Source organism: Streptomyces sp. NPDC005820 (assembly GCF_040630255.1).
Taxonomy (GTDB): domain Bacteria; phylum Actinomycetota; class Actinomycetes; order Streptomycetales; family Streptomycetaceae; genus Streptomyces.
In genome coordinates this window covers 57,672-113,768 of record NZ_JBEXXE010000008.1, presented here as the reverse complement: position 1 = coordinate 113,768, position 56,097 = coordinate 57,672, and the positions used below count along the sequence as shown (strand labels likewise).

Genomic DNA, 56,097 nt, shown 5'->3' with positions numbered 1-56,097 from the left:
GGCCCTCGTGGTCAACACCGGGCCGCGCCGCGCCGCCGCGGGCGTCTTCACCTCCAACCGTGTGAAGGCCGCGCCGGTCCTGTGGTCCGAGCAGGTGCTCAAGAGCGGGCAGCTCGCCGCCGTCGTCCTCAACTCCGGCGGAGCCAACGCCTGTACGGGACCGAAGGGCTTCCAGGACACCCACGCCACCGCCGAGAAGGTGGCCGACGTGCTGGGCGTGGGCGCGGGCGAGGTCGCCGTCTGCTCCACCGGGCTCATCGGCGTCCTGCTCCCCATGGACAAGCTGCTGCCCGGCGTCGAGACCGCCGCCGCCCAGCTCTCCGAGCACGGCGGCGAGAAGGCCGCCATCGCCATCAAGACCACCGACACCGTCCACAAGACCTCCGTCGCCCAGGGTGACGGCTGGACCGTCGGCGGCATGGCCAAGGGCGCGGGCATGCTCGCCCCCGGCCTCGCCACCATGCTCGTCGTCCTCACCACCGACGCCGACGTCGACAGCGAGACCCTGGACAAGGCGCTGCGCGCCGCCACCCGGGTCACCTTCGACCGGGTCGACTCCGACGGCTGCATGTCCACCAACGACACCGTCCTGCTGCTCGCCTCCGGCGCCTCCGAAGTCACCCCGGAGTACGAGGAGTTCGCCGCCGCCGTACGGTCCGTCTGCGACGACCTCGGCCAGCAGCTCATCCGCGACGCCGAGGGCGCCGGCAAGGACATCAGGATCGAGGTGGTCAACGCGGCCTCCGAGGACGACGCCGTCGAGGTGGGCCGCTCCATCGCCCGCAACAACCTCCTCAAGTGCGCCATCCACGGCGAGGACCCCAACTGGGGCCGGGTGCTCTCCGCGATCGGCACCACGCAGGCCGCCTTCGAGGCCGACCGGCTCAACGTCGCCATCAACGGCGTCTGGGTCTGCAAGAACGGCGGCGTCGGCGAGGACCGCGACAAGGTCGACATGCGCTACCGCGAGGTCCGCATCACGGCAGACCTCGCGGCAGGCAATGAGTCTGCGGTGATCTGGACCAACGACCTGACGGCCGACTATGTCCACGAGAACAGCGCGTACTCCTCTTGACGTGCCCGCTTGGTTGTCGCGGGTCCTCGTCGTCACCGACGAGGGTTCCTGGTTCACAGGCGGCCGCTCTTCCCGGACAAGTCCGGGTTGAGTCTTACGCCGCCTCCGTAGGCCAACACCGCCCGCCCGGCGGCGCTCCGAATTCTTCCGAAAGTCGGCTATGACGGTCAATCACTCAGAAGAGCGAAAGTCCCCGACGCGTAAGCACACCGCGCTCCCCAAGGCCCAGATCCTCATCGAGGCCCTGCCCTGGCTCACCCGGCACAACGGCAGGACGGTCGTCATCAAGTTCGGCGGCAACGCCATGGTGAACGAGGAGCTGAAGTCCGCGTTCGCCCAGGACGTCGTCTTCCTGCGCCACGCCGGCCTCAACGTCGTCGTCGTGCACGGCGGCGGCCCGCAGATCAGCGCCGCCCTCGACAAACACGGCATCGTCAGCGAGTTCAAGGCGGGCCTGCGCGTCACCACCGAGGACGCCATGGACGTCGTACGGATGGTGCTCGCCGGACAGGTCCAGCGCGAGCTGGTCGGACTGCTCAACCAGCACGGGCCGCTCGCCGTCGGTCTGACCGGCGAGGACGCGCACACCATCACCGCCACCAAGCACCAGCCCGAGATCGACGGCGAGCTCGTCGACATCGGGCGGGTGGGCGAGATCACCGCGATCGACACGGGCGCGATCGAGGCCCTGCTCGCCGACGGCCGTATCCCGGTCGTCTCCTCCATCGCCCGCTCCCAGGACGACGGACATGTCTACAACGTCAATGCTGATACGGCGGCTGCGGCACTCGCTGCTGCGCTGGGCGCCGAGACCCTCATGGTCCTCACGGATGTCGAGGGCCTCTACGAGAACTGGCCCGAGTCCGACGAGGTGATCAGCCGCCTCACCGCTTCCCAGCTGGAGAAGCTGCTGCCGGAGCTCAGCGCCGGCATGGTCCCGAAGATGGAGGGCTGTCTGCACGCCGTACGCGGCGGCGTACGCACCGCCCGGGTCATCGACGGGCGGGTGCAGCACTCGATCCTGCTGGAGATCTTCACCGACGAAGGCATCGGCACGATGGTCGTGCCCGACGAACAGCAGGGGGAGTCCGCGTGAGCAACCAGGAACTGACCACCCGGTGGCAGGGCTCGCTCATGAACAACTACGGCACCCCGCGGCTGCCACTGGTGCGCGGCGAGGGCGCCCGGCTGTGGGACGCCGACGGCAAGGAGTACGTCGACTTCGTCGGCGGTATCGCGGTCAACGCGCTCGGCCACGCCCACCCGGCCGTCGTCGAGGCGGTCAGCAGGCAGATCGCCTCCCTCGGCCATGTGTCGAACCTGTTCATCGCCGAGCCGCCCGTCGCCCTCGCCGAACGGCTCCTGCGCCACTTCGGCCGGGACGGCAAGGTGTTCTTCTGCAACTCCGGCGCCGAGGCCAACGAGGGCGCCTTCAAGATCGGCCGGCTCACCGGGCGGCGCCACATGGTCGCCACCCAGGGCGGCTTCCACGGCCGCACCATGGGCGCCCTCGCGCTCACCGGCCAGCCCGGCAAGCAGGAGCCGTTCCTGCCGCTGCCCGGCGACGTCACCCATGTCCCGTACGGCGACGCGCAGGCGCTGGCCGCCGCGGTCACCGAGGACACCGCCCTGGTGATCATCGAGCCGGTGCAGGGCGAGAACGGCGTCGTCGTGCCCCCGGCCGGCTATCTGAAGGCGGCGCGGGCGATCACCGCGGCCACCGGCTCGCTCCTCGTCCTGGACGAGGTGCAGACCGGTATCGGCCGGACCGGGCAGTGGTTCGAGTACCAGGCCCACGAGGGCGTCCTGCCGGATGTCGTGACCCTGGCCAAGGGCCTCGGCGGCGGGCTGCCGCTCGGCGCGACGGTCGCTTTCGGGCGGGCCGCGGACCTGCTCCAGCCGGGCCACCACGGGACCACCTTCGGCGGCAACCCCGTCGCCTGTGCGGCCGGCCTCGCCGTCCTCGACACCATCGAGAACGAGGGGTTGCTGGAGAACGTCAAGCGGCAGAGCGAGAAGTTGCGCGGCGGGATCGAGGGTCTCGGCCACCCGTTGATCGATTATGTCCGGGGCGCGGGTCTGCTCCTGGGTATCGTGCTCTCCGAGCCGCTCGCGCCCCAGGTGCAGCAGGCGGCTCAGGAGGCCGGATTCCTCGTGAACGCGCCCGCCCCCGACGTCGTCCGGCTGATGCCGCCGCTGAACCTCGGCGACGACGCGGTGGAGGCGTTCCTCGGGGCGCTGCCCGGCATCCTCGACACAGCCAGCGGGGACGGATCCGGAGAATGAGACGACGATGAGCCAGGCGCAGGACCACGAGCAGGCCGGGGCGGGCGGGCCCGCCGTGCCGCAGACCCGCACCGCCCGCCACCGCCGGATCGTGGACATCCTCAACCGGCAACCCGTGCGCTCGCAGAGCCAGTTGGCGAAGCTGCTCGCCGACGACGGGCTGAGCGTGACGCAGGCGACGCTGTCGCGGGACCTGGACGAGCTGAACGCGGTGAAGATCCGCAACACCGACGGCGATCTCATCTACGCGGTGCCCAGCGAAGGGGGTTTCCGGACCCCTCGGGCGCCGTTGGGGGAGTCGGCGAAGGAGGAGCGGATGCGGCGGCTCTCCCAGGAGCTGCTGATCTCCGCGGAGGCGTCAGCGAACCTCGTGGTCCTGCGCACCCCGCCGGGTGCGGCCCAGTTCCTCGCCTCGGCGATCGACCAGGCGGAGCTGCACGACATCCTGGGGACGATCGCCGGCGACGACACGCTGCTGCTCATCAGCAGGGAGCCGACGGGTGGGCAGGCGCTGGCGGATCACTTGCTGAGGCTGGCTCAGAACGGCCACTGAGGGGGGTGGTTGCGGGGGCGGCCGACTGCGGGTGGTTCGTGGCTGGTCGCGCAGTTCCCCGCGCCCCTGAAAAACCCTGCTGAGCCGGCGCGGGTGGGCGTGCCCACCCTCACCTCAGCCCAGACGGCGGGCCAGGCCTCCCGTGCAGCGCACCTCGTCGCCCGCCGTGATCAGCAGGGCCTCCACGTCCGGCAGCGACTCCAGCCACGTCAGCGCCTCCCGCGACCCCATCGCGAAGGCAGCCGTGGCCCAGCAGTCCGCCCAGGTCAGGCGGGGGGCGACCACCGTGACGGCGACCAGATCGGTCACCGCGGACCGCCCTGTGCGCGGGTCGACGATATGCGCGCCCCGCTCCGCCGTCCCCGACGTCGCGACGGCCAGCTCGTCCGCCCCCGCCGCCGACACGACCGCCGCGAGACCGCCCGGCCGCAGCGGGTCGGACACGCCCACCCGCCAGGGCCGCTCCGGCCCGGGCACGCCCAGCAACTGCACGTCCCCGCCGCCGTTGACGCTGACCCCGCTCACCCCCGGCACTCCGGAGATCAGCCGCGCCGCCCGCTCGGTGGCCCAGCCCTTGACGATCCCGGTCGGGTCGAGCCGGCCCTCGTAGCGCATGCTGAACCAGCCGTCGCTCGCCCGCTCCGCCTCGGCGCCCAGTTCCAGCACCTCGGCCACCTCGGGATCGCACTCCCCGACGGTCAGCTCACCGCGCGCCATCCGGGAGACCTGGCTGTCCTCGCGGTAGGTGCTGAACACCTCGTTCACCCGGTGCAGCGAGGCCACCGCCTTCTCGAGCGCCACGCGCACCGCCTGGGGTTCCCCGCCGCGGACGTCGAAGGAGAAGACGGTCCCCATGACCTCCTCCGCATGACGCACCGCGGCGGGAGCTGCTGCCGACTCGGCCACGGTGTCAGTCACCGGCCTGGTCCAGCGCCGACTGCAGGGACTTCTTGTATCCCTCGCTGGTGTAGGTGGCCCCGGAGACGGTGTCGATGTCGGCGCTGGACTTCGCGACCGCCGCCTGGTTGAGCTTGGGGACGGAGAGCTCGGTCTTCTGGGTGCTGGTCCCGCCCGAGGGCGCCTGCACCGCCTCCGCCTTGGTGATCTTGCCGCCCGCGACCGTGATCCGGACCTGCACCGGACCGTACTGCGTCTGCGCCACCGTGCCGGTGAAGGTACCGGAGGCCTGAGCCGCACCCGAGCCGGACCCGGAGCCAGAGCCGGACCCGGAGCCCGATCCCGATCCCGAACCGGAGTCCGACGACGAACCCGCGCTCGCCTTCGCCGCCTTGTCCAGCGCCGACTGCAGCGACTTCTTGTAGCCCTCGCTGGTGTAGGTCGCCCCGGAGACACTGTCGATGTCCGCGCTGCCGGCCGCCACGGCCGCCTGGTTCAGCTTGGGGACGGAGAGTTCCGTCTTCTGCGTGCTGGTCCCGCCGGACGGCGCCTTGACGGCCTCCGCCTTGGTGATCTTGCCGTCGGCGAGGGTGATCCGCACCTGGACGTCGCCGTACTGGGTCGTCGCCGCGTCCCCGGTGAAGGTGCCGGAGGCCTGCACGGCGCCTGAGCCGGAGCCCTGGGAGGAGCCCGCGCTCGCGTTCGCCTTGTCGATCGCCGACTGGAGGGACTTCTTGTAGCCCTCGCTGGTGTAGGTCGCGCCCGACACCGTGTCGATGTTCGGACTCTGCTTGGCGACGACGTCCGCGTTCAGCTTCGGGATCGCCAGCTCGGACTTCTGGGTACTGGTGCCACCCGACGGCGCCTTGACGGCCTCCGCCTTGGTGATCTTGTTGTTGACGACGGTGATACGGACCTGGACGTCGCCGTACTGCGTCTTGACGGCGTCACCGGTCATCGTGCCCGTCACGGGCGCTCCGGCCCCGCCCTGGGCCGCCTCCTGCGCCGCCGTTCCGCCGGCCCCCGCCGCCTGGGTGGACGTCGGGTCGGTCGCCGGCTTCAGCGACAGCAGCAGCACGATCCCGGACACGGTGGCGGCACTGGCCAGCACGACCCGCCGAAGAGGGTGGCTCTTCCTCATCTGCTCCTGAGCTCCTGATTCCTGTAGAAGGCCACGTCACGGGCCGGAAGTGGTGCCGGTCACATCTCGAACGACTCGTGATGGATACGGCGGGCCGGGACCCCGGCGCCGCGCAGTGCCTCGTACACGCCCTGGGCGAAGCCGTTCGGCCCGCACATGAACACGTCGTGGTCGTCGATGTCGGGGATCTTGCGCTGGAGGGACTCCGCCGAGATGTCGGGGCGCTCCCCGTCGGGACTGTTGACCGCGTACATCAGCCGCGCCCCGCGCTCGTCGGCGATCTTCGCCAGCTCGTCCCACAGCGCCAGGTCCTGGGTGCTGTTGGCGCGGTAGAGGAGCGTGATGTCACCGGGCGCGCCCGGCAGCGTCTCGAACAGCGTCCGCATCGGCGTGATGCCCACTCCGCCGGCGACCAGCAGCACCTTGCCGCGGCTGCGCCGGGAGGCGGTCATCGCACCGTACGGGCCCTCGGCCCACACCTTGGTGCCGGGTCGCAGTTCACGCAGCGCCGCGGTGTGGTCGCCGATCGCCTTGACCGTGATCCGCAGCAGCTCGGGGCGCGGGTTCGCCGACAGCGAGTACGGGTGCGAGCTGAACCGCATCCCCGGCGCGAGGAACCGCCACCGGAAGAACTGGCCCGCCTCCGCGCCGATCCGATGCAGCTTGCGGCCGCCGATCAGGACGGACACGATGCCCGGCGTCTCCTCGATGACCGCCTCGACGTACATGCGGTGCCGCAGGTTCAGCCGGATCGGGGTGAGGATCCGGTACCAGACGACCAGCGCGGTGACGGAGCCGTACAGCCCGTACCAGACGGTCTTGGCGACGGGCTCGACGGCGAACTCGTTGCCGGTGGTGAGCTGGTGCCAGAAGGTCAGGAACACCGCCGCGTACGTCATCAGATGGATGTGGTACCAGGTGTCGTACGGCATCTTCCGGCGGACCGGGCCGATCGACACCAGGCCGATGACCAGCAGCAGACCGGTGCCGATCGCCGCCTTGCCCATGTCGGGCAGCTGGTTGATGGAGTCGGTCGTCTGCTGGACGATGTCGCCGAGCGTCTTGCCGGCCTGCAGCGCGTACCCCCACATGATGAGGAACACGTGCGCGAAGGTCAGACACAGCGTGTACCGGCCGCTCATCGCGTGCCAGCGTGCCACCCGGTCCGAGCCCACCCGGCGCTCCAGCGCCGGCACCCGGGCCATCTGGAGCACGACGAGCGCCATCAGATAGCCGGCGAGCAGACCGGTGATCCGCCCCGCGTTGAGAATCTTGCTGTCGTTGTCCGCGATGTTCGGCGTATTGCTCCACCACAGCCACAGCACGCCCGCCGCGCCCGCCCATACGGCGAGCAGCAACGGAACGGCGGGGGATCGGCGCGGGCGGATGCGGCGCATCGTCTGGCGGCGGGCGGCGCGTCCGCCTGCGATCGTGGTGGTCACGGTTCCTCCGTGGGGACTTGACCCTGGCGCCCACAGATACGTGCCTCGACCGCTTTGTGTTCAGAGCGGTTCAGAGCCCCGCCGAGTCCAGCGCGGACTGGAGTGACTGCCGGTAACCGTCACTCGTGTACGTCGCTCCCGAGACGGTGTCGATGTCCGCGCTCTGCGCCGCCAGCGCCTCACTGCGCAGTTGGGGAATGGCGTAGGAGTTGATCTCCTGGTCGCGCGGATTGTCCTGGGGGTAGGTCACCGCCGTCACGTCCGTGATCTTCCCGTTCTGCACGGTGACGCGGACCTGGACCGGGCCCCAGCGGGTCTGCACGGAGTCCCCGGTGACGGTCGTACCGCCCTTGCCCGAGCCGGCGCTCGCACTGCTGGTGGACGAGGGGGCCGGGGACGCCACGGCCAACTCGGGGGCCGTGTGCGGCTTGAGCGCCAGCAGCATCACCACTCCGGAGACGGTGGCGGCGCTCGCCAGCATGATCCGGCGCAGGGGGCGGTTCTTCTTCAGGGGATGCACTGCTACGACCTCACAGCTCGAACGACTCGTGGTGGATCCGCCGGTCCGGCACCCCGGCGGCGCGCAGGGCCTCGTACACCTCCCGGGCGAAACCGTGCGGCCCGCAGAGGTACACGTCGTGCCCGGCCAGATCGGGCACCGCCGCCCTCAGCGACTCGCTGCCCAGGCTCGGGCGCTGCCCCTCCGGCCCGTTCAGCGCATACAGCACCCTCGACCCCCGCCAGCGCGCCACCGCCTCCAGCTCCGCGCCCAGCGCCAGGTCCTCGGCCGACCGCGCCCGGTACAGCACGGTCACCTCCCCGGGCAGCGTCTCGAACAGCGCCCGCAGCGGGGTGATGCCCACACCCGCCCCGATCAGCAGCGACTTCGGTGCGGTGCGCCGGTCGGCGGTCATCGCGCCGTACGGCCCCTCGGCCCACACGCGCGTACCGGGCCGCAGCAGCGCCACACGCGCGCTGTGCCCGCCGAGCGCCTTGACCGTGATCCGCAGCAGCTCCGGCCGGGGCGGCGCCGACAGCGAGTACGGCGTCGAGGTCCACCCCAGCCCCGCCCCGAGGAACCTCCACCGCAGGAACTGCCCGGCCACCGCGCCGAGTTCGTCCAACCGCCGCCCCCGTACGACGACGGAGTACACCCCGGGAGCCTCGCGCTGCACGGACTCCACCCGCAGCCGGTGCCGCAGGTTCAGCCGTACGGGGACCAGGACCCGGAACCACAGCACCAGCCCCGCCGCCCCGAGGTACAGCGCGTACCAGGCGGCCGTGGCCACCGGCCGGCCGTTGAGGTCGTTGCCGAGGGCGAGCTGATGGCCGAAGGCGAGGAAGACGGCCGCGTAGGTGAGGAGGTGGACGTAGTACCAGAACTCGTAACCGGTGCGGCGGCGCACGGCGCGCACCGAGGTCACCCCGACCGCGAGGAGGATCACCGTGCCGGCGGTCGCCTTCAGCATCTCGGGGTAGTCGAGGACCACCGTCAGCGTCTCGTCGACGATCGACCGGCGGTCCTGGGCCGCGTACCCGGCGAGGATCAGCACGAGGTGCGCCACCAGCAGACAGACCGTGTAGCGGCCCGCCATCGCGTGCCAGCGCGCCACCCGGTCGGAGCCGATCCGCCGCTCCAGCAGCGGCACCCGCGCCATCAGGCCGACGACCACCGCGCAGGCGTACCCGCACAGCAGCCCGGCGATCCGCCCGGCCCCGGTCAGCCAGCCCGCCGCCCCGACGACCGAGCCGGTGCCGGACCACCACAGGGCGAGCACGGCCGCGGCCCCCGCCCAGAGCACGGCGAGCAGCCCGCCCGCGGGGGAGCGCCGGGCCGCCGGCGCCACCGGGGGTGCCGCCCGCCGCTCGTACACGGTGGTCATGAGGAGGTCCTTTCGCCGGTCGGGGAGCCCACTGTGCGCGGCGAACCTCTGAGACCGCTCTGAGCGGCCGCCCCGCACGGCGGACTCAGAGAGAACTCAGAGCATCCGCAGAGTCCGTTCCGACCGGCCAGGGGCGATGCTGGAAGCAGCCATGAACACCACCCGCTCCGGCCGCCCCGCCCTCACCCGCCCCGACGGCACCCCGCTGCGCGTCCTCGTCGTCGACGACGACCCCGACCTCGCCGAGGTGCTCTCCGGCGCCCTGCGCTACGAGGGCTGGCAGATCCGCACGGCGGGCGACGGCGCCTCGGCCCTCGCGGCGGCCCGGGAGCTGATGCCCGACGCGGTCGTGCTGGACGTGATGCTCCCCGACACCGACGGCTTCGCCGTGCTGCGCTCCCTGCACACGGTGAAACCGGATGTCTGCGTCCTGTTCCTCACCGCGCGGGACGCGGTGGAGGACCGGATCGCCGGCATCACGGCGGGCGGCGACGACTACGTCACCAAACCCTTCAGCCTGGAGGAGGTCGTCGCCCGGCTGCGCGGACTGCTGCGCCGCGCCGGCATGGCCCGCCAGCAGGAGGAGGGCCCGCGGCTGATCGTGGGCGACCTGGTCATGGACGAGGAGGCCCGCGAGGTGACCCGCGCCGGCGAGCTGATCGAACTCTCCCCGACCGAGTTCGAACTCCTCCGCTTCCTGATGCGCAACCCGCGCCGGGTGCTCAGCAAGACCCAGATCCTCGACCGGGTGTGGTCGTACGACTTCGGCGGCCGCGCCCATGTCGTCGAGCTGTACATCTCCTACCTGCGCAAGAAGGTCGACGCGGGCCGTGAGCCGATGATCCACACGGTGCGCGGGGCCGGATACGTGCTGAAACCGGCGGTGTCATGAGGCGCCTGCTGCCCCGCACCCTGCGCGCCCGCCTCACCGCAGGTCTGGTGGTCCTGCTGGCCCTCGGCTGTGCGACGGTCGGCGTGGCCGCGGTCGTGGGGCTGAACGGCTTCCTCACCGGCCGCCTCGACGAACAGCTCGCCGAGGTCGGCAACCGTTTCCCGGCCAGCCTGGAACACGGCGGCCGGCTGCCCGACGACCACGACGACCGGGACGGCGACGAGCACGGCGACACCCGCCGCCAGTCGGCCGGCACCCTGGGCGCCCGGCTCCTGGACGGGACCGTCACCAACGCGGCCGTGGTCCCCTCCTCCGGCGCCGAGACCACCGACCTCACGGTCGCCCTGACCGCCGCCGACCGGCACGCCCTCACCGCCGTCCCCGTCGACGGCCGGGCCCACACCCTCCACCTCTCCGCCCTCGACGAGTACCGGGTCCGGGCGACCGAGGGCCTGGACGGGGACGTACTGATCACCGGCCTCCCGCTGGAGCCCGTGGAGTCGACGGTCCACCGCCTCGAACTGGTCGCGGGGATCGTCTTCGGTGTGACCCTGGCCCTCGCCGGCGTCGCCGGAGCGCTCTGGGTGCGCTGGTCGCTCCGCCCGCTGAGCCGGGTCGCGGCGACGGCCACCAGGGTCAGCGAACTACCGCTGGCCTCCGGCGAGGTGGCCCTGCCCCCACGGGCCCCCGAGCCGGACCCCCGCAATGAGGTCGGCCAGATGGCCGAGGCCTTCAACCGCATGCTGGGCCATGTCGAGGACGCCCTCACCAAACGCCATGCCAGCGAGGAGAGGCTGCGCAGCTTCGCCGCCGACGCCAGCCACGAACTGCGCACCCCGGTCGCCTCGGTCCGCGGCCACGCCGAACTGGCCCTGCTCCACCCCGGCCCGGTCCCCCCGGAGGTGACCCGGGCCCTGGAACGCATCGCGGCCGAGTCCTCCCGCATGGGCGAGACGGTCGACGACCTGCTCCTGCTGGCCCGCCTCGACGCCGGCCGCCCCCTGGAACGCCGCCCCGTGGACCTCACCCGGCTGGTCCTCGACGCGGTGACCGACGCCCGGGCGGCGGGCCCCGGCCACCGCTGGACCCTCGACCTCCCGGAGGAGCCGGTCACCGTCACCGGCGACGCCCACCGCCTCCACCAGGTCCTCGCCAACCTCCTGGCCAACGCGCGCCTGCACACCCCCGAGGGCACCCAGGTCACCGTCACCCTGGAGACGGACCCCGCAGCGGCCCGCCTCCAGGTCCACGACAACGGCCCCGGCATCCCCGAGGACCTCCAGCCGAGGATCTTCGACCGCTTCACCAGAGCCGACCACCGCCGCACGAAGACGGGCACAGGCCTGGGCCTGTCGATCGTGTCGGCGGTGGTGGAGGCCCATGGAGGAACGGTCACCTCGACCAGCACCCCGGGCTCGACCACGTTCACTGTTGAGATCGGGATGAGCGGTCCGACATAGGGGCGCGGGGAACCGCGCGATCAACCACAGACGGCCCGCACCCGCACGACGACCCGCCTCACCCCAACGGGTTGAGCAGCTCACCCTTCCCTTCGAACGCGTACAACAACAGGTCCGTCATCTGGAAAACACCCGCATCCCGCCGCGCGTCCACCGGACTCAGGAACGGCCGCCAGAACGGATCCCGCACGATCGAGTACCGACTCCCCTCCATCGCCCGATGGAACGTCTCGGCCACGATCCGCCCCCCGACCCCGGTCAGCCGGCCACCCCCGTTCACCTCGGCCTCCCGCAGGATGTAGAACCACAGCGGACAGTCGGCGACCACCCGCTTGCGCAGCGCCTCGCTCAGCTGCGCCCCGTCCCGGTTCTCGAAGTCGGACGCGTTCAGCGGCTTGACCCCGACTCCCTTGGCCATGAGGTGCTTGGCCATCTGCTGCCCCGAGGCGAGCCGCAGCATGGTGCTCCGGGTCAGGTTGCGGAAGGCGAGGTTGCGCTCGATGTCGTCGGGCTTCGTCCCGCGTCCGCCGAAGGAGCCGAGCGGCAGCTTGGCCAGCGGGTTGACCAGCAGGGTGTCGATGCGCTTGGCGACATTGGCCTGCGCGTCCGTCACCCCGAGGTCGTCGCGGCCGGCCTCACGGAAGTCGAACAGCCTGCGCAGATCGGCGATCCAGTTGCTGGGCAGCCGCTCGAAGGCACCGGCCTCGGGGTCGTCCGGGCTGTCCGGCGGCGGGGACAGGATGCCGCTGGTGCCGGTGAACTGGAACAGCAGCGCCAGGGTGCCCCGGCCGTTGTCGAAGACGCGGTTCCAGTTGTAGGCGCCGCGCACCATGCTGTGCCCGAGCCGGTACGCGGCCACCGAGAACTCGATGGGCATGGTCGGGAAGTCGTGCTCGCCGGGCGAGGGGTCGACCACCTTGCGGCCCTTGGTGAAGACGTCCTTGACGATCGTCTCGTCGACGATCCTGGGCAGGAAGTCGGTGCGCAGCATCCACTGGTAGTGCTTGACGACGGCCTCGCGCGCCGACTCGAAGAGCACCGCGCTGGAGACGCCCTTGTCGGCGAGCTCGGTGGCCAGCCGGTTGTGGAACCGGATGAAGGCGCAGTGGATCTGGGCGACCGCGAGGTTCTCGTCGTTGCGCGGGTCGGGGATCAGCGGCCGGCGCCGCTCGGACTTCAGCGAGCCGATGCCCACCCGGGGCAGGTCGAAGCCGGCGAGCGGCTGCCCGGTGATGTCGGTGGCGCCGGGGATGCCCTGGGTGGTGCCCGTCTTGAGGTGGATGCCGTCGGGGTCGTAGAACCGTCCGTCGAAGCGGTGGTCCGGGCCCAGGCCGTACAGCGAGTCGAGGTCGAGGGCGGGCGAGCGGCCCTGGAGGAGCTGGCGGACCGTGATGTCGTCCTCGAGCTGTGCCGCGGTGGCGTCCAGGGTGAGGTCGTGGTCCACGAACTGGCCGAGGTAGGTGAAGCCGGCGGGCACCTTCGGATTGGCCGAGTCGGGCTGGGTCCGGGTGGTGTCGGTCATCGCCTGGGCCAGCTCCGTACGGGCGGCCCGGTCCAGCTGCCGCTCCGGCTTGGCCTGCGGGCCCAGCCGGGAGAACTGGAACTTGCGGAGGGCCTCGACGGTCGAGGCGGCCAGCGGCTCGGCGGGCTGCTCGTCCCGGGAGTCGGCGAGGACACCCTCGCCGACGACGTAGTACGAGGACCTGACGTGACGTTTGCTCTGTGGTTCGCGTGCGGGTCGGAACATGATTCCCCCATGTGTTCCCGAGGTCGCGCGGGTGGATGGAGGCCACGCTAGGCGACAAGAGCCCCGGAAGGGAGAATTCCGTCACATCATCTGATGATTGATTATTTCTGTACAATCAGTCAAAGCGCGTAAACCGGACAGGAGTTGATGTGTCCGGGCCCTGCTCACGGGGTCGGCGGCAGGGGCAGCGGCAGCCCGGGAAGGCCGTCGATACTGCTCGCGATGTGCTCCTTCTTGCCGAAGTAGGCGTCCAGCGAGACGTCGTCCTCCCGCGCGAACCGCTTCCCGTGCAGATCCCGGTCCTCCTCGTACGCCATGAAGGGCACCGCGTATCCGCAGGTGTCCCGGACCAGCTCGGCATGGACGACGATGATCGCCCGCAGTCCGTGCGGCGCCGGGTCGATGCCGGGGAAGCGGCGCAGGAGTTCCTTGAAGCGGGCGTCGTCCCGGAACACCGGCTCGCCCCGCCCGTGCACCCGCACGATGTTCGGCGGCCCCTGGAACGCGCACCACATCAGGGTGATCCGCCCGTTCTCCCGCAGATGCGCGATGGTCTCCGCGTTGGAGCCGGCGAAGTCCAGGTAGGCCACGGTGAGTTCGTCCAGCACCGCGAAGGAGCCCTTGAGGCCCTTGGGGGAGAGATTGACCGTGCCGTCGCCGGACAGCGGAGCGGTCGCCGTGAAGAAGACGGGCTGCTCCTCGATGAACGTACGGAGCCTGCCGTCGATGCGCTCGTAAGTCTTTCCCATGCCTAACGATTATTCGGGAAAGCGTTGCGTGTGTACATGCCGCAGCGGCCGCCCCGGCCGGCGCTTCCTCGGGGCGGCCACCGCGCCTGTCACGTCACTGGTTCAACGTGCAGGCGGCCAGGGCCTCCAGGCCCTGCGGCTTGGTGCCGGCCCGGCCGATGGAGATGGCGATGCGGTCGATCGTGGAGACGCGCTTGTCCTTCAGCGGGCCGAGGATCGCGTTCTGCACGAAGTTCGGGCCGCCCTGGCCGACGGTGTCGACCAGACGCTTGTTGGCCTCGTCGATCTGCGTCTGGAGCAGGGCCAGGTTGCGGTCGACCTCGGCCTGCGCGCGGGCGGGGATCGCCGGGAGCTGCGAGGCGACGTCCGGGCAGGTGATGGTGCCGACACCGCTCGCGTCGGCGCCGTTGTCCTCGGCCGCGTCGCCCGCGTTGCCGGTGTCCCCGGCGCCCTCGGCGGCGGTCTCGGCCGCGCCGGGCGTGGCCTCGGCCTCGTCGCCCGCGCCCGCCGCGTCGTCGCCTGCGGCGGCGTCGTCACCGGCGGCCACGCCGTCCGCGTTGAGGGTGCAGGGTGCGAGGGCCTCGAGGCCCTGGGGCTTGTCGGCGGTGCGGCCGATGGCGGTGGCCATGCGGTTGACGGTGGCGATCCGCTTGTCCTCCAGCGGGCCGAGGATCGCGTTCTGCACGAAGTTGGGGCCGCCCTGGCCGACGGTGTCGACCAGACGCTTGTTGGCCTCGTCGATCTGCGTCTGGAGCAGCGCGAGGTTGCGGTCGATCTCGGCCTGGGCGGAGGCCGGGATGTCGGGGAGCTGCGAGGCGACATCGGGGCAGGTGATGGTGCCGGGTCCGGCGGCGGCGAGCGTATTGGCGTTCGTGGTGCTGTCCTTGGACGACTCGCCGGCGAGGGCCTGGTTCACGACCACCGCACCGGTCAGGGCCAGAGCGGCGGCGCCGCCGATGATCGCCACGCGACGCTTGTTGTACTTGGGGAGAGCCCTGGACATGCGGATGCCTCACTTGGGTCAGGAGTGGGTTTACAAACGCGGCGCCAGCGTTCAGGGGTGAGTACGGGTAAGCGGTTGCGGTTGTTCAAGGTGACTTCAAAAGTCTTTGGATCTTTCCAAAATTGACGAATCATGCAATGCACTGCATACTCATGCATGACCTGGAGTGCAGCGGTGAGGAGCAACGCAGTGAGCAGCAACAGCGGTGACGTCCGGCTCTGGGGCGGCCGGTTCGCCGACGGTCCCGCCGAGGCCCTGGCCAAGCTGTCCGCGTCCGTCCACTTCGACTGGCGACTCGCGCCCTACGACATCGCCGGTTCGCGTGCCCACGCGCGCGTGCTGCACAAGGCGAACCTGCTCACCGAGGACGAGCTGACCCGCATGATCGCGGGCCTCGACCAGCTGGAGGCGGACGTCGCCGCCGGCACCTTCGTCGGCACCATCGCCGACGAGGACGTGCACACCGCCCTGGAGCGCGGCCTCCTGGAGCGCCTCGGCCCCGACCTCGGCGGCAAGCTGCGCGCCGGCCGCTCCCGCAACGACCAGGTCGCCACCCTCTTCCGGATGTACCTCCGGGACCACGCCCGGATCATCGGCGGCCTGATCGCCGACCTCCAGGACGCCCTGATCGGCCTCGCGGAGGCCCACCCGGACGTGGCGATGCCCGGCCGCACCCACCTCCAGCACGCCCAGCCGGTCCTCTTCGCCCACCACGTCCTCGCCCACGTCCAGTCCCTGTCCCGGGACGCCGAACGCCTGCGCCAGTGGGACGACCGCACCGCCGTCTCCCCGTACGGCTCCGGCGCCCTCGCCGGCTCCTCCCTCGGTCTGGACCCGGAGGCGGTCGCGGCGGACCTCGGCTTCGAGCGCGGCAGCGTCGGCAACTCCATCGACGGCACGGCCTCCCGTGACTTCGTGGCGGAGTTCGCCTTCATCACGGCGATGATCGGCGTGAACCTCTCCCGGATCGCCGAGGAGGTCATCATCTGGAACACGAAGGAGTTCTCCTTCGTGACCCTGCACGACGCGTTCTCGACGGGCTCGTCGATCATGCCCCAGAAGAAGAACCCGGACATCGCGGAGCTGGCGCGAGGCAAGTCGGGCCGTCTGATCGGCAACCTCACCGGTCTCATGGCCACCCTGAAGGCCCTGCCCCTCGCCTACAACCGCGACCTCCAGGAGGACAAGGAGCCGGTCTTCGACTCCTGTGACCAGCTGGAGGTCCTGCTCCCCGCGTTCACCGGCATGATGGCCACCCTCACCGTCCACCGCGAGCGCATGGAGGAACTGGCCCCGGCCGGCTTCTCCCTCGCCACCGACATCGCCGAGTGGCTGGTCAAGCAGGGCGTCCCCTTCCGGGTCGCCCACGAGGTCGCCGGCGAGTGCGTCAAGGCGGCCGAGGCCGAGAACAAGGAGCTGGACGAACTGACGGACGACCAGTTCGCGAAGATCTCCGCCCACCTCACCCCCGAGGTCCGCACGGTCCTCAACGTCCCCGGCGCCCTGGCCTCCCGCAACGGCCGAGGCGGCACGGCCCCGAGCGCGGTGGCGATCCAGCTGGCAGAGGTGAAGACGGACGTGGCGGCCCAGCACGAGTGGGCGACGGCGAAGAACAAGTAGGCATGCGTCGCCCCCGAGGGCCGCAGGCCCTCTGGGGGCGCGGGGCTGTATCGATTTGCGGCTCCGCCGCGTGGGCGCGACAAGCCACAACGCACCCGCACCCGCCGAACAACCGAACACGCCGAGCCCTGAGGCGAAGGTCATCGCAGGCTAGGTTGGTCAGGAGCCGTACCGGACCCGACCGAACGGAGCCCGCGATGCCCTTCGCCCGACTGGCCACAGCGACAACCCCCACCTGCCACATCGGACTGGGCCTCGCCGCAGTCGGCCGCCCCGGCTACATCAACCTCGGCCGGGACCAGGACCTCGGCGAGAACCGCACCGTGGAGGCCCTCCGCACCCGCACCCACGACCTCCTCGACGCCGCCTACGCCCAAGGCGTCCGCTACTTCGACGCCGCCCGCTCCTACGGCCGCAGCGAGGAGTTCCTCGCCGACTGGCTCAAGGCGAGGCCGGACGTCGACGACATCGTCGTGGGGAGCAAATGGGGCTACACCTACACGGCCGGCTGGTCGACGGACGCCGAGAAGCACGAGGTCAAGGACCACAGCGTCCGGACGTACGACCGTCAGCGCGCCGAGACCGCCGACCTGCTCGGCGACCGCCTCGACCTCTACCAGATCCACTCGGTGACCCCGGACAGCCCCGCGCTCACCGACAAGGAACTCCACGCGAAGCTCGCGCAGGCAGCCGCCCAGGGCGTCACCGTCGGCTTCTCCACCAGCGGCCCCGCCCAGGCGGACGCGATCCGTGCCGCCCTCGCCGTCACGGTCGACGGCGAACCCCTCTTCCGTACCGTCCAGTCGACGTACAACGCGCTGGAGACCTCGGCCGCCCCCGCCCTCGCCGAGGCCCATGACGCCGGTCTCACGGTGATCGTGAAGGAGGGCATGGCCAACGGCCGCCTCGCCGACCCGTACGCCCCGGAGCCCCTGAAGGCCGTGGCCGCCGAGACGGGCCTCGGCTGCGACGCGGTCGCCCTCGCGCTGGTCCTGCGCACACCGTGGGCCGGGGTCGTCCTCTCCGGCGCGGCGACCGCCACCCAGCTCGCCTCCAACCTCCACGCGGCCGTCGTGGACCTCGACGACGATCAGCTGTCCCGCCTGGCCGCCCTGGCCGAGGACCCGCAGACGTACTGGAACCACCGGGCCTCCCTGCCCTGGCACTGACCCCCGTCCGGGGCCGCACCTGCCACCCGTAATGAGTCACGCATGCCTACGATGAGACAAAGGTGTCTCATGTGGTCTATGGTTGTCTCATGGCCGTCGACCGTGACCACGTACTCCGCAGCGCCGCCGCCCTGCTGACCCGCAAAGCCACCGCGACCATGGACGAGGTCGCCAAGGCCGCCGGGATCAGCCGTGCCACCCTGCACCGGCACTTCGCCGGCCGCGACGCGCTCGTCCGCGCCCTGGAGGCGCTCGGCATCGAGGAGTGCGAGACCGCGCTGACCGCGGCCCGGCTGGACGAGGGCCCGGCGAGCGACGCCGTGGAGCGGCTGGTGCGCGAGATCGAGCCCGCCGCCGGACTCCTCGCCTTCCTCTACACCGAGAACCAGCTGTTCGAGGGCGAGGAGCAGAACCAGGGCTGGACCCGGATCGACGACCGCATCTCCGCGCTGTTCCGGCGCGGACAGCTCGCCGGCGAGTTCCGTATCGACCTCACGCCCGCCTGGCTCACCGAGGCGCTGTACGGCCTGCTGGCCTCCGGCGCCTGGCTGGTGCAGTCCGGCAAGGGCGCCCCCAGGGATTTCCGCCCCATGGTCGCGGGGCTGCTGCTCGGCGGCGCGCTCCGACATCCCGCACAACCGAGAGAGGAATCATGACCAGCACCCTGCGGCCGGCGACCACGAGCGAGGCGGTGAAGCGCCCGGACCGCTGGCTCGCGCTCTCCGTCCTCGTCCTCGCCGTGCTGCTGGTGGCCGTCGACGCGACCGTCCTCGGCCTCGCGACCCCGTACATCAGCGAGGATCTCCACCCCACCGGCACCCAGCTGCTGTGGATCGGTGACGTCTACTCCTTCGTCATCGCCGGTCTGCTGGTCTCCATGGGCAGTCTCGGCGACCGCATCGGACGCAAGCGGATCCTGCTCGGCGGCGCCACGGCCTTCGGCCTGATCTCCGTCCTGAACGCCTACGCGACGACCCCGGAGCTGATGATCGCGGCCCGCGCCCTGCTCGGCGTGGCCGGCGCGACCCTCATGCCCGCCACCCTCGCGTTGATCCGCAACCTCTTCCACGACCCCCGCGAACGCAGCCTCGCCGTCGGCATCTGGGGTGCGACCGCCTCGGCGGGCACCGCCGTCGGCCCCATCGTGGGCGGCTTCCTCCTCGAACACTTCTGGTGGGGCTCGGCCTTCCTGATCAACCTGCCGGTGATGGTGGTCCTGGTCCTGGTCGGCCTCAGGACGCTCCCCGAGTCGAAGAACCCCGACCCGGGCCCCTGGGACCTGATCAGCGTGGCCCTGTCCCTGATCGGCATGATCGCCGTCGTGTACGCGGTGAAGGAGGCCGCGAGCCACGGCCTGACCGGGGAATCCCTTGCCGTGGCCGTCCTCGGCCTGGCCGCGCTGCACGGCTTCGTACGCCGTCAGCTCACGCTGCCCCGGCCGCTGCTGGACATGCGCCTGTTCCGCAGGCGGGGGTTCAGCGGCGCGGTCCTGGCCGACATGCTGACCGTGCTCGGCATGTCCGGACTGGTCTTCTTCCTCTCCCAGTACCTGCAACTGGTGCAGGGCAGACGCCCCTTGGAGGCGGGCCTCGCCGAACTCCCCGCCGCCGTGGGCGCGGTGGTGGCCGGTCTGATCGCCGGCCGCGCGGCCCGCCGCTTCTCGGTGCGGTCCGTGGTCTCGGGCGGCCTGGCGGCGATCGGCCTGGCCCTGGCCGCCCTGACCCTGATCGACGCGACGACCGGCTACCCGGTCCTCGGCGCGGCCCTCCTCGCGGTCGGCGTCGGCGCCGGCTTCTCCTTCACGGTCACCGCCGACGTCATCCTCTCCTCGGTCCCCAAGGAACAGGCGGGAGCGGCCTCCGCGGTCTCCGAAACGGCGTACGAACTCGGCGCGGCCCTCGGCATCGCCGTACTCGGCTCGATCGTGACGGGCGTCTACCGCGACTTCCCGTCCCCGACGGGAACCCCGGAGGGGGCGCACGAGAGCCTGGGCGGCGCGATGGAAGCGGCGACGAGGATGCCCACGGCCGACGCGGAAACCATGCTCACCTCAGCCCGAGAGGCCTTCGTCAACGGCCTGAGCGTGGCCTCGGGGGTGGGCGCGGCGGTCCTGCTGGCGACAGCACTGGCGGCCTGGTTCCTGCTGAAGGAACAGCGCCTCGAGAACGCCGGGTGAGGGTCGCACGCCAGGGGCGCGGGGAACTGCGCGAACACCCCCCACGCCCCCGCACCCCCCACGCCCCCGCACCCGACAGCGAACCCCTACGCGGCCTTCGCCTTCGTCGCATACATGTCCACGTACTCCTGCCCCGACAACCGCATGACCTCAGCCATCACGGAATCGGTCACCGCCCGCAGCACATACCGATCCCGGTCCATCCCGTCATAACGGGAGAACTCCATCGCCTCGCCGAACCGGACGGTGACCCGCCCGGGCCGCGGCATCCCCGCCCCGCCCGGCTGCAACTTGTCCGTGCCGATCATCGCGAACGGAACGACGGGCGCCCCGGTCATCAGCGTCAGCCGCGCGATACCGGTGCGCCCCCGGTACAGCCGGCCGTCGGGGGAGCGGGTCCCCTCGGGGTAGATCCCGAAGACCTTCCCCTCCTCCAGTACCCGCCGCCCGGTCATGAGCGCGGCCACACCCCCGCGGCCGCCGTCCCGGTCCACCGGGATCATGCCGACGCCGGTGAAGAACCAGGCCATCAGCCGGCCCTTGAGGCTCTTGCCGGTGACGTACTCGTCCTTGCCGATGAAGAAGACCTGCCGGTCGCACACGAGCGGCAGGATCATCGAGTCGATGAAGGTCAGGTGGTTGCCGGCCAGGATGACCGGGCCGTCGCCCGGGATGTGCTCCACGCCCTCGACCCGGGGGCGGAACATCAGGCGCATGACCGGTCCGAGCACTGCCTTGATGAGCGCGAAGCGGGACAACGGGCCCTCCGATGCCAAGGGAAAACGGTATGAGTCTGTGCAGGTGAGGACGATACTCGCGGCCCCCGGGGTGACGCACATCGGGTTCACCCAGGCCTTACGCACTGTTGACGTACGTTTACCTGGATGGCGGCATTTTCACCTGCCCGTCACCCTCGTATCCGTCGTATCCGTCGTATCCGTGTTCCTGCCGGACGCCTTCCCCGTCCTGCTCCGGGCATTCCGACGCCCCGTCACCTTCGCGCCCGGCACCTGCCATCCATCATCACCCGCGTGTTCGGACCGACGTCTCCCGACGGTCATGTCCACGCCCCTACGATCGGGCCGCACGAAGGACCGACGGCAGGAGGGCCGCAATGGGATCGCAGGACGCGTGGGAGCCGAACGAGCGGAAGACCACGGGCGGGACGACCGGACGCCGGGCGCTGCTCGGCGCGGCCGTGCTCGGTGCCACCGGGAGCGTTCTCGGCCTGAACGGCACGGCACGCGCCGCCGAGGCCCGCCACTCCGCCAGGGGCGGGCTGCAGAGCCTCCCCGTGCCGACGATCATCGGTCACCGCGGCGCCAGCGGCTACCGCCCCGAGCACACCTTCGGCTCCTACCAGCTCGCCCTCGACCTGGGCGCGGACATCGTCGAGGCCGGCGACCTGGTCCCCACCAGGGACGGCCATCTGGTCTGCCGTCATGAGCCCGAGATCGGCGGCACCACGGACGTCGCCGACCACAAGGAGTTCGCCGACCGCAGGACCACCAAGGTCCTCGACGGCGTCTCCACCACCGGCTGGTTCACCGAGGACTTCACACTCGCCGAGCTGAAGACGCTGCGCGCGGTCGAGCGCATCCCGGCCAACCGCCCGCACAACACGCTCTACAACGGCCGCTGGGAGATCCCCACCTTCGAGGAAGTCCTCAGGTGGCAGGACGAGCAGACCCGCAAGCGCGGCAAGCAGGTCTGGATCTACCCCGAGACCAAGCACCCCACCTACTTCCGCAAGCTGGGCCTCGGCCTGGAGGAGCGGGTCGCCAAGCTGCTGCACAAGCACGGCAAGGACCGGAAGAACTCGCCGGTCATCCTGCAGTCCTTCGAGCCGAGCAGCATCCAGCGCCTGAACAAGCTGGTCGACAACCCGCTCGTGGTCCTGCTCTCCGCCGTGAACACCCGCCCCTGGGACTTCGTCGAGGCGGGCGACCCGCGCACGGTCGCCGACCTGATCACCCGGACCGGCCTGAGAGAGATCGCCGGCTACGCCCGGGGCATCGGCCCCACCCTCGACCTGGTCATCCCGAAGGACGCGAGCGGCAACCTCACCACCCCCACCACCCTGGTGAAGGACGCCCACGCGGTCGGCCTGATCCTGCACCCGTACACGATGCGCAACGAGAACCCGTTCCTGCCGGCGAACTTCCGCAAGGGCACCGACGCGGACGCGTACGGCGACGCCTTCGGCGCCTTCCGCACCTACTTCGCGACCGGCATCGACGGTGTCTTCACCGACAACGCCGACACCGGTGTCCTCGCCCGCGAGGACTTCGTCAACGGCTGAGTCCCCGTTGGAGTGACATCCGGCCGCGCGGGCAACCAGCCGCCCGCGCGGCCGCATCGTCCGGCACATGACGCACGACCTGCTCACCGACCTGCGCCCCCTGCTCACCGCGGAGGCCTCCGCCGAGGCGCACGCCACCGGCACCGAACCGGGAGACCTGGAACAGGCGGTCTGGCTCCGCCTCCTGGAGCGCCTCGCCACCGACGGCCCGCCGCTCGACCCCCCGGTCTGGCTGCGCCGGGCCGTGCGCGCGGAGGCCCGCCGCACCCGGCGCGCGACCCGCTTCGAGCAGCCGTACGAGACCGACCCGGCCGACGACCGCGACCGCGGCCCCGAGCAGCTCGCCCTTGCCGCCGCCCGCCGCCGCGCCCTGCGCGAGGCGGTGCGCCGCCTCCCCGGCCGCTGCCCCCGTCTCCTCCAGGCGTTTCTCTCGCCCGAGGACCCCACCTACCAGGAGATCGCGGGTGAGTTGGGTATCTCACAGGGGAGTATCGGCCCGGAACGTTCCAGATGTCTGGGATGTCTGAGGCGTTTGCTTGCACCGGAGGTTGCGGCCCGCCAACTGCGGGGATAGGAGTGATGGACCAGAGGCGATCAGGTGAGCGGGAGGCGTGCGCACATGGGCATGAGCGTGACCATCTCGGTGGCGACCGAGCAGGATGCCGAGCAGATCTTCGTGCTGCAGTACCTGTGTTTCCAGAGCGAAGCCGCGCTGTACGGCAACTACCGCATCGCCCCGCTCGTCCAGACCCTGGACTCGGTCAAGGGGGAACTCGCCTCCGACTGCGTCTATGTGGCCAGGCTCGGCGACGAGGTGGTCGGTTCGGTCCGTGGTCACATCACCGAGGACGGCGCCGCCTCCATCGGCCGCCTCTGCGTCCACCCCCGCCTCCAGGGTCACGGCATCGGCGCCCGCCTCCTGCGCGCCGCCGAAGCGGCCCTCGCCGAGGAGCGCGGCGCCAAGAAGTTCCGCCTCCACACGGGCCACCGCAGCGAGGGCAACCTCCGCCTCTACCGCCGGGTCGGCTACGAGACGGTGGGCACGGCCGAGGGCACGGACGGCGTCCCGATGATCGTCCTGGAGAAGGCGGCGGGGGAGTACGCGGCTACGGCTTAGCCGTAGGGGACTTCCGCAACCAGTACAGGGCGGACAGCGGCAGCAGCACGGGAATGAACACATATCCCAGGCCGAAGTCGGACCACACGGTCGAGTCGGGGAACGCCCCGGGCTCGACCAGCGTCCACGTCCCCACGATCAGCACGCCCGCGAGTTCGGCGGCGCAGCACAGCCGGGCCGCCCGCCGCGCCGTCTCGCCGCCCCGCACCAGCGAGTACGTGATGAACGCGTACACCACACCCGCGACGGCGGACAGGGTGTACGACAGCGGCGCCCGGTCGAACTCCGTGGCGATCTGGTACACCGACCGCGACACCGCCCCGACGACCATCACGCCGTAGAACCACACCAGCACCAGGCCGGGCCCGCTGATCAGCCGGGCCGGCTTCTCCTGAACGGCCGTCATCTCAGCCTCCCCAGATGTCGTAGAGCCGCACTTCCAGCACCGCCAGCACGACGGCCGACGCGGCGACCGTCACCGACCCCCACCGCGTCCGCTCGGACAGCGACATGAGCCCCGCCGCCGGCACGCACGCGAACGCGCCCAGCAGATACGCCACGAAGATCGTCGTGCCCTGCACCGGCTTCTGGCCCCACGCCAGCAGCACGATCCCGATCACCAGCTGCATCAGCGCCAGCACCGAGACCACGGCCATCCCCATGAAGTGCCAGTCCTTCGTCGGCTGGTCACGATGGGCCGCCCAGCCGCACCAGGCGGCGAGCAGCAGCGCGGCGACGCCGGTCACCAGGGTCAGGACATCAAGCATGCGGTGACCCTATTACGCCGTAATCGACACCACGCGTCCGCCCCCGTGCTCTCCACCGCCGTCCACGCCCGTCCACGCCTGTCCATGCTTGTCCAGCATACGGACAGGCGTTTCTTTGTCAGTACCGTACATCTGCTTTACTGATGCACATGACCACGACGAGCAGCCGCACCCTTGCGACCGAGGCGATCCTGACGCCCGGCGTGCGCTGTATGTGTCGTATGTGTCGAATGTGCGCCTGCTAGCGGGCACCCGCACCACCCCGAGCCTCCGCTCCGCGCACCTGCCCTCCCGGGGAATCCCCGGCCGCAGACGTGCCGCGTCCTGAACGAACGCACCCGTGCGCCCGGGCACACCCACGCCCGCGCACTCGACAGTGACGGAAACCCACGTGATCACCACCACGGGCCTGAGCAAGGTCTACCGCTCGCGCGGCCGTGCGGTCACCGCCCTCGACGGCGTCGACCTGCACGTTCGCGAAGGCGAGGTGTACGGCGTCATCGGCCAGTCCGGCGCCGGCAAGTCCTCGCTGATCCGCTGCGTCAACCTCCTGGAACGCCCCACCGCCGGCACGGTCACCGTCGCCGGCCAGGACCTCACCGCCCTCGCCGGCCGCGGAGCGCGGGCCGGCAAGGAGCTGCGGCAGGCCCGCAGCCGGATCGGCATGGTCTTCCAGCACTTCAACCTGCTGTCCTCGCGGACCGTCCAGGACAACGTCGAACTCCCGCTGGAGATCCTCGGCGTCTCCGGCAGGGAACGCTCCCGCAAGGCGCTGGACCTGCTCGACCTGGTCGGACTCGCCGACAAGGCGAAGTCCTACCCCGTCCAGCTCTCCGGCGGCCAGAAGCAGCGCGTCGGCATCGCCCGCGCCCTCGCCGGCGACCCCAAGGTGCTGCTGTCCGACGAGGCGACCAGCGCCCTCGACCCGGAGACCACCCGCTCCATCCTCCAGCTGCTGCGCGACCTGAACCGGCAGCTGGGCCTGACCGTCCTGCTCATCACCCACGAGATGGACGTGGTCAAGTCGATCTGCGACTCCGCCGCCCTCATGGAGCGCGGCCGGATCGTGGAGTCCGGCACGGTCAGCGAACTGCTCGCCACCCCCGGCTCCGAACTGGCCGCCGCGCTCTTCCCGGTGGGCGGCGAGGCCACCGGCGAGGACCGCACCGTGGTCGACGTCACCTTCCATGGCGAGAGCGCCACCCAGCCGGTCATCTCCCAGCTCTCGCGCACCTACAACATCGACATCTCCATCCTCGGCGCCGCCGTCGACACCGTCGGCGGACTCCAGATCGGCCGGATGCGCATCGAACTGCCCGGCCGCTACGAGGACAACGTCGTACCGATCGGCTTCCTGCGCGAACAGGGCCTGCAGATCGACGTACTGCTCGCGGAGGGCGCCAAGTGACCTGGTCGGAGATGCAGCCCCTGCTGGAACAGGCCTGTTGGGACACCCTCTACATGGTCGGCTGGTCCACCCTCATGGCCGTCGCCGGCGGACTGCCGCTCGGTCTCCTCCTCGTCCTCACCGACAAGGGCGGACTGCTCCAGAACGTCGTCGCCAACAAGGTGACCGGGCAGATCGTGAACATCGCCCGCTCGATGCCGTTCATCATCCTGATGGTGGCCCTCATGGGCTTCACCCGCACCATCACCGGCACGACCATCGGCCGCGAGGCCGCCATCGTGCCGCTCGCCATCGGCGCCATCCCGTTCTTCGCCCGCCTGGTCGAGACGGCTGTCCGCGAAGTGGACGGCGGACTCGTCGAGGCCGTGCAGTCGATGGGCGGCAACACCTGGACCGTCGTACGGAAAGTCCTCGTACCCGAGTCGCTGCCCTCGCTCATCTCCTCCACGACCACCACGGTCGTCGCCCTCATCGGCTACTCCGCCATGGCCGGCACGGTCGGCGCCGGCGGCCTCGGCGACATCGCGATCCGCTACGGCTACCAGCGCTTCGAGACCGACCTGATGTGGATCACCGTCGCGATCCTCGCCGTCGTCATCTCCCTCATCCAGTTCGCCGGCGACTGGGCCGCCCGCTCCCTGCACCGCCGCGGCGGACGCTCCGGCCCCGCCCCGAAGCTGCGGCTGCTGAAGACCGAGGAGCCGGCCGCCGCCGAGGTGAGCAAGGCCGCATAAGGCCCCCCGAACTCCCCGCACACCCACAGCGGGGCCGCACCACCCCTAGGAAAGGCACTTTTCGTGCGTAACACCGCCAAGACCACCACCGCCGTCCTCGCCGCCGGAGCCCTCACCCTCGGACTCAGCGCCTGCGGCTCGGACAAGGACTCCGGCAGCACCGACGCGAACGCCACGCTGACCGTCGCCGCGACCCCCACCCCGCAGGGCGAGATCCTCACCTACATCAAGGACAACCTCGCCGAGAAGGCCGGCCTCGACCTGGAGGTCAAGGAGTTCACCGACTACGTGACCCCCAACACGGCCGTCCAGCAGGGCGAGGTCGACGCCAACTACTTCCAGCACCAGCCGTACCTCACCGACTTCAACAAGAAGAACGGCACCGACATCGTCGCCGTCCCGGGCGCCACCGTGCACCTGGAACCGCTCGGCCTCTACTCCCAGGGCGTCAAGAAGCTCGACGACCTGAAGAAGGGCGCCACCGTCGCCCTGCCGAACGACACCACCAACGAGGCCCGCGCGCTGAAGCTGCTCGAGGCAAACGGCCTGATCGGGCTGAAGTCCGGCGTCGGCTACGACGCCACCCCCAAGGACGTCACCTCCAACCCCAAGAACCTCGAGTTCAAGGAGCTGGAGGCGGCCCAGCTGCCGCGCTCCCTCGCCGACGTCGACGCCGCGGTGATCAACGGCAACTACGCGCTGGAGGCCGACCTCAGCCCCGCCGAGGACGCGCTCGTCGCCGAGTCCGCCCAGGACAACCCGTACGCCAACTTCCTCGCCGTGAAGAAGGGCGACGAGGACGACCCGCGGATCCAGAAGCTCGCGAAGCTGCTCACCTCGCCCGAGGTGAAGAAGTTCATCGAGGACAAGTACGACGGCGCCGTCGTCGCCGCGTTCTGACCGCCCCCGCCGGTCGCCCCGCAACCCACGGGGTCCGCTCCCTCACGAAGGGTGGGGACCCCGTGGTGCCGTTCAGTGCTTTCATGCTGCATGCTGGGCAGTTCAGCGGGTCCTGACGGTCCGGTAGGTACGGACCGCACGGGCACCGAGGTTTCGAAGGCTACGGAGCGGCTTCATGACGAGCACCTTCCCCACCATCTCCATCAGCACGGAGCGGTTGGTGCTGCGGCCCCTCGACGAGGACGACGTGCCCGCCCTGGCCGAGATGATGAACGACGAGCAGATCGGCGCCTGGACAGGCGTCCCGCAGCCCTACAGCCAACAGGCGGCCCACCGCTGGATCACCGAGGACGCCCCCGACGAACGCACGGCGGGACGCGGCCTCGCCTTCGCCGTCACCGAGTTCCTCACCCAGCGGCTCGTCGGCGTCATCCAGCTCGCCAGGACCGACTGGCACGTCCGGTCCACCGAACTGTCGTACATCGTCGCCTCCTGGGCCCGCGGCGAGGGCTACGCCTCCGAGGCCGCCCTCGCCACCGCCCAGTGGCTGTTCACCGACCAGAAGTTCGAACGCATCGAGCTGCGCACGGCCGCCGACAACACCGCCTCCCAGCAGGTCGCGCAGAAGATCGGCTGCATCAGCGAGGGCGTCCTGCGCGGCGCATGCATAGCGCGGGCCCGCGCCGAGGACGACACCTGGACCGAGGTCCGCACCGACTACATCGTCTGGAGCCTGCTGCCCGAGGACCTCGAGGGCGCCGGCGACCAGTTCGCCGAGGGCGGCGGCTTCACGTCGTACACCGACTGGAACTGAACCCCGGGCCGCCGATCGCACAACAGTCCGGCCCGCACGACCAGGTACCCTCACGGAGCCCGCTGCCTGCGTGAACCCCCGGGAGACTGACGACGATGGCCGACCGCGTCACGGTGATCGGCTGGGACGGCTCGCCGCTGACCGCCGCGGCCCGCTCGGCACTCGGCGCCGCCACGCTCGTGGCCGGCGCCGCCCACCACCTGGCGCTGCCCGAGATCCCGCCCGCCGCCGAGCGCATCCGTCTGGGCAGCGTCTCCCTCGCCGCCCGCCGTATCGCCGGCCACCGGGGCACCGCGGTCGTCCTCGCCGACGGGGACCCGGGCTTCTTCGGCGTCGTACGCACCCTGCGCGCACCCGAGTTCGGCCTGGAGGTCGAGGTCGTCCCGGCCGTCTCCTCCGTCGCCGCCGCCTTCGCCCGCGCCGGGATGCCCTGGGACGACGCCGAGGTCGTCGTCGCCCACCGGCGCACCCTGCGCCGCGCGGTCAACGTCTGCCGCGCCCACACCAAGGTCGCCGTCCTCACCTCGCCCGGCGCCGGCCCCGCCGAGCTCGGGCTGCTCCTGGAGGGCGTGCACCGCACCTTCGTGATCTGCGAGGAACTCGGCACCGACCGCGAGCGGGTCAGCGTCCTCACCTCCGACAAGGCCGTCGACCACACCTGGCGCGACCCCAACGTCGTCATCGTCATCGGCGGCCCGGTGACCGTCGGCGACGGCGGCGGCTGGCTCGCCGGGCGCGACCCGGGCACCGGACCGCGCGGCTGGTCCCTGCCCGCCGACGCCTACGGCGGCGACCTCGGCGAGGGCGAGTCGGACCTGCTGCGCACGGCCCAACTCGCCCGGCTCGGACCGCGCGTCGGCGACCTCGTCTGGGACATCGGCTGCGGCAGCGGCGCCTTCGCCACCGAGGCCGCGCGGGCCGGCGCCGCCGTCCTCGCCGTCGACCGGGACCTGCAGGCCTGCGCCCGCACCGACGCCACCGCCCGCCGCTACGGCGTCCAGCTCCAGATCGTCCGCGGCAGCGCCCCACACGTCCTGGAGAACCTGCCCGAGCCGGACGTCGTCCGCGTCGGCGGCGGGGGAGCGGCCGTGGTCTCGGCCGTCGCCGACCGCCGCCCGCAGCGCATCGTGACCCACGCGGCGACCCGCGACGCCGCCGAGCGCGTCGGCCGCGATCTGACCGAGCACGGCTACCGCGTCGAGTGCGCCCTCGTGCAGTCCGTCCAACTCGACACACGGGTCTGGACCGAGACCGAACGGAGCGTCGCGTTCCTGCTCAGCGGGGTTCTGCCGGACCGCCGGACGTGACCCGATTCGCTCTCCCCGTGATCCTGTTGTCGTACCGCTCGCGGTAGGCTGAACGATCGTCGTACCGCTTCCGTTCGCCCGGCACTTCGTCGGCCAATGTCCGGAAAACACATCCCTTTTGGGGTGAGGCGTGGTACGGCAGAACCGGAGGGCGCGCAACGTGGCGCAGTCCACAGCGGAGCGACGGAGATCGACCTGTCGCTGGGCGACGACGGCCGGGACAATGCCACTGAATGGCTTTGTCGCTTTTTCGGGCGGTCGTTCGTGCCGCTGGGCACGGACGCTCGTTCTTCACTACGGGGCGATCGGTGCGCCGTTCCGGGTGAGCTGGTCGTAGGAGCACTAAACCGATGGGCGAGGGGTACGCATGACCGACACCGGCCAGGTCCCGGGCGAGGGGCTGCCGGAGAACGCAGGCACGGTGGAACAGCCGGGCGCCTCCGCGCACGGCGCGTACACCTACCTCTCCGAGACCACCGCCGAGGACGAAGACCTGTTGCTGCTGCCGGGCGCCCAGAGCGCCTGGGGCAACGAAGTGGCGCCGCCCGCGCCCGAGCCGGTCGTCGAGACGGTCCACGAGCCCGGCCCGCACGAGATCTCCGGCCGCGACAGCGGCTCGGTCGACCTCAGCGCCGTACGGCTGCCCAGCCCCGCCGCACCGCCTCAGCAGGCCCCGCGCCGGCCCCTCCACCTGGGCCCGCCGATCCCCGACGCCTCCGCCAGCCCGGTCCGCTCCCTCGCCGACCGCGGCCCGGCCGGAGCCCCCGTACGCCACCCGGTCCAGCCCGCCTCCGGCCCCGAGTACCTCGACGTCGCGCCCCTGCGGGAGATGCCTCCGCAGGGAGCCGCGCCCTGGGGAACCGCGGCCCAGGGGCCGGTAGCCACCGGGGTGACGACTGCGGAAACGGTTGCTCCGGTTCCGGTGACGGTCCCGGCGACGGAACCGTCGGCCCCGGAGCCTGGGCCGCTGGGCGTCGCCGACGCCGTCGTGGCCCGCGTGGCGACGGAGGCGGTCGCCGCGACGGCCCCGCCGGAGGCGCAGGGCGCCGCGGCGGCGTACGGCGGAAGCGGTGGCGAGGCCGGGGGTGGTGAGGGTGGCGGTGACGTCAGGCCTACGACCCCTGCGGCGCGGGTTCCCGGAGCCGTGACCGTGGATCCGGTGTGGACGCCCGCCCCGGCGCCGGTCGAGCCCGGCCTCTTCTCCCCGACCCTGTCCGGCGTCGTCGACCCCGGCCAGCTGCTCGGAGCGGCTCTGATCGCCGAGGGCGAGCAGGATGTCGCGGATGAGGTAGCCGAGGAGGTGGAGGAGACAGTCCAGGTGACCGCGGCCGAACAGCCGGCCGGATTCGCCGAGCCTTTCGCCGCGCCGCCTGTGGAGGCGGTGCCCGTACCGGCGGCGCCGGCGGCGCCGGAGGCGCTGGAGGTTCCGGCGGCACCGGAGGCTCCGCAGGCCGCCGACTCGGGCGAGGCCGAGGGTGCTGTGGCCGCCGCGGTTGCCGGGGCGGTCCCTGCCGAAGGGGTTCAGGCCGAGACGGTCCAGGTTGTGGAGACAGCCGCCGTCGAGACAGCCGCCGTCGAGGAGGCGCAGGCGCCCGGGGTGAACGCTGCCGAGGCGGCCCCGGCGGCCGAGGTGGCCCAGAGTGCCGAGGTGGCGCAGGTTGCGGAGGCCGCCGTATCCGAGGTGGCGCAGGCTCCCGAGGATGGTGTTTCCGAGACGGCCGAGACGGCCGAGGTCGCCGACGTGCCCGCCCCCGACGCGGTCGACGCTTCCGTGGCGCCCGAGCCCGAGGCGGCGCAGGCTGCGGAGGCGAGCCCCGCAGAGGCGGCCCAGCCCTCCGAGGCGTCGGCACCCGTGTCCGAGCCCCCGGTTCCGGACGAGACCCCGGTCAAGGAGGTGGCACAGACCGTCACCCCCGCGCCCGAGACCGAGGCCCAGGCCCCCGAGCCTGTCGCGCTCGTTGAGGCACCCGCACCGGCCGAGCCCGCGCAGGAAACCGTGGCCGCAGAGCAGGAGACTCCCGCGGTCGCCGTCGACGCTCTCGTGCCCACGCAGGCCGCCGAGCCTCCGGTGCCCGCGGCCCTCCCCGAGACCACTCCGTCCGCGGAAGCCGCCACCGGCCCCGACACCGCGCAGCCCGCCGAAGCCGCCGCCACGCCAGAGGCCCCCAGTGCCCCCGAGGCCGCGCAGCCCGCCGAAGCCCCCGCGGTTTCCGACGCCCCCCTGCTCACAGAGCCGACTGCCGCTCCCGTAGAGGCCGACGCCGTCGCCCCCGCCGCTCCCGCAGAGGTCGAAGCGGCCCAGCCCGTCCAGCCCATTCAGCCCGCCGAGGCCGCGGTGGCCCCGCCCGCCGAACCGGACGCGGTGCAGCCGCAGCCCGAGCCCGTGGCGGAGAACCACCCCACCCCCGAGCAGGCGGAGGCCGCCGCCCCGACCGCGGACGCGCAGCCGGAGCCGGAGCCGCAGCCGGAGGTGAACCCGGAGGAGCCGGCGGCGGTGACCGAGCCGCTCGCGCCCGCCGCCCATCAGCCGGACACGGCGTCTCAGGCCCCGGACGCCCCCGCGCCGACCCCCGCCCCCACCCCGGCGGCGCCCCCGCAGCAGGAGACACCGACCGAAGCCGAAGCGGAAGCCGTTGCGGCGGCTCCCGAAGAGGTCCCCGCGGCGCCCCGGGCGATCCCCGCTCCCAGCCCGCAGCCGGACCAGCCCGTGGGTACGTTCGTCCCGGTCGAGGGCAATGTCGCGACCACCCCGCACGTCGCCCCGGTCCCGGCCCAGGCGGTGGCCCTCCCCACGGACGACCGGCAGCCCGCCGACGCCCGACCCGAGGCACCGGTAGAGGTGACCGAGGCAGCGGAGGCGGCACCGGCGGAACAGCCCCCCGTCACCGTGGCTCCCGCGCAGCCCGCCGCTCCCACCGTCCCCGCCCCCCGCGCGGCCGACCCCGCTCCCGTCCCGGCGACCCCGGACCCGGAGCCCGAGGCCGACGTCCAGGCCGACCCCGACCCCGAGGTCGCGCAGAGCCCGGAGGACCTGGAAACCAGGGCCGCCGACCAGGAAGAGAGCCCGGCCACCGTGGAAGAAGCCAGAGAGTCCACCGGCCCCGCCGCGCCCGCGTACGACGATGCCGAGCGCGAGGCCGTCCTGAAGGTCATGCGCGAGCGCCGTGACATCCGCAACGGCTTCCGCGGCGACCCGATCCCGCACGAGGTGCTGCTGCGCGTCCTGGAGGCCGCCCACACCGCGCCGTCCGTGGGCCATTCGCAGCCCTGGGACTTCGTCGTCATCCGCTCCGCCGAGACCCGGCGCGCGATGCACGAACTGGCGATGCGTCAGCGCGACGCGTACGCCAAGTCCCTCCCCAAGGGCCGGGCGAAGCAGTTCAAGGAACTGAAGATCGAGGCCATCCTCGAGACCCCGGTGAACATTGTCGTCACCGCCGACCCGACCCGCGGCGGCCGGCACACCCTGGGCCGGCACACCCAGCCGCAGATGGCGCCGTACTCCTCCGCGCTCGCGGTCGAGAACCTCTGGCTCGCGGCGCGCGCCGAGGGCCTCGGCGTCGGCTGGGTCAGCTTCTTCGACGAGCGCGAGATGGTCCGCGCCCTCGGCCTGCCCGATCACCTCGAAGTCGTCGCCTACCTCTGCGTCGGCTACGTCGACGAGTTCCCGCCCGAGCCCGAGCTGATGCAGGCCGGCTGGGCCAAGCGCCGCCCGCTGTCCTGGGTCGTGCACGAGGAGACGTACGGCCGTCGCGCGCTGCCCGGCGAGGACCCGCACGACCTGCTCGCCGAGACCGTCGCCAGCGTCCGTCCGCTGGACGCCAAGGCGCTGGGCGAGGCGTGGGAGCGGCAGAAGCGGATGACCAAGCCGGCCGGGGCGCTCGGCATGCTGGAGATCATCTCCGCCCAGCTGTCCGGCCTGTCCCGGCAGTGCCCGCCGCCGATCCCGGAGCCCGCGGCCGTCGCGATCTTCGCGGGCGACCACGGTGTCCACGCCCAGGGCGTCACCCCCTGGCCGCAGGAGGTGACGGCCCAGATGGTCGCCAACTTCCTCGGCGGGGGAGCGGTCTGCAACGCCTTCGCGAGCCAGGTGGGCGCGGAGGTCTGCGTGGTGGACGTGGGCGTGGCCGCCGACCTCCCGGCGACCCCCGGCCTTCTGCCCCGCAAGGTCCGCGCGGGCACGTCCGACATGACCGCGGGCCCCGCGATGACCCGTGAGGAGGCCCAGCAGGCCATCGAGGTCGGCATCGAGACGGCCCGCGACCTGGTGGCGGCCGGCAACAAGGCCCTGCTGACGGGCGAGATGGGCATCGCGAACACCACCGCGTCCGCCGCCCTCATCTCGGTCTTCACGGGCGCCGACCCCTCCGAGGTCACGGGCCGCGGCACCGGCATCAACGACGAGACCCTCGCCCGCAAGACCGAGGTGGTCCGCCGTGCCCTCGAACTCCACCAGCCGGACCCGGCCGACCCGATCGGCGTCCTGGCCGCGATCGGCGGCTTCGAACACGCGGCGATGGTCGGCCTCCTCCTCGGCGGCGCGTCCCTGCGGACGCCGGTGATCCTGGACGGCGTCAGCGCCGGCGCCGCCGCCCTGGTCGCCCGCGCGATCGCCCCCGAGGTCCTGGCGGCCTGCATCGCCGGGCACCGCAGCGCGGAGCCGGGCCATGTGGCAGCCCTGAACAAGCTGGGCCTGCGCCCCTTGGTCGACCTGGACCTCCGCCTCGGCGAGGGCACGGGTGCTCTCCTGGCCCTCCCCCTGGTCCAGAGCACGGCGCGCGCCATGCACGAGGTGGCGACCTTCGACTCGGCGGGAGTCACCGAGAAGTAGTAGGCGAGGGGGCCAACGGTCCCTTTGTCGGCCGACCGTGGTCGTGGGCAGTCGTTCCTCCCCCAGTGCCTCAAGGGCCGGGGAGGTACCCCCAGCGGAACGGGTGGGCACAACCACCCACAGCCGTGCACACGGCCACGCTGCCCAGCCACCGGACACCAGCCCCGCCAAAACCCCCGCCCGCTTAAAATCCGCACGTCAGGGCACCGCACCGCCGCCCCCAGAGGAGCCGCCCCTCATGGCCGAACACCCCGCCTACCCCGTAGGCCTCCGCCTCGCCGGCCGCAGGGTCGTCGTCCTCGGCGCCGGCCAGGTCGCCCAGCGCCGCCTCCCCGCCCTGATCGCAGCAGGCGCGGACATCCACCTCGTGTCCCCCGAGGCGACCCCCTCCGTGGAGGCGATGGCCGACGCCGGCGAACTCACCTGGCACCGGCGCCCCTACGCCGAAGGCGACCTCGCGGAGGCCTGGTACGCCCTGATCGCCACCAGCGACCAGGAGGCCAACACCCACGCCTCGGCCGAAGCGGAGCGCCACCGCGTGTGGTGCGTCCGCTCCGACGACGCCGACAAGGCGACCGCCTGGACCCCGGCCACCGGCACCAGCGAGGGCGTCACCGTCGCCGTCCTCACCACGGACGCCAAGGGCCGCGACCCCCGCCACACCGCCGCCATCCGGGACGCCGTCGTGGCGGGCCTGCGCGACGGCACGCTCGTGGCCCCCCACCACCGCACCCGCACCCCCGGCGTCGCCCTCGTCGGCGGCGGCCCCGGCGACCCCGACCTGATCACGGTCCGCGGCCGCCGTCTCCTCGCCGAGGCCGACGTCGTCATCGCCGACCGCCTCGGCCCGCGCGACCTCCTCGCCGAACTCCCCCCGCACGTCGAGGTGATCGACGCGGCGAAGATCCCGTACGGCCGTTACATGGCCCAGGAGGCCATCAACAACGCGCTGATCGAGCACGCCAAGCAGGGCAAGTCGGTGGTCCGTCTCAAGGGTGGCGACCCGTACGTCTTCGGCCGCGGCATGGAGGAACTGCAGGCCCTCGCCGAGGCGGGCATCCCCTGCACGGTCGTCCCCGGCATCTCCAGCTCCATCTCGGTCCCGGGCGCGGCCGGCATCCCGGTCACCCACCGCGGCGTGGCCCACGAGTTCACGGTCGTCAGCGGTCATGTGGCCCCCGACGACGAACGCTCCCTGGTCGACTGGCCGTCCCTCGCCAGGCTCACCGGCACGCTCGTGATCCTCATGGGCGTCGACAAGATCGGGAAGATCGCCGAGACGCTCGTCGCGCACGGCAAGCCGGCCGATACGCCCGTGGCCCTGGTCCAGGAGGGCACGACCGCCGCCCAGCGGCGCGTCGACGCCACCCTGGCGACGGTCGCCGAGACGGTGCGGACCCAGGAGGTCAAGCCTCCCGCGGTCATCGTCATCGGCGAGGTCGTCACCGTGGGGCCGGAGCCGGAGCCGGAGCCGGAGTCGGGTCCCCAGCCGTCGGCCTGACCAGGCCTGGCGTAACCCCGGGTAACACAACCCGTTCACAGCCGTTGGCACCGCACCCAGGACAAGGCAGTATCACCCTGTGGCCGATCTCATCACCGTTGAGGACCCCGACGACCCGCGCCTGCGCGACTACACCGGCCTGACCGACGTCGAGCTGCGCCGCAAGCGCGAGCCCGCCGAGGGCCTGTTCATCGCGGAGGGCGAGAAGGTCATCAGGCGGGCCAAGGACGCCGGGTACGAGATGCGCTCGATGCTGCTCTCCGCCAAGTGGGTCGACGTCATGCGCGATGTCATCGACGAGCTCCCGGCCCCGGTCTACGCCGTCAGCCCGGAGCTCGCCGAACGCGTCACCGGCTACCACGTGCACCGGGGCGCCCTCGCCTCCATGCAGCGCAAGCCGCTCCCGACGGCCGCCGAGCTCCTCCAGACCGCCCGCCGAGTAGTGATCATGGAATCGGTCAACGATCACACGAACATCGGCGCGATCTTCCGCTCCGCCGCGGCTCTCGGCATGGACGCGGTCCTGCTCTCCCCGGACTGCGCCGACCCCCTCTACCGCCGCAGCGTGAAGGTCTCGATGGGCGCGGTCTTCTCCGTGCCGTACGCCCGGCTCGACACCTGGCCCAAGGGCCTGGACTCGGTCCGCGAGGCCGGCTTCACCCTCCTCGCCCTCACCCCGGACGAGAAGGCGCGCTCCCTCGACGAGGCCGCCCCGCACCGGATGGACAGGGTCGCCCTGATGCTCGGCGCCGAAGGGGACGGTCTGTCCACCCAGGCCCTGGTCGCCGCCGACGAATGGGTCCGCATCCCCATGTCCCACGGCGTCGACTCCCTCAACGTGGGCGCGGCGGCGGCGGTCGCCTTCTACGCGGTGGCGACGGGCCGCCCGCGGGGCTGACGCTCCTGGGCCTGCCCGTACGTCTGCGCCCGCTGTTGCTCATGGCGTACGACGCCGTCCTCGCCGCCGAGGCCACGGGCCGGCCCCTGGCAGCCCTGGACGATACCGATGCCCAGCGCGACCAGCAGCGTCACGACCACGAAGACGAACAGCCGTTGGCGCAGCAGCCGCGGGTTGGCGGGCCGGCGCCCCGTTCCCGTGTTCCTCGGTCCCGGCCGTCCGGCCCCACTGCGGGGCGCGGGCCGGCTGCCACTGCCGCCGGGACGACCGCCGCGCGAGGCCGGAGCGGGACGGCTCCCGGATCGCGACGCCGAGGCACCACCACCTCCGCCCCCACCCCGCGAGGCGCTGCCGCCCCGCGAGGGAACTCCACCCCGAGAGGGAGCCGACCCCCGGGAGGGCACTCCACCCCGAGGCGGAGGAGTACCGCCTCCGGTCCCGCCCCCCGAGCCCTGCCCGGACCCGGAACCGTATCCGGACCCGGACCCGGACCCGGACCCGTATCCGGACCCGGACCCGGATACGGACCCGTATCCGTGCCCCGGCCTCGCCCCCGACCCTTGTCCCGGGTTCGTCCCGGACGGGCCCGGCTGGCGCAGGGTGCGCTCCGGATAGCTGGAGTGGGCGAGCCTTCCGGTGGGCCGGTCCGCCTCCGCGGCCCGCGGCACGGGCGGCCTGGCGTCGCCCATCCCCTGGGCCTCGCGGGCGGCGATCTCCTTCAGCCGCAGCGAGAGATCGAGGGTGCTGGGCCGTTCGTCGGGGTCCTTGGCCAGGCAGGCCCGGATCAGCGGGGCCAGCGCGTCGGCCACGCCGTGCAGCTGGGGCTCCTCGTGCACCACGCGGTACAGCATCACCTCGGAACTGCCGTGCCCGAAGGGGGAGTCGGCCGTGGAGGCGTAGGCGAGCGTGGCGCCGAGCGAGAACACGTCCGTGGCCGGGGTGACAGCGGCCCCCCGCACCTGCTCGGGCGCGAGGAAGCCGGGGGAGCCGACGGCCGTACCGACATGGGTGAGCGTCGAGGCGCCGGTCGCCCAGGCGATGCCGAAGTCGATGATCCGCGGCCCCTTGGGGGACAGCAGGATGTTGGACGGCTTGAGGTCCCGGTGGACGACCCCGGCCTCGTGGACGGCGACGAGCCCCTCCGACAGCGCGGCCCCGATCGCCGCCAGCTCGGCGGCGCCGACCGGCCCCTCGTCGTTGACCTTGTCGTGCAGGGAGGGCCCGGGAACGTACTGCGTGGCGAACCACGGCCGATCGGCCTCGAGATCCGCGGCGACCAGACGGGCCGTGCATCCGCCCCGGATCCGCCGGGCGGCCGACACCTCGCGCGCGAAGCGCGACCGGAACTCCTGGTCCTCCGCCAGATCGGGCCGGATCACCTTCAGCGCGACGCGCTGCCCCTTCTTGTCGGAGCCCAGATAGACGACGCCCATCCCGCCCGCGCCGAGCCGTCGGTGAAGCCTGAACGAGCCGACGACGCGCGGGTCCTCGCGCCTCAGGCGCATCATCGCCATGTTCATCCCCGCTGCCCGGTCCGTGTGACGTGGCACAGCTTACGTTTCCACGGCCGTTCGCGCGCAGAGGCCGCGCCCTCTCGTCCCGATCGATTGTCAGTGCCGGGTGGGAGACTTGAAGAGTGGTCAGAGAGCCTGAGAACAGGCGCCTTTTGGCCGTGCTGTGACCTCAACCACCTGTCACAGAAGGGGGATTGGATCGGTGAAGGGCGACCGGGTGGAGATAGTCGTGGACGCCGGCGACACGACGCGGACCTACGAGGTGGTGGCGAGCCGGGCGGGCCGCAGGGTGGAGACAGCGGTCCGCCGAGGGGTGGTGGAAGTGAGCGAAGTCACGCGGACCGGGACGCCCGTCCGTACCGCCCGCTTCATGGCGAACAGGGTCCTCGCGCTGGTCGAGCACCCGATCCCGCGGGAGGACACCTCGGAAAAACCGACCCGCAGCGGGCACCCCCTCCGGGAAGACCCCGAGACCTAGGACCTCGTCTCCACCCAGGGGAGTACGCCCCAGCTCATGGCTCATCCTCCGGGAGGCCCGGCAATCGGTACGAGGGCATGACGTGCTCCGCCCGCCACGCGCCTAGATTTGAGGTCAAGCGGCGGGTGCAGCACTCGTCCCCCGAGGTCAGACACCCGCCGCTGCCAAGGACAACCAACACGGTCAGGAGAGGGACCATGGCCCACACGGCACCGCGCACGCAGTTCCGCAACCGCACTCGCCGTACGGGCCGTCGCCACCCCTTGGTGGCGACGCTCATGGCCCTTCCCCTGGCGGCCCTGCTCCTCCTCGTCTTCGACGGCTGGGAGACAGTGGCCACACAGGCGTCGTCCGTGGGTGTGATGCTGGGGCGCTGAGCGGCGACCCCAGGCCCGGAAGAGCGGTCCGGGCGGGGACATCCATCCATGAAACCCCGTGGGGACGGGGGTGCGGCGGACGGCAAAAAATGCCGGCGCAGCTGGGGAGCTGCGCCGGCATTGCTTTTTTCCCGGCTACGAAGGCCACGGCGGTCGGCTCTTCCCGGCCGGTACGAGGCTCCCGCCGCCGTCGGCTCCCCGACGACGCCGGGACCCATCGCCGTACCCTCACCACGAGACCCCGTACCGCCGCAGGGAGCCCCGTGACCGCCACCCCCTTGCTCGCCGCCCTCACCGCCCGAGCCGAGGCCAAGGCACACCCACGCTCTCCCCGCCCCCACCGCTGCCCCTGCCCCGCCGGGACCCTCGCAGACCGCCCGGACGCCACCGTCGTACGCCATGCGGACACCGTCGCGAAGGCCCACGCCTCCACCACCACCCCCACCGACCTCGCCCCCCGCCTCGCCACGGCCGCCCACCACCCCGACCTCCTCCTCCCCCCGCTCACCGGGACCCCCGTCCCGCTGCACGGCCGCCTCGTCACCTTCTGGCCCTACGGCACCCCCGTCGACCCGGACGACCCCGACGCCGCCCCCTGGGAGGAGGCCGCCACTCTCCTGGCCCGCCTTCACCGCACCCCCGCCACCCGCGGCCTGCCCCCGATGCGCGGCCCGGCCAAGGCCGCCCAGGCCGTGGCCCGCCTCCGGGCGGCCACCCCGCCCCCCACCGCCACCGCCCCCATCCTCCGCGCCTGGTCCACCCTCCCCGCCTGGGCCAGCGCCGAGGCCCCCATGCCCGACACCACCACCCTCTGCCACGGCGACCTCCACCTCGGCCAACTCGTCCGCCACCCCGCCCCCGACGGCCCCTGGCGGCTGATCGACGTGGACGACCTCGGCGTGGGGGTCCCCGCCTGGGACCTCGCCCGCCCCGCCGCCTGGTACGCCTGTGGCCTGCTCCCGCCCGAGGAGTGGACCCGCTTCCTGCATGCCTACCGCGCGGCCCACGGACCGGCGGTCCCCGGGGACGGCGACCCCTGGCCCGCGCTCGACGTCCCCGCCCGTGCCCTCACGGTCCAGACCGCCGCCCGCGCGGTGACGAAGGCCGTCGCCGAGGGGCGCGTACTGGACGAGGTCGAGCAGTGCCTCGTCGACGCGTGTGCCCGAATGGGTTCGGTACCTCCGCAGTTGCCGTCGAGCTTCTCGAAGTAGGGTGCAACCGACCGCAGCCGGACAGAGTCTGTCCTGGCGGTACGCGAATCAGGACCGACCGGCGAGGAGTTGAGCCGAACCATGCAGTGCCCGAAGTGTCACGGACAGATGCACACATACAACCGCAATGGTGTCCAGATCGAGCAGTGCGCCAACTGCCGAGGGATCTTCCTCGACTACGGCGAGCTGGAGGCGCTGACCCGCCTGGAGTCCCAGTGGACCCAGCCGACGCCTCCGCCGCCGGCCCCGCAGGCATACCCGTCCGCTCCTCCCGCCCCCGCCTGGGGCGCCCCGCACGGCGGCGGCCACGGCGGCCACGGTGGTGGGCACTACGGCGGCCACCACCGCCACAAGAGCTTCGGCCACATGCTGTTCTCCAGCTGAGCCGGACCTCCGCGCCGCACACACGACGAAGCCCCCGGCCGTACGAGACGGCCGGGGGCTTGTCGATGTGTGGACGATACTGGGATTGAACCAGTGACCTCTTCCGTGTCAGGGAAGCGCTCTCCCGCTGAGCTAATCGTCCGGGAGTACTGCGTGCGCGATACTGGGATTGAACCAGTGACCTCTTCCGTGTCAGGGAAGCGCTCTCCCGCTGAGCTAATCGCGCGGGATGGATACCGGGCCCTCCGGCCAAGATCCAGTGGACGATACTGGGATTGAACCAGTGACCTCTTCCGTGTCAGGGAAGCGCTCTCCCGCTGAGCTAATCGTCCTTGGAGGTGGAGACGGGATTTGAACCCGTGTAGACGGCTTTGCAGGCCGTTGCCTCGCCTCTCGGCCACTCCACCAGGAGTGTAGGGGACCGGGAGTCCCCACGTTCCTTCGAGCGGACGACGAGGCTCGAACTCGCGACCTCAACCTTGGCAAGGTTGCGCTCTACCAACTGAGCTACGTCCGCTTGTCGTTTCGTTCCGCTCTCGCGGCCCGGCGACGAGTTGAACTCTAGCGGATTCCTGGGCCAGTACAAAAACGCGTTTGTGCAGCGTGCGCCCCTGCGGCCCCGCCCGGACCCGCACCGGACACGTCCCGGTCGGCTCGGGGTCGTACCCCGGACCTGCTCCGGGTCGTACTGCGGACCTGCTCAGGGCCCCGCCGGGGACGTCCCCGAACCGCCCCGCCGACACCCGACCTAGACTCGACACCGTGCTCGACCTCCCTCCGCTCGCCCGCTTCGGCGGCCGTGTCGCCACCGGCCTCCTCGACGCCACCGACGACGTCGCCGCCCTCGACTCCACCGGTTTCTGGGCTGTGTGCGCGGACTTCGAGGGCCGCGTCGTCTGCGCCCGCTTCGCCGACGTACGGGACGAACCGGTGCCCGCGCCGGTGCCGGGAGAGTGGCGCGGGCCCGCCGCGGGTGACTGGACGTCGTCGCTCGACCGCGCCGCGTACACCGCGGGTGTGCGTCGCATACGGGAACACATCGCGGCCGGCGAGGTCTACCAGGCGAACCTCTGCCGTGTCCTCACGGCGCCCGTCGCGCCCGGTGCCGACGTCGACGCCCTGACCGCGCTGCTGGCCCGAGGCAACCCGGCCCCCTTTGCAGGAACGATCCGCCTGCCCGGTCACGGGGTGGAGATCGCCACCGCGTCCCCCGAGCTCTTCCTCCGTCGCGACGGACGCGTCGTCGAGTCCGGCCCGATCAAGGGCACCGGCCGCACCGAGGCCGACCTCCTCGACAAGGACTACGCCGAGAACGTGATGATCGTGGACCTCGTCCGCAACGACATCGGGCGCGTCTGCGCCACCGGCAGCGTCACCGTCCCCGATCTGTGCGCGGTCGAGAAGCACCCCGGACTGGTCCACCTCGTCTCCACGGTCCGCGGCGAACTGCGCGCCGACGCCGGCTGGCCCGAACTCCTCGACGCCGCCTTCCCGCCCGGCTCGGTCACCGGCGCCCCCAAGTCCAGCGCCCTGCGGATCATCGAGGCGCTGGAGACCGCGCCGCGGGGCCCGTACTGCGGCGGCATCGGCTGGGTGGACGCCGACCGGGGCACCGCCGAGCTGGCCGTCGGCATCCGCACCTTCTGGATCGACCGCGCGGAAGGCGTGCTGCGCTTCGGCACCGGCGCCGGGATCACCTGGGGCTCCGACCCCGAGGCGGAGTGGCGGGAGACCGAACTGAAGGCGGCGCGGCTGCTCGCGGTAGCGTCGGGCACGTACGAGGTGAGGGAAGGGACCCTGAGGTGAAGATCTGGCTCGACGGCGCTCTGCAGGACACCGGGTCCGCCCGCGTCTCCGTCTTCGACCACGGACTGACCGTGGGCGACGGCATCTTCGAGACCGTGAAGGCGACGGACGGCAGGACGTTCGCGCTGACCCGCCACCTCGACCGGCTGACCCGCTCCGCGCGCGGCCTCGGCCTGCCGGACCCCGACCACGACGAGGTCCGCGCCGCCTGCGCCGCCGTCCTCGAGGCGAACCCGATGCCGCTCGGCCGGCTGCGCATCACCTACACCGGCGGCCACGGCCCCCTCGGCTCCGACCGCGGCGACCAGGGCCCCACCCTCGTCGTCGCCCTCGGCGAGAGCACCCGCCGCCCCGACTCCACCGCCGTGATCACGGTCCCCTGGACCCGCAACGAGCGCGGCGCGCTGACCGGCCTCAAGACGACCTCGTACGCCGAGAACGTCGTCGCCCTGGCCCGCGCCCGCGAGGGCGGCGCCTCGGAGGCCCTCTTCGCCAACACCGTCGGACAGCTCTGCGAGGGCACCGGCTCGAACGTCTTCGTCGTCCTGGACGGCGAGATCCACACCCCGCCGCTCGCCTCCGGCTGCCTCGCGGGCATCACCCGCCAGTTGACCGTGGAGTGGACCGGCGCCAAGGAGACCGACCTCCCGCTCGACGTGCTGGAGCGCGCCGACGAGGTCTTCCTCACCTCCACCCTCCGTGACGTCCAGGCCGTCCACGGCGTCGACACCCGCGAACTCCCCGGCGCCCCGGGCCCGGTGACCGCCAAGGCGATGCGGATCTTCGACGAGCGCGCCGGCCACGACCTGGACCCGTAGGGGCGGGGCGGGCCGGGTCGGCCGCCGGAAAACCAGCTGACTCCGGTGCACGCACGCGGGTAGAAACCCCCTGATGACCACGACCCTGCGGCCGACCGAGCCGCTTCAGCGCGCCGCCGACGGAGCCCTGTCCCGCCACTTCCTGGTATGTGTGAACAGCCGCCCCGTCGGAGCGGTCCGCCTCTCCACCGATCCTCTCTTCGGGCTCGCCGTCGCCCACATCGACGACCTGCGCATCGAGGAGCCGGACCGCGGCCGGGGCCGGGGCGCGGTGGCCGCGCTCGCCGCCGAGGAGGTGGCCCGGGGCTGGGGCTGCCGGCAGATCGAGATCAGGGTGCCGGCCGGATCCGGGGCCGCGCTGCGACTCGCCACCGCCCTCGGATACGTCCACCGCAACCGCGGAATGGAGAAGCGACTCGGCACCGCGGCGCCCGAACTGCCGCGGGGCAGCCGGGCCCGGCCCATGACCGAGGCCGAGTACGGCCCATGGGCCGAGCGCGGCACCGTGGAGTACGCGCAGGACTGGATCGACCGGGGGGTGCCCGCCGAATCCGCCCGGGCCAAGGCGCGCGGGGACTACGCGCGCTCGCTGCCCCGGGGCCTGGCGACGGAGAACGTCCGGATCAGCGTCCTGGAGCACGAGGGCACCCCGGTCGGCGACCTGTGGCTCGCCTTCACCGACGACAAGGCGTTCGTCTACAACGTCGAGGCCTACGAGGAGCATCGCGGCCGGGGTCACGGCCGCTCCCTGATGCTGCTGGCCGAGGCCCAGACGCTGGCCGCCGGCCGACCGGTGCTCGGCCTCAACGTCTTCGCGGGCAACACGCCCGCCGAGCGGCTCTACGAGTCCCTGGGGTACACGACCGTCGGCTACTCGATGTACAAGAACCTGCTCTGACGCGGCGCGGCTCCGGCGCGGCTCCGGCGTCAGGCGGTCCCGGCCAGCAGCCGGTCCGCGATCTCCTCGATGCGCTCGCGCAGCCCCTCCTGGCTCTTGCCGCCGTCGAGCCGCTCGCCGCCGATGACATAGGTCGGGGTGCCGGTGACACCGATCGCCTTGCCCTCGGCCTGGTCGGCGTCCACGATCAGGATGTGCCGGCCGTCGATCAGCGCGGTGTCGAACTCCTCGGCGTCCAGCCCCAGTTCACCGGCGATCTCGACCAGGAAGGGTTCTCCCTTGCGGTCCAGGTCCTCGACCCGCTCCAGCACGGCCTCGACGTACGCCCAGCCCTTGCCCTGTTCCAGGGCCTCCTCGGCGGCCTGCGCGCCGGCGAAGGCATGCTTGTGCTTCTCCAGCGGGAAGTGCCGCAGGCGCAGCTCCAGCCGGTCGCCGTACCGCTCCCGCAGGGCGCGCAGATCGTCGAGGGCACTGCGGCAGTCCGGGCACTGCAGCTCGCACCAGACGTCCAGGACGACGGCGGGGCCGCCGGACGCCGGGGCGGGAGCCTGGTCGGACGCCAGGTCGGCCGCGGAGGCGGATCCGGCGGCGGATCCGGAGGCGGATCCGGAGGCGGATCCGGAAGTGGATCCGGAGGTGGGGGCCGGGGAGGAGTCGCTCATGACCCCAGTCTCCCAGCCGACGCCCGCCCACCCCAATCGGACCGGGCCTGCGCGGTGCGGACCGGGCCCTGCGGAGGAGGCGACCCGGAGATGTCCCTGATGTCCAGGTCGGAGCATGGCCCGGGAGGGGGCCGGAGGTGCAGGATGGAAGGGACGAAGCGCCTGCCTGCGCGAGGCGTGGAGTCGTGGTGTCCCTGCCCGAGTGAGCCTCGCCTGGAGGACCGGATGATTGCCGAGACCGTCTGTTCCGCCGTCGCCGTGGCAGGCCTGGGCATCGCTGCGGTCACGGCCTACCGCAAGCGTTTCCTGGCGGCCGCCCGCATCGCCGCCTACGCGCTCGTCCCGCTCGGGCTCGTGATGACGGGGGTCGTCGAGTGGCTCGCCGACACCGCCTTCAGCCCGACCGCCTGGGCCGGCTTCGGGGTGCTCGGTTGCGCCTGGGCCCTGTTCGCGACCACCCGCGCGGTGGAGCGCCGCCGGGGCGGCGGCCGTGGCACCCGAAAGGAACGCAAGGCGGCGGCCCGCTCCACCCGGCCCGACGCCGTGGCTCCCGCGGCCTCGGCCCCTTCCCTGGGACCGGCATCAGCCCGCCCGGCGTCCCGCCCCGCCTCCACCGACGACTTCAGCGACATCGAGGCGATCCTGAAGAAGCACGGCATATGAAGCCCGGGTATGCCTGACATCGATCGAAACGACACAGTCGGCCCGTCGGCGCGCGGAAACGATCACGGCCTGAAACCGACGTCACGGAATACGGCGAACACCCGCTCATTCCGGGCGCGTTGATCGCGCGGGACGCCTGGCCTGCGTCATCATCGCCCCCGAGATGCTGGACACCACACAAGGCGACCCCGCGCCGCCTCAGGACGAGCCGCGCGGGTGCCTCTTCGCCCTTTCCCAGCCACCGCTGATGATCTTCCTAGCGGTGATCGGGTGTCTTCTGCTCATTGCGTCGCTGCACGATCTGCTGCTGCTCTGAGCCGTACCCGCGGTCCCCGGCGCCACCCGCCGGGCCCGCGTCGGCACCGAGAACTCCGGCCCCCCGGACCCACCCCGGGCCGACCGACCCACACCCGTCCCCTGCCCGACCGAGCCGCGCTGCCTGCGGGCTGACCGAGTCGCGTCTGCCTCAGGGCTGGCCGAGCTGCGCTGCTTCTGGGCTGGCCGAGGCGCGTCTGCCTCAGGGCTGGCCGAGCTGCGCTGCTTCTGGGCTGGCCGAGGCGCGTCTGCCTCAGGGCTGGCCGAGCTGCGCTGCTTCTGGGCCGACCGAGGCGCGTCTGCCCCAGGGCTGGCCCGAGCTGCGCTGCTTCCGGGCTGATCTAGCCGTGCCGCCTGCGGGCTGACCGAGCCGTGCCGCCTGCGGGCCGACCGAGTCGTGTCTATCCCCGGTCCGGACGACCGTCCCCGGGCCGGCCGACAGTGGGTGCTCGTGGTCCGACCGAGCCGTGCTGGCTGCGGGCCGACCGAGCCGCCTCTGTCCCCTGGGGCTGGCCGACCGTGGTTGCTGCCGGGTCGACCGAGCCGTGCCTGCTGACCGGCGCGCCGTTCCCCTGCCCCCGCCCCCCGATGCGTGCTCGTCGGCCTCAGCCGGCTGCCTCCTTGCGGCGGGCGCGGTAGGCGGCCACGTGGAGGCGGTTGCCGCAGGTGCGGCTGTCGCAGTAGCGGCGGGAGCGGTTGCGGGAGAGGTCGACGAAGGCGCGCCGACAGTCGGGGGCCTCGCAGCGCCGCAGCCGCTCCTGCTCCCCGGCCACCACGAAGAAGGCCAGCGCCATTCCGCAGTCGGCCGCGAGATGGTCGGCGACGGAGGCGCCGGGCGCGAAGTAGTGGACATGCCAGTCGTAGCCGTCGTGGTCCGTGAGCCGGGGCGTGGTGCCCGCGGCGGCGACGAGCTCATTGATCAGTCCGGCGGCCGTCCGGGCGTCCCGGGCCGCGAAGATCCCGGCGAACCGCCCCCGGATCTTGCGCACCGCGGAGAGGTCGAACTCCGACAGCACGCCGACGTCACTGATGGCGTGCTTCCGCACGAACTCCGCGAGGGTGGCGACATCCGGCAGCGCGTCCGGGGTGGTCTCGTCCTCCGGCGCGGTGTTGACCAGCTCCACCACGGCATCAAGCGCACACCGGGTGTCGTGGGTGATCAGCACGTTTCGCTCCCTGGCCTGGGGGTCGGGCGGGCGCCCGCCGATGCTGGCCGATGGTAGCCGCCCCGAGCGCGGAAGCCACGGGGCTCCCGCCGCGGACTGCCCGTGACAGCGTCCGGGACGGCCGCCCCGAGCCGCCCGCGACGCCTCCGAGGGCCACTCGGCACCGCCCCGGACTGCTTGCGAGTGAACCCCGGACGGCGCCCCGGACCGCGCCCCCGGCCGGCGCCCCGCACGGCGCCCCGGACCGCGCCCCGGCCGGCGCCCCGCACGGCCCCGAACGCGCCGACGCCGCGCCACGGCGGACCGTGGCGCGGCGTAGGCGCGTTCCCTGTGCGATGGTCGTCGCCCGAGCCGTCTCCCCGAGTGGACGGCGCCGGGCAGCTCGGTATGAGCCCCGCCCTAGCTTTCCGCCAGGATGTGCGAGAGCTCTTGATCGAGGTCGAAGTGGCGGTGTTCCGTGCCGGGAGGCACGGCCGCGTCCGTCCGCTTGAGGAAGGACTCCAGGGCCCGCGCCGGGGCCTCGAGCAGGGCCTCGCCCTCGGGAGAACTCAGGGCGATGCAGACGACGCCCTGACCGTGGCTGCGGGACGGCCAGACACGGACGTCGCCGGTGCCGGTCGGCCGGTGCAGGCCTTCGGCGAGGAGGTCGCGGGCGAACACCCACTCGACGGTTTCCTCGGCTCCGGTGTGGAAGGTGGCGTGCACGGCGTAGGGGTCGGCCGTGTCGTACCGCAGGCCTGCGGGGACAGGCAGGGAGGACTCGCTCGACACAACGAGGCGCAGGTGCAGCTCGCAGCTGACCGTGGTGTTCATAAGCGCCAGGGCCTTTCGCTCAGTGTGCGCTCGGGGATTCGCACGTCGGCGAAATCGACATGCCACCTACGGTGCCGTTGTAAACCCCTCTGAGTGTTTTGCGTGCCTTTACGTAACTCTTCCGGCCGAGAGCCTGTTCGCGAAGTACCACCATTCCGGTGACTGGAATCTCTCGGGTAGGGTCTGGGTGTATGAATACGGGGAGTGACGAGCCTGGCGAGGTAGCCGTGGCGGCGGACGGAGCGAAGACGGGCGGGGCGGCGGAGGAGCCTCAGGACCAGGGGCTCGGCTCCAGGGCGCCCGAGTTCGTCAAGGCGCGCCGTGTGCTGCATCTGAGCTGGCAGGTCGGTGTCTTCGTGATCGGCCTGGCCGTGGTGGTGGCCGGCATCATCATGCTTCCGCTGCCCGGACCCGGCTGGATTGTGATCTTCGGCGGTATGGCGATCTGGGCGACCGAGTTCGTCTGGGCCCAGCTGGTGCTGCGCTGGACCAAGCGCAAAGTCACCGAGGCCGCCGCACGCGCCCTCGATCCCAAGGTGCGCCGCCGCAACATCGTCCTCACCTCGATCGGCCTGGTGATCATCGGCGTTCTCATGGGTGTCTACCTGTGGAAGTTCGGCTTCGAGATGCCCTGGAACATCAAGGACCAGTGAGCTGCCGCGAAGACCCGGGAGCCGGGCCGCCGTGGTCACAGGCACCGCCTGACATGGGGTAATGTTCTTCCTGCGTCCGGGCGATTAGCTCAGTGGGAGAGCGCTTCGTTCACACCGAAGAGGTCACTGGTTCGAACCCAGTATCGCCCACCCCGGACGGTGGCCCGCCTGCGACAGAGCAGACGGGCCACCGTCATTTGTGCTGCGCAGACACCCCTGGCCCCGCCGACTTCCGGTCGCCCCATCGCCCCATCGCCCCATCGCCCCGGCATCCCGAGGCCGGACCGCCGACCCCTGTGGCGTCGTCGGACCGCACGGCGCACGCCCCGCAGGGTGATGCGGCCCCGACCGCCACCCCCGCCAATGTGACCGTACGCAGTCACCCCAGCCGCCCGCCCCGGCCCGCCGCTCCCCGCTGCTCCCCGTCACCCCACCGCTCGCTTCCCCCTCTCCCGGCGAGTCCCCCGGACCTCCTCCCGGCCCCCTGCGGCCGTCACCCCCCGAGCGCACCCCCTCTGCTCCCCTCACCCTGACCCACCCCTCCGCCCCACCCACCCACCTCACTCACCCCACCCGTCACCCTGCCCGGCCCCCCACCACCCAGGCGGATTTCCATCCCTCTCCGCACCCGCCCAGGCCCCGCCGTCCAGTTCGACAGCGCGAACGCACGCCTCTCACCTGCAACTTCCCACCCCTGCCCACGACTTGACCCTGCTGTCGGCCCCCTCCGCCGCTTTGCGCCCTCACAAGAAATTCCTGTCCGAATCATTGACGCTCCCTCAACCCCCTCGTACCTTTTGCCAGCAAGCGCTTTCTTGAAACGATTCATGCAGCGGTGGCGATGCCGCAAGGAGGGCCCGACTGTGGGAACCAACAGGAATGTTGAGAGGCGAACGATCCTGAAGGCGGCCGGGGCGACGGCGGCGACGCTGGGGCTCGCCGCGACGACCGGGTGCGGTGGGGGCAGTGGCAGTTCCGGAGACGGGACGGTGACACTGCGTTACGCGTGGTGGGGTGGCGAGCCGCGCACCATCGCCATCAAGAAGACGATCGCGCTCTTCGAGAAGAAGTACCCGAAGATCAAGATCAAGCCTGAATTCACCGACTACGAGGCGTTCTGGGAGAAGTTCCAGACCCAGGCCTCCGGTGGAAATCCGCCGGACGTTTTCCAGAATGCGGTCGGTTTCCTGCGCAAGTACGACAAGCGCGGCGTTCTCATGGATCTCAAGTCGCAGGCGGACGCCGGGAACCTGAGCCTGGACAACTTCCGCAACGGCGTTCTGGCGAACGGTCAGGTCGACGGCAAGCAGCTCGGCATTCCGGTCGGCGCCAACACCATGGCGCTCGTCATCGACCTCAACGCCTTCAAGAAGGCCGGCGTGGCGCCGAAGTTCGGCTGGACCTGGGACGAGTACTTCGACGCGCTCCAGACGATCCAGGACAAGCTGAAGATCGCCGGTGACACCGGTTACTTCAGAATCATGTACCTGTACGACCTGTACCTGCGTCAGAACGGCAAGGCGTTCTTCACCGACTCCGATCTCGGCTTCACCGAGGACGATCTGACGCAGTGGTGGGAGGACGGCTACAAGCGCGTGAAGTCCGGGCTCGTCGCCGACCCGAAGAAGATCGAGCAGGCCGCGCCCAAGTCGGGTCTCTCGGCCGGCCTCGCCGCGTCCGAGTTCACCTGGGACAACTTCTCCATCCGCTACGAGGGCGAGGGGGAGTCGGACTACGGGCTCGCCCCGATCCCCACCACCGACGGCAAGGACACCGGCCAGTACCTCGGCTCGCTGATGCTCAGTGGCTTCTCCGGGACCAAGCACCCCAAGGAAGTCGCCCAGTTCATCTCCTTCATGGTCCACGACCCCGAGGTCGGCAAGATCATGGGCTACGACCGCGGCATCCTCGCCACGACCGAGCAGTACGACGCGTTCACGCCCACCGACGAGAACAACAAGGGCGTCAAGGCGTACGAGGAGGAGGTCGCCAAGGCCGGTGTCCTCGGGAAGATCACCCCGCACCCGTCCGGCGTCGACGTCATCGAGGCGGCCTTCCTGCGCATCGGCGCCGAGGTCGCGCAGGGCAAGACCAAGCCGGCCGACGCCGCGAAGGCGCTGTTCAGCGAGGCCAAGGCCGCGTTCGCGGGCTGAGGGGACGTACCACCATGACGCTCGTCAAGGAAGCGCCCGCGCGTCCGGCCGGGAAGCGGTCCGCCGCTCCCGCCGCCGGGCGGCGCGGGCGGCGCCGCGAGAACCTCGCCGGCTATCTCTTCATGTCGCCGTGGATCGCGGGGTTCCTCCTGCTCACGGCGGGGCCGATGATCGCGTCGCTGTACTACGCGTTCACCAGCTACAACCTGTTCACGCCCCCCAAGTGGGTGGGGCTCGACAACTTCACGACGATGTTCCAGGACCCGCGCTGGCAGAAGTCGGTCGAGGTCACCCTGAAGTACGTCGTCGTGGCCACCCCGCTGAAACTGCTGCTCGCGCTCGGTGTCGCGCTGCTGCTCGCGCAGAAGCGGCGGGGGCAGGGCCTGTACCGGGCCGCGTTCTACATGCCCTCGCTCATCGGCGCCAGCGTCTCCGTCGGGTTCGTGTGGCGGGCGCTGTTCTCGGACGACGCGATCGTGGACCGTTCGCAGAAGATCTTCGGTCTCGACGTGGGGGGCTGGATCGGCAACCCGGACTACGTCCTCTACGCCCTGGTGGCCCTGAGCATCTGGCAGTTCGGCGCGCCGATGGTCATCTTCCTGGCGGGTCTCAAGCAGGTCCCGCAGGAGCTGTACGAGGCGGCCGAGATGGACGGGGCCGGTCCCTTCCGGCGGTTCTGGAACATCACACTGCCGATGATCTCCCCGGTGCTGTTCTTCAACGTGCTGCTGGAGTCCATCCACGCGTTCCAGGTGTTCGGCTCCGCGTACGTCGTCTCCGACACCCGGTGCGGGCCCGCCGACGCCACCCTCGTCTACACCTGTTACCTCTACCAGAAGGGCTTCAAGGAGGCCCAGATGGGCTTCGCCTCCGCGATGGCCTGGACGCTGGTGGTCGCGGTGGCGCTCGTCACGTCGGTCCTGTTCTGGTCGCAGAAGAAGTGGGTGCACTACGAGGAGGCCGCCAAGTGACCACAGCCACCACCCCTGTCGTGCGCACCGCGAACGAGCGGCGGCGGGCCGGCTCGATCGCCTGGCACGTGGGCGCGCTGGCCGTCCTCGCGGTCGTGCTGTATCCCGTGATCTGGGTGCTCGGCGCCTCGTTCAAGCCGAGCAAGGACATCATCGCCAGTGTCGACCTGCTGCCCGCCAAGCCGGTCTGGGCGAACTTCTCGGGCCTCGCCGACGGTATCTCCGGCATCTCCGTCAGCAGTTTCTTCGTGAACTCGCTGACGTACGCGGTCCTCGCGGTGGTCGGTGTGGTGCTGTCCAGCTCACTGACCGCGTACGCCTTCGCCAAGATCCGGTTCGCCGGGCGGAACCTGATGTTCACGCTGATGATCGGCACGCTGCTGCTGCCGTACCACGTCCTGCTGATCCCGCAGTACGTGCTGTTCCGCAAGCTGGAGCTCATCGACACGCTGGTGCCGCTCGTGGCGGGCAAGTTCCTGGCCGTGGAGGCGTTCTTCGTCTTCCTGATGGTGCAGTTCATGCGCGGGCTGCCGCGCGAGCTCGACGAGGCCGCCAGGCTGGACGGCTGCGGGCACCTGAGGACCTACTGGTCCATCGTCCTGCCGCTGTGCCGCCCCGCCCTCATCACCAGCGCCATCTTCACCTTCATCAACGCGTGGAACGACTTCATGGGGCCGTTGATCTACCTCAACACCCCGTCCAAGTACACCGTTTCACTCGGCCTCATGATGTTCCGCGACCAGGAGGGCATCTCCAACTACGGCAGCATGATCGCGATGTCGCTGGTGGCGCTGGTGCCGGTCATCGCCTTCTTCATGGCCTTCCAGCGCTACCTCATCGACGGTATGGCGACGTCCGGACTGAAGTGAGGCGATTCCCATGGCCCAAGCGCGTGTGAAGGCCCGCAGAGCGTCCTTCCTCGGGGGCGAGCGGTTCGCCGTCTTCGCCGAGTGCCTGCTCACCGGGGTGTGGATCGCGGTGGCCTCGCTCGGGGTCGTCACGTATCCCGCCGCCTTCGCCGCCGGCGCACGGCACCTCCGGCGTCGTATCGGCCACGAGGGCAGCGGCTTGCGGGAGTTCGTCGAGGACTTCCGTGCGGCAGTCCGCGGCGGTTGGGTCGTCGGGCTCCTCGGCCTGGCGGCGGCCGGCGCGGTCTGGGTGGACGTCCTGGCCGTGCGGGCCGGGCTTCCCGGCGGGCCGTTCGTCGGAGCCGTCGGCATCCTCGCCCTGCTCGGACTGGTCGTGGCCCTGCTGCGGGCAGGGGCCGTCTGGACGCCGGGCGCGCCCTGGCGGGCGCTGCTCGGGGACGCCGGACGCCGGACCGTGCTCGATCCGGCCGGTTCCTTCCTGATCGTCGGCGGGCTGGGCGTCGTAGCCGTGTCCGCGTGGTTCGTCGTGCCGCTCTCGGTCCCCGTCCTGGGGGTGGTCGCCGCGGCGGCCGTCGCCGTCGAGGAGCGCCCCCGGCACCGCTGACCGGCGGTGCCCCCTCTTCAGGCCGGCGCCCGGAGCGGCGCCGCGCCTCCCTCTGTCGCGCCTCCCTCTGTCATGCCCCTGACCAGTCAGACTCGGAAAGGAAAGGCCATGTCTCCCATCCCCCGCAGGTCCCTCCTCAAGGCGGCGGCCGTCGCCGGCGCCGCCGCCCAGTTCTCCTGGGCGCTCGGGACCAGGGACGCCGAGGCCGCGCCCGCAGCCGCGGCGGCCGACGCGGATCCGGTGACCCTGGACTGGCTGGAGGACGGCGGTCTCGGCGCCGCCCCCGGCTCCACGCTCGGCGTGCCCTGGCCGATGGGCGCCTTCCAGGACGACCAGACCTTCGCGCTGACGGACGCCGACGGCAAGGACGTGCCCGTCCAGTCCTGGCCGATCGCGTACTGGCCGGACGGCTCGCTGAAGTGGACCGCCCACGCCGTGAGCCAGGGCTCCGGCAAGCTCACCCTCGCCGCCGGCACCCCCGCCGCCCCCGGCAAGAAGGTCACCGTCGACAAGAGCGGCGGCACGATCGACGTCTCCACCGGGGTCATCACGGTGCGGATCGGCAAGGACGGCGCCTCCCTCATCAAGTCCGTCAAGCGCGGCTCCACCGAGATCGCCAAGAACGGCCGGCTGGTCCTGATCCGTCAGCCCGAGATCGAGGACGAGGACCAGGGCACGGTCAAGACGGAGCGCTTCGAGGGCGCCATCGGCGACGTCACCGTCGAGCAGGAGGGCCCGGTCCGCGCGGTCGTCCGCATCGACGGCAAGCACCGCAAGGGCAGCCGCAGCTGGCTGCCGTTCTCCATCCGCCTGTACTTCTACGCGGGCGCCGACTCCTTCCGCATGGTCCACACGATCACGTACGACGGCACCCAGGAACCCGGCAAGGCCTCCGGCGACTTCATCCGCGGGCTCGGGGTCCGCTTCACCGTGCCGATGCGCGACGAGTCGTACGACCGCCACATCCGCATCGGCGGCGAGGGCACCGGCCTGCTCAGGGAGGCGGTCAAGGGCATCACGGGTCTGCGCCGCGACCCGGGCGCGGCGGTGCAGGCCGCCCAGTACTCGGGGGAGAAGCTGCCCGACCCCGCCACCTGGGACCAGCGCGTCACCACCCGGCTGCAGTACATCCCCGAGTGGGGCGACTACACCCTCTCCCAGCTCTCGGCCGACGGCTTCACCCTGCGCAAGCGCACCAAGAAGGGGCACGGCTGGATCGGCGCGGGCGGCGGCAGGCGGGCCTCCGGCTTCGGGTACGTCGGCGGGGCGAGCGGCGGATTCTCCTTCGGACTCCGGGACTTCTGGGAGCGGCACCCCTCCCAGCTCGACATCCGCGACGCGCAGACCGACGAGGCCGAGGTCACCCTCTGGCTCTGGTCGCCCGAGGCGCAGCCCATGGACCTGCGCTTCTACCACGACGGCATGGGCCAGGACACCTACCCCGAGCAGCTCGAAGGCCTCAACATCACCTACGAGGACTACGAGCCGGAATTCGGCACCCCCTACGGGATCGCCCGTACCTCCGAACTGCTGTTCTGGGCCAACGAGTCGACGCCGGCACCCGCGAAACTCGCCGAACAGGTCGAGGCCGTACGGGTGCTTCCGCAGCTCGCCGCCCCGCCCAAGCAGCTCATCAAGGCGAAGGTCTTCGGCCCCGGCCTGTACTCCGAGCCCGACCGCTCCACCCCCGCCAAGGCGAAGATCGAGGACCACCTCGACTTCCTCTTCACCTACTACAAGGGCCAGGTGGAGCAGCGCCGCTGGTACGGCTTCTGGGACTACGGCGACATCATGCACACCTACGACACGGTCCGGCACCAGTGGCGCTACGACATCGGCGGCTACGCCTGGGACAACTCCGAACTGTCCCCGGACCTCTGGCTCTGGCTCGCGTATCTGCGCTCCGGCCGCGCGGACATCTTCCGCTTCGCCGAGGCGATGACCCGCCACACCGGCGAGGTGGACGTCTACCACATCGGCCAGTGGGCGGGCCTGGGCACCCGGCACGGCGTCCAGCACTACGCCGACAGCGCCAAGCAGCAGCGCATCGCCAACACCACCTACCGCCGCTACTACTACTTCCTCACCGCGGACGAACGCGTCGGCGACCTCATGCACGCGAACGTCGACTCCGACGAGACGTTCCTCGCCCTGGACCCGCTGCGCAAGATCCGCACCGAGCCGTACACACCCGACCGGCACGCCCTGTCGATCGGCTTCGGCACCGACTGGAGCGGTCTGGTCTCGGCCTGGCTCACCGAGTGGGAGCGCAAGGGCCCCAAGTGGGAGAAGGCCAAGGCGCGCGTGCTGTCGACGATGGAGACGATCGCCGCCCAGCCCAACGGCTTCGTCCAGGGCAGCGGCCTGTACGACCTCGACACCGGGAAGTTCGCCGTGGCCGCCACCCCGGTCGTCGGCGTCTCCCACCTGTCCGCCGTCTTCGGCCTCAACGAACTGTGCGCGGAGCTCATCCACCTGGTCGACATGCCGGCCTTCAACGCGGCCTACTTCGACTACTGCCGCTACTTCAACGCCACCAAGGCCGAGCAGGCGGCGCGCTACGGCTCCAACTTCGGCACCCTGCTGCTGTTCCAGGGCCACTCCCGCCTCGACGCGTACGCCGCCGTGCAGACCGGCGACGAGACGCTCGCCAAGCGGGCGTGGACCAAGTTCTACAGCTCCGACGGCTACACCGAGTCCTCGCCCTGGAAGACGGAGCCGGTGAGCGGCCCCGCCGCCCTGGTCGCGGGCAGCGAGGCCGCCTGGGTGTCCACCAACGACACCGCCCTCTACGGCCTCGCCGCCATCGAGAACCTGGCCCTCCTCGGCGACAAGATGCCGTAACGGGAGACCGGACGAGTGGACCCCGCGACGCCGGCCGTGCGGGTCCGCTCGCCACTCCCTAGTCGATGATCTGGTTGAAGAACAGGACGGCCGGGGCGACCACCCCGCCGCCGACGCTCACCGCGACGGGCCACGCGTTGCCGGCCAGCGCCGCCAGAACCGTGGCACCGATGCCGACCAGGGCTGCCAGCAGGAAGACGATGGCGGCCCGCTGACTGAGGAGCGT

General features: G+C 71.6%; 52 protein-coding genes and 6 tRNA genes (2 of these 58 running past the window's edge). 37 read left to right on the top strand and 21 right to left on the bottom strand.

Annotated features, from left to right (window positions below; translation table 11 throughout):
* From argJ to ABZ464_RS12070, 4 genes are all read left to right on the top strand, one after another.
* On the top strand, positions 1-1,075 hold the 3' portion of the coding sequence (argJ, locus tag ABZ464_RS12085) for a bifunctional glutamate N-acetyltransferase/amino-acid acetyltransferase ArgJ (protein ID WP_359274666.1). The gene continues 77 nt to the left of window position 1, outside the view; the window shows 1,075 of its 1,152 coding nt (coding positions 78-1,152); its start codon lies off the left edge, out of view; it ends in the stop codon at positions 1,073-1,075.
* Positions 1,076-1,235: 160 nt separating this feature from the next.
* A complete protein-coding gene (gene argB, locus ABZ464_RS12080; RefSeq protein ID WP_359274663.1) occupies positions 1,236-2,171 on the top strand; it encodes an acetylglutamate kinase in 936 nt (311 codons plus the stop codon).
* Entirely contained in the window at positions 2,168-3,361 is a 1,194-nt protein-coding gene (locus ABZ464_RS12075; RefSeq protein ID WP_359274660.1) for an acetylornithine transaminase, read from the top strand. The genes argB and ABZ464_RS12075 overlap by 4 nt, the downstream gene beginning before the upstream one ends.
* Positions 3,362-3,368: 7 nt before the next feature.
* On the top strand, positions 3,369-3,914 hold the full coding sequence (locus tag ABZ464_RS12070; protein ID WP_359274658.1) for an arginine repressor: 546 nt from the start codon (positions 3,369-3,371) through the stop codon (positions 3,912-3,914).
* 114 nt (positions 3,915-4,028) lie between these two features.
* On the opposite strand, the gene ABZ464_RS12065 is transcribed toward ABZ464_RS12070, so the two are convergent.
* From ABZ464_RS12065 to ABZ464_RS12045, 5 genes are all read right to left on the bottom strand, one after another.
* The gene (locus ABZ464_RS12065; RefSeq protein ID WP_359275022.1) at positions 4,029-4,769 is read right to left on the bottom strand and encodes an FAD:protein FMN transferase; all 741 of its coding nucleotides are present in this window, start codon (positions 4,767-4,769) and stop codon (positions 4,029-4,031) included.
* Between the two features lie 55 nt (positions 4,770-4,824).
* Positions 4,825-5,952, bottom strand: coding sequence for an FMN-binding protein (locus ABZ464_RS12060; RefSeq protein WP_359274655.1), 1,128 nt, complete (start codon positions 5,950-5,952; stop codon positions 4,825-4,827).
* Between the two features lie 59 nt (positions 5,953-6,011).
* Positions 6,012-7,394 (bottom strand): ferredoxin reductase family protein, encoded by a 1,383-nt coding sequence (locus ABZ464_RS12055; RefSeq protein ID WP_359274652.1) that lies wholly within the window; start codon positions 7,392-7,394, stop codon positions 6,012-6,014.
* Positions 7,395-7,464: 70 nt separating this feature from the next.
* The gene (locus ABZ464_RS12050; protein ID WP_359274649.1) at positions 7,465-7,914 is read right to left on the bottom strand and encodes an FMN-binding protein; all 450 of its coding nucleotides are present in this window, start codon (positions 7,912-7,914) and stop codon (positions 7,465-7,467) included.
* Positions 7,915-7,924: 10 nt separating this feature from the next.
* Entirely contained in the window at positions 7,925-9,277 is a 1,353-nt protein-coding gene (locus ABZ464_RS12045; protein ID WP_359274646.1) for a ferric reductase-like transmembrane domain-containing protein, read from the bottom strand.
* Positions 9,278-9,428: 151 nt separating this feature from the next.
* Here ABZ464_RS12045 and ABZ464_RS12040 point away from each other — a divergent pair, with 151 nt between their 5' ends.
* On the top strand, positions 9,429-10,169 hold the full coding sequence (locus tag ABZ464_RS12040; protein WP_359274643.1) for a response regulator transcription factor: 741 nt from the start codon (positions 9,429-9,431) through the stop codon (positions 10,167-10,169).
* Positions 10,166-11,629, top strand: a complete 1,464-nt coding sequence (locus ABZ464_RS12035) for a HAMP domain-containing sensor histidine kinase (RefSeq protein WP_359274641.1) — start codon at positions 10,166-10,168, stop codon at positions 11,627-11,629. Before ABZ464_RS12040 ends, ABZ464_RS12035 begins: the two co-directional genes overlap by 4 nt.
* Before the next feature lie 58 nt (positions 11,630-11,687).
* Here ABZ464_RS12035 and ABZ464_RS12030 read toward each other — a convergent pair whose 3' ends face one another.
* The 3 genes from ABZ464_RS12030 to ABZ464_RS12020 all read right to left on the bottom strand — a co-directional run bounded on the left by ABZ464_RS12030 (position 11,688) and on the right by ABZ464_RS12020 (position 15,128).
* On the bottom strand, positions 11,688-13,376 hold the full coding sequence (locus ABZ464_RS12030; protein ID WP_359274638.1) for a heme peroxidase family protein: 1,689 nt from the start codon (positions 13,374-13,376) through the stop codon (positions 11,688-11,690).
* Between the two features lie 164 nt (positions 13,377-13,540).
* Positions 13,541-14,125 (bottom strand): pyridoxamine 5'-phosphate oxidase family protein, encoded by a 585-nt coding sequence (locus ABZ464_RS12025; RefSeq protein ID WP_359274635.1) that lies wholly within the window; start codon positions 14,123-14,125, stop codon positions 13,541-13,543.
* 94 nt (positions 14,126-14,219) lie between these two features.
* Positions 14,220-15,128, bottom strand: a complete 909-nt coding sequence (locus ABZ464_RS12020) for a hypothetical protein (protein ID WP_359274633.1) — start codon at positions 15,126-15,128, stop codon at positions 14,220-14,222.
* A gap of 189 nt (positions 15,129-15,317) precedes the next feature.
* On the opposite strand from ABZ464_RS12020, the gene argH reads away from it, so the two are divergent.
* The 4 genes from argH (at position 15,318) to ABZ464_RS12000 (ending at position 20,093) form a co-directional block, all read left to right on the top strand.
* On the top strand, positions 15,318-16,748 hold the full coding sequence (gene argH / locus ABZ464_RS12015; protein WP_359274630.1) for an argininosuccinate lyase: 1,431 nt from the start codon (positions 15,318-15,320) through the stop codon (positions 16,746-16,748).
* A gap of 197 nt (positions 16,749-16,945) precedes the next feature.
* Entirely contained in the window at positions 16,946-17,917 is a 972-nt protein-coding gene (locus ABZ464_RS12010; RefSeq protein ID WP_359274627.1) for an aldo/keto reductase, read from the top strand.
* Positions 17,918-18,006: 89 nt separating this feature from the next.
* Complete coding sequence (locus ABZ464_RS12005) at positions 18,007-18,573, top strand: helix-turn-helix domain-containing protein (protein WP_359274624.1); 567 nt, start codon at positions 18,007-18,009, stop codon at positions 18,571-18,573.
* Positions 18,570-20,093 carry an MFS transporter gene (locus ABZ464_RS12000; protein ID WP_359274621.1) on the top strand — a complete coding sequence of 508 codons (1,524 nt, stop codon included), beginning with the start codon at positions 18,570-18,572 and terminating at the stop codon, positions 20,091-20,093. Before ABZ464_RS12005 ends, ABZ464_RS12000 begins: the two co-directional genes overlap by 4 nt.
* An 86-nt stretch (positions 20,094-20,179) precedes the next feature.
* Here ABZ464_RS12000 and ABZ464_RS11995 read toward each other — a convergent pair whose 3' ends face one another.
* Positions 20,180-20,851 (bottom strand): lysophospholipid acyltransferase family protein, encoded by a 672-nt coding sequence (locus ABZ464_RS11995; protein ID WP_133913638.1) that lies wholly within the window; start codon positions 20,849-20,851, stop codon positions 20,180-20,182.
* 356 nt (positions 20,852-21,207) lie between these two features.
* Here ABZ464_RS11995 and ABZ464_RS11990 point away from each other — a divergent pair, with 356 nt between their 5' ends.
* The 3 genes from ABZ464_RS11990 to ABZ464_RS11980 all read left to right on the top strand — a co-directional run bounded on the left by ABZ464_RS11990 (position 21,208) and on the right by ABZ464_RS11980 (position 23,512).
* Positions 21,208-22,395, top strand: a complete 1,188-nt coding sequence (locus ABZ464_RS11990; RefSeq protein ID WP_359274618.1) for a glycerophosphodiester phosphodiesterase — start codon at positions 21,208-21,210, stop codon at positions 22,393-22,395.
* A gap of 67 nt (positions 22,396-22,462) precedes the next feature.
* Positions 22,463-22,969: a sigma-70 family RNA polymerase sigma factor gene (locus tag ABZ464_RS11985; protein ID WP_359274615.1), complete on the top strand. Its 507-nt coding sequence runs from the start codon at positions 22,463-22,465 to the stop codon at positions 22,967-22,969.
* Positions 22,970-23,014: 45 nt separating this feature from the next.
* A complete protein-coding gene (locus tag ABZ464_RS11980; protein ID WP_359275018.1) occupies positions 23,015-23,512 on the top strand; it encodes a GNAT family N-acetyltransferase in 498 nt (165 codons plus the stop codon).
* Here the strand turns inward: ABZ464_RS11980 and ABZ464_RS11975 are convergent.
* Both ABZ464_RS11975 and ABZ464_RS11970 read right to left on the bottom strand, forming a co-directional pair.
* Positions 23,502-23,918 carry a hypothetical protein gene (locus ABZ464_RS11975; RefSeq protein WP_359274612.1) on the bottom strand — a complete coding sequence of 139 codons (417 nt, stop codon included), beginning with the start codon at positions 23,916-23,918 and terminating at the stop codon, positions 23,502-23,504. The genes ABZ464_RS11980 and ABZ464_RS11975 overlap by 11 nt on opposite strands.
* A gap of 1 nt (position 23,919) precedes the next feature.
* On the bottom strand, positions 23,920-24,279 hold the full coding sequence (locus ABZ464_RS11970; protein WP_359274609.1) for a hypothetical protein: 360 nt from the start codon (positions 24,277-24,279) through the stop codon (positions 23,920-23,922).
* Positions 24,280-24,670: 391 nt separating this feature from the next.
* Here ABZ464_RS11970 and ABZ464_RS11965 point away from each other — a divergent pair, with 391 nt between their 5' ends.
* The 8 genes from ABZ464_RS11965 to ABZ464_RS11930 all read left to right on the top strand — a co-directional run bounded on the left by ABZ464_RS11965 (position 24,671) and on the right by ABZ464_RS11930 (position 36,672).
* Positions 24,671-25,687 carry an ATP-binding cassette domain-containing protein gene (locus ABZ464_RS11965; protein ID WP_359274606.1) on the top strand — a complete coding sequence of 339 codons (1,017 nt, stop codon included), beginning with the start codon at positions 24,671-24,673 and terminating at the stop codon, positions 25,685-25,687.
* Entirely contained in the window at positions 25,684-26,421 is a 738-nt protein-coding gene (locus ABZ464_RS11960) for a methionine ABC transporter permease (RefSeq protein ID WP_359274603.1), read from the top strand. The genes ABZ464_RS11965 and ABZ464_RS11960 overlap by 4 nt, the downstream gene beginning before the upstream one ends.
* Positions 26,422-26,484: 63 nt before the next feature.
* Positions 26,485-27,321, top strand: a complete 837-nt coding sequence (locus ABZ464_RS11955; protein WP_359274600.1) for a MetQ/NlpA family ABC transporter substrate-binding protein — start codon at positions 26,485-26,487, stop codon at positions 27,319-27,321.
* Positions 27,322-27,496: 175 nt separating this feature from the next.
* Entirely contained in the window at positions 27,497-28,135 is a 639-nt protein-coding gene (locus ABZ464_RS11950) for a GNAT family N-acetyltransferase (protein ID WP_359274597.1), read from the top strand.
* Between the two features lie 95 nt (positions 28,136-28,230).
* On the top strand, positions 28,231-29,442 hold the full coding sequence (cbiE, locus tag ABZ464_RS11945) for a precorrin-6y C5,15-methyltransferase (decarboxylating) subunit CbiE (RefSeq protein ID WP_359274595.1): 1,212 nt from the start codon (positions 28,231-28,233) through the stop codon (positions 29,440-29,442).
* Between the two features lie 367 nt (positions 29,443-29,809).
* On the top strand, positions 29,810-34,273 hold the full coding sequence (gene cobT, locus ABZ464_RS11940; protein ID WP_359274592.1) for a nicotinate-nucleotide--dimethylbenzimidazole phosphoribosyltransferase: 4,464 nt from the start codon (positions 29,810-29,812) through the stop codon (positions 34,271-34,273).
* Between the two features lie 238 nt (positions 34,274-34,511).
* Positions 34,512-35,774, top strand: a complete 1,263-nt coding sequence (gene cobA, locus ABZ464_RS11935; RefSeq protein WP_359274589.1) for a uroporphyrinogen-III C-methyltransferase — start codon at positions 34,512-34,514, stop codon at positions 35,772-35,774.
* 79 nt (positions 35,775-35,853) lie between these two features.
* Positions 35,854-36,672, top strand: a complete 819-nt coding sequence (locus ABZ464_RS11930; protein ID WP_359274586.1) for an RNA methyltransferase — start codon at positions 35,854-35,856, stop codon at positions 36,670-36,672.
* On the opposite strand, the gene ABZ464_RS11925 is transcribed toward ABZ464_RS11930, so the two are convergent.
* Complete coding sequence (locus tag ABZ464_RS11925) at positions 36,639-38,192, bottom strand: serine/threonine-protein kinase (RefSeq protein WP_359275015.1); 1,554 nt, start codon at positions 38,190-38,192, stop codon at positions 36,639-36,641. The two genes, ABZ464_RS11930 and ABZ464_RS11925, sit on opposite strands and share 34 nt — an antisense overlap.
* A 196-nt stretch (positions 38,193-38,388) precedes the next feature.
* Between ABZ464_RS11925 and ABZ464_RS11920 the strand changes: the two genes are divergently transcribed.
* The 4 genes from ABZ464_RS11920 (at position 38,389) to ABZ464_RS11905 (ending at position 40,636) form a co-directional block, all read left to right on the top strand.
* The gene (locus ABZ464_RS11920) at positions 38,389-38,664 is read left to right on the top strand and encodes a hypothetical protein (RefSeq protein ID WP_359274583.1); all 276 of its coding nucleotides are present in this window, start codon (positions 38,389-38,391) and stop codon (positions 38,662-38,664) included.
* 197 nt (positions 38,665-38,861) lie between these two features.
* Positions 38,862-39,041 (top strand): hypothetical protein, encoded by a 180-nt coding sequence (locus ABZ464_RS11915; protein WP_359274580.1) that lies wholly within the window; start codon positions 38,862-38,864, stop codon positions 39,039-39,041.
* Between the two features lie 263 nt (positions 39,042-39,304).
* Entirely contained in the window at positions 39,305-40,252 is a 948-nt protein-coding gene (locus ABZ464_RS11910) for an aminoglycoside phosphotransferase family protein (RefSeq protein WP_359274577.1), read from the top strand.
* An 81-nt stretch (positions 40,253-40,333) separates the two neighbouring features.
* Positions 40,334-40,636, top strand: a complete 303-nt coding sequence (locus ABZ464_RS11905; protein ID WP_359274575.1) for a zf-TFIIB domain-containing protein — start codon at positions 40,334-40,336, stop codon at positions 40,634-40,636.
* A gap of 70 nt (positions 40,637-40,706) precedes the next feature.
* Here ABZ464_RS11905 and ABZ464_RS11900 read toward each other — a convergent pair.
* From ABZ464_RS11900 to ABZ464_RS11880, 5 genes are all read right to left on the bottom strand, one after another.
* Positions 40,707-40,778, bottom strand: a tRNA-Val gene (locus tag ABZ464_RS11900).
* A 12-nt stretch (positions 40,779-40,790) separates the two neighbouring features.
* A tRNA-Val gene (locus ABZ464_RS11895) sits at positions 40,791-40,862 on the bottom strand.
* A 34-nt stretch (positions 40,863-40,896) separates the two neighbouring features.
* A tRNA-Val gene (locus tag ABZ464_RS11890) sits at positions 40,897-40,968 on the bottom strand.
* A gap of 1 nt (position 40,969) precedes the next feature.
* Positions 40,970-41,043 (bottom strand) — tRNA-Cys (locus ABZ464_RS11885).
* Positions 41,044-41,080: 37 nt separating this feature from the next.
* Positions 41,081-41,153, bottom strand: a tRNA-Gly gene (locus ABZ464_RS11880).
* 245 nt (positions 41,154-41,398) lie between these two features.
* Between ABZ464_RS11880 and ABZ464_RS11875 the strand changes: the two genes are divergently transcribed.
* The 3 genes from ABZ464_RS11875 (at position 41,399) to ABZ464_RS11865 (ending at position 44,158) form a co-directional block, all read left to right on the top strand.
* The gene (locus ABZ464_RS11875; RefSeq protein WP_359274573.1) at positions 41,399-42,442 is read left to right on the top strand and encodes a chorismate-binding protein; all 1,044 of its coding nucleotides are present in this window, start codon (positions 41,399-41,401) and stop codon (positions 42,440-42,442) included.
* Positions 42,439-43,260, top strand: coding sequence for an aminodeoxychorismate lyase (locus ABZ464_RS11870; RefSeq protein WP_359274571.1), 822 nt, complete (start codon positions 42,439-42,441; stop codon positions 43,258-43,260). Before ABZ464_RS11875 ends, ABZ464_RS11870 begins: the two co-directional genes overlap by 4 nt.
* A 73-nt stretch (positions 43,261-43,333) precedes the next feature.
* Entirely contained in the window at positions 43,334-44,158 is an 825-nt protein-coding gene (locus tag ABZ464_RS11865) for a GNAT family N-acetyltransferase (RefSeq protein WP_359274569.1), read from the top strand.
* A gap of 29 nt (positions 44,159-44,187) precedes the next feature.
* On the opposite strand, the gene ABZ464_RS11860 is transcribed toward ABZ464_RS11865, so the two are convergent.
* Entirely contained in the window at positions 44,188-44,820 is a 633-nt protein-coding gene (locus ABZ464_RS11860) for a DsbA family protein (RefSeq protein WP_359274566.1), read from the bottom strand.
* Between the two features lie 225 nt (positions 44,821-45,045).
* On the opposite strand from ABZ464_RS11860, the gene ABZ464_RS11855 reads away from it, so the two are divergent.
* Complete coding sequence (locus ABZ464_RS11855) at positions 45,046-45,483, top strand: hypothetical protein (protein ID WP_359274563.1); 438 nt, start codon at positions 45,046-45,048, stop codon at positions 45,481-45,483.
* Positions 45,484-45,646: 163 nt separating this feature from the next.
* Positions 45,647-45,799 (top strand): hypothetical protein, encoded by a 153-nt coding sequence (locus tag ABZ464_RS11850; protein WP_359274561.1) that lies wholly within the window; start codon positions 45,647-45,649, stop codon positions 45,797-45,799.
* A gap of 604 nt (positions 45,800-46,403) precedes the next feature.
* Here ABZ464_RS11850 and ABZ464_RS11845 read toward each other — a convergent pair.
* Together ABZ464_RS11845 and ABZ464_RS11840 are read right to left on the bottom strand one after the other, a co-directional pair.
* Entirely contained in the window at positions 46,404-46,964 is a 561-nt protein-coding gene (locus tag ABZ464_RS11845; protein ID WP_359274558.1) for a CGNR zinc finger domain-containing protein, read from the bottom strand.
* 399 nt (positions 46,965-47,363) lie between these two features.
* Positions 47,364-47,777: an SsgA family sporulation/cell division regulator gene (locus tag ABZ464_RS11840; RefSeq protein WP_004002642.1), complete on the bottom strand. Its 414-nt coding sequence runs from the start codon at positions 47,775-47,777 to the stop codon at positions 47,364-47,366.
* A gap of 191 nt (positions 47,778-47,968) precedes the next feature.
* Here ABZ464_RS11840 and ABZ464_RS11835 point away from each other — a divergent pair, with 191 nt between their 5' ends.
* From ABZ464_RS11835 to ABZ464_RS11805, 7 genes are all read left to right on the top strand, one after another.
* Positions 47,969-48,430 (top strand): TIGR02611 family protein, encoded by a 462-nt coding sequence (locus ABZ464_RS11835; protein WP_359274556.1) that lies wholly within the window; start codon positions 47,969-47,971, stop codon positions 48,428-48,430.
* 78 nt (positions 48,431-48,508) lie between these two features.
* A tRNA-Val gene (locus ABZ464_RS11830) sits at positions 48,509-48,580 on the top strand.
* A gap of 713 nt (positions 48,581-49,293) precedes the next feature.
* On the top strand, positions 49,294-50,583 hold the full coding sequence (locus ABZ464_RS11825) for an extracellular solute-binding protein (protein ID WP_359274553.1): 1,290 nt from the start codon (positions 49,294-49,296) through the stop codon (positions 50,581-50,583).
* Positions 50,584-50,597: 14 nt separating this feature from the next.
* The gene (locus ABZ464_RS11820; RefSeq protein WP_359274550.1) at positions 50,598-51,554 is read left to right on the top strand and encodes a sugar ABC transporter permease; all 957 of its coding nucleotides are present in this window, start codon (positions 50,598-50,600) and stop codon (positions 51,552-51,554) included.
* Positions 51,551-52,423 carry a carbohydrate ABC transporter permease gene (locus ABZ464_RS11815; protein WP_359274547.1) on the top strand — a complete coding sequence of 291 codons (873 nt, stop codon included), beginning with the start codon at positions 51,551-51,553 and terminating at the stop codon, positions 52,421-52,423. Before ABZ464_RS11820 ends, ABZ464_RS11815 begins: the two co-directional genes overlap by 4 nt.
* 10 nt (positions 52,424-52,433) lie before the next feature.
* Positions 52,434-53,027, top strand: coding sequence for a hypothetical protein (locus ABZ464_RS11810; protein WP_359274544.1), 594 nt, complete (start codon positions 52,434-52,436; stop codon positions 53,025-53,027).
* Between the two features lie 108 nt (positions 53,028-53,135).
* Complete coding sequence (locus ABZ464_RS11805; RefSeq protein WP_359274541.1) at positions 53,136-55,871, top strand: Tat pathway signal sequence domain protein; 2,736 nt, start codon at positions 53,136-53,138, stop codon at positions 55,869-55,871.
* 58 nt (positions 55,872-55,929) lie between these two features.
* On the opposite strand, the gene ABZ464_RS11800 is transcribed toward ABZ464_RS11805, so the two are convergent.
* Positions 55,930-56,097 carry the 3' portion of a hypothetical protein gene (locus ABZ464_RS11800; RefSeq protein ID WP_359274538.1) on the bottom strand. It continues 39 nt past the right edge of the window, so the window shows 168 of its 207 coding nt (coding positions 40-207); its start codon lies beyond the right edge, outside the window; it ends in the stop codon at positions 55,930-55,932.

Bases quoted from the DNA above. Each gene is read 5' to 3' on its own strand.
- argB (WP_359274663.1), top strand. From the start codon at position 1,236: ATGACGGTCAATCACTCAGAAGAGCGAAAGTCCCCGACGCGTAAGCAC.
- ABZ464_RS12070 (WP_359274658.1), top strand. From the start codon at position 3,369: ATGAGCCAGGCGCAGGACCACGAGCAGGCCGGGGCGGGCGGGCCCGCC.
- ABZ464_RS12065 (WP_359275022.1), bottom strand. From the start codon at position 4,769: ATGGGGACCGTCTTCTCCTTCGACGTCCGCGGCGGGGAACCCCAGGCG.
- ABZ464_RS12060 (WP_359274655.1), bottom strand. From the start codon at position 5,952: ATGAGGAAGAGCCACCCTCTTCGGCGGGTCGTGCTGGCCAGTGCCGCC.
- ABZ464_RS12045 (WP_359274646.1), bottom strand. From the start codon at position 9,277: ATGACCACCGTGTACGAGCGGCGGGCGGCACCCCCGGTGGCGCCGGCG.
- ABZ464_RS12040 (WP_359274643.1), top strand. From the start codon at position 9,429: ATGAACACCACCCGCTCCGGCCGCCCCGCCCTCACCCGCCCCGACGGC.
- ABZ464_RS12035 (WP_359274641.1), top strand. From the start codon at position 10,166: ATGAGGCGCCTGCTGCCCCGCACCCTGCGCGCCCGCCTCACCGCAGGT.
- ABZ464_RS12030 (WP_359274638.1), bottom strand. From the start codon at position 13,376: ATGTTCCGACCCGCACGCGAACCACAGAGCAAACGTCACGTCAGGTCC.
- ABZ464_RS12025 (WP_359274635.1), bottom strand. From the start codon at position 14,125: ATGGGAAAGACTTACGAGCGCATCGACGGCAGGCTCCGTACGTTCATC.
- ABZ464_RS12020 (WP_359274633.1), bottom strand. From the start codon at position 15,128: ATGTCCAGGGCTCTCCCCAAGTACAACAAGCGTCGCGTGGCGATCATC.
- ABZ464_RS12010 (WP_359274627.1), top strand. From the start codon at position 16,946: ATGCCCTTCGCCCGACTGGCCACAGCGACAACCCCCACCTGCCACATC.
- ABZ464_RS12005 (WP_359274624.1), top strand. From the start codon at position 18,007: ATGGCCGTCGACCGTGACCACGTACTCCGCAGCGCCGCCGCCCTGCTG.
- ABZ464_RS12000 (WP_359274621.1), top strand. From the start codon at position 18,570: ATGACCAGCACCCTGCGGCCGGCGACCACGAGCGAGGCGGTGAAGCGC.
- ABZ464_RS11990 (WP_359274618.1), top strand. From the start codon at position 21,208: ATGGGATCGCAGGACGCGTGGGAGCCGAACGAGCGGAAGACCACGGGC.
- ABZ464_RS11985 (WP_359274615.1), top strand. From the start codon at position 22,463: ATGACGCACGACCTGCTCACCGACCTGCGCCCCCTGCTCACCGCGGAG.
- ABZ464_RS11980 (WP_359275018.1), top strand. From the start codon at position 23,015: ATGGGCATGAGCGTGACCATCTCGGTGGCGACCGAGCAGGATGCCGAG.
- ABZ464_RS11975 (WP_359274612.1), bottom strand. From the start codon at position 23,918: ATGACGGCCGTTCAGGAGAAGCCGGCCCGGCTGATCAGCGGGCCCGGC.
- ABZ464_RS11970 (WP_359274609.1), bottom strand. From the start codon at position 24,279: ATGCTTGATGTCCTGACCCTGGTGACCGGCGTCGCCGCGCTGCTGCTC.
- ABZ464_RS11950 (WP_359274597.1), top strand. From the start codon at position 27,497: ATGACGAGCACCTTCCCCACCATCTCCATCAGCACGGAGCGGTTGGTG.
- cbiE (WP_359274595.1), top strand. From the start codon at position 28,231: ATGGCCGACCGCGTCACGGTGATCGGCTGGGACGGCTCGCCGCTGACC.
- cobT (WP_359274592.1), top strand. From the start codon at position 29,810: ATGACCGACACCGGCCAGGTCCCGGGCGAGGGGCTGCCGGAGAACGCA.
- cobA (WP_359274589.1), top strand. From the start codon at position 34,512: ATGGCCGAACACCCCGCCTACCCCGTAGGCCTCCGCCTCGCCGGCCGC.
- ABZ464_RS11925 (WP_359275015.1), bottom strand. From the start codon at position 38,192: ATGAACATGGCGATGATGCGCCTGAGGCGCGAGGACCCGCGCGTCGTC.
- ABZ464_RS11915 (WP_359274580.1), top strand. From the start codon at position 38,862: ATGGCCCACACGGCACCGCGCACGCAGTTCCGCAACCGCACTCGCCGT.
- ABZ464_RS11905 (WP_359274575.1), top strand. From the start codon at position 40,334: ATGCAGTGCCCGAAGTGTCACGGACAGATGCACACATACAACCGCAAT.
- ABZ464_RS11865 (WP_359274569.1), top strand. From the start codon at position 43,334: ATGACCACGACCCTGCGGCCGACCGAGCCGCTTCAGCGCGCCGCCGAC.
- ABZ464_RS11860 (WP_359274566.1), bottom strand. From the start codon at position 44,820: ATGAGCGACTCCTCCCCGGCCCCCACCTCCGGATCCACTTCCGGATCC.
- ABZ464_RS11855 (WP_359274563.1), top strand. From the start codon at position 45,046: ATGATTGCCGAGACCGTCTGTTCCGCCGTCGCCGTGGCAGGCCTGGGC.
- ABZ464_RS11850 (WP_359274561.1), top strand. From the start codon at position 45,647: ATGCTGGACACCACACAAGGCGACCCCGCGCCGCCTCAGGACGAGCCG.
- ABZ464_RS11840 (WP_004002642.1), bottom strand. From the start codon at position 47,777: ATGAACACCACGGTCAGCTGCGAGCTGCACCTGCGCCTCGTTGTGTCG.
- ABZ464_RS11835 (WP_359274556.1), top strand. From the start codon at position 47,969: ATGAATACGGGGAGTGACGAGCCTGGCGAGGTAGCCGTGGCGGCGGAC.
- ABZ464_RS11820 (WP_359274550.1), top strand. From the start codon at position 50,598: ATGACGCTCGTCAAGGAAGCGCCCGCGCGTCCGGCCGGGAAGCGGTCC.
- ABZ464_RS11810 (WP_359274544.1), top strand. From the start codon at position 52,434: ATGGCCCAAGCGCGTGTGAAGGCCCGCAGAGCGTCCTTCCTCGGGGGC.
- ABZ464_RS11805 (WP_359274541.1), top strand. From the start codon at position 53,136: ATGTCTCCCATCCCCCGCAGGTCCCTCCTCAAGGCGGCGGCCGTCGCC.